The organism is Alteromonas sp. 4NS20-0143, from assembly GCF_057542855.1.
The window spans coordinates 1-57,671 of record NZ_BAAJLR010000008.1 but is presented as its reverse complement, the minus strand read 5'-3'; the positions used below and the strand labels follow the sequence as shown (position 1 = coordinate 57,671).

Sequence of the window (57,671 nt, the reverse complement as noted above, 5' to 3'; positions counted from 1 at the left end):
TGGGTACCAATACCGGTACCGCCCCCATAGGTAGCCACGATTAACGACGGTATGGTAATAGAGACATACAAGTCTCCTTCCTCGGTTAATTCTGAGTACATAATTGCCGCTGATGACTCGGACACGTTTGCCACGTCTTGCCCCGTGGCGATGAACATTGCAGTGATACCGTTTGGTGAATGCAGGCCAGTATTGTTTACGCCAGATAAGAATGAGCCTACACCCGCCACTCGTCCATGATAATCAATTTGTTTAGGGTCAACCCGCATCACCTCTAGCAAATGCTCACGCTTAATGGTGGCCTCTGCAGTTACGCGCTTACCGCGGGTACGCATAATATTAATTTGTGACGCTTTTTTATCGGTAGCGAAATTCGATTCCAAATAGAAATTCTCAATACCTTCATAGTGGTCCAGTATCCACCCGCAGGCAGCAAATGTGGCTCTACCCACCATGTTTTGGCCGGCTGCATCGCCCGTACGGTAGTTAAAGCGAAGGAAGGCAAATTTATTAGACAGAAAGTGGTCGATATAAGTCAGCTTAGCAATACTGGACGTGGCCTCAGCTTCTTCACGTATTTTTTCAATATTTTCCTGTACCCATTTCACAAAGTCTCTTGCACCTCGGGCATTTTCAAATATAAACACAGGCGCCCGCTGCATGGCATCGTCAACAACGGTAGCAGTTACGCCGCCGCTCATGTTTAACAACTTCATACCTCGATTATACGATGCCACCAAGGTACCTTCTGTGGTTGCTAAAGGCACAACAAACTCACCTTTTGCGTGCTCGCCATTTATTTTTACAGGGCCTGCAATACCAATTGGCACCTGAGCTACGCCAATAAAGTGTTCGATGTTGCCTTTCAAATCATTGGGGTCGATAGAATACTTCCCTACATGATTGACCTTATTACCGGTGGCGCTTTCAAAGTATTGCTGACGAGTTTTAATAATAGACTCGCCATAATCGTCTAAATCATCTCGCGGTATATGTGCACTGCGTTGCCCAGCTAACGTAATATTGTCCTCTACCTCAAACTTCAACTTTCCAAACGGAGATGCAGAAAAGCAGATCCCAAGCTTTCGCTTTTCCGGGCACGCGTCTTTTTCGATATCTAAATGTAGCGTGATGGTTTGTCTAAGCGCGAAGGGCCTACCGTCAGATTGATTAAGTTCAGCTGCAGGTAAAAACGTATCGTGAGTAAGTTGAAGTGAAATTTTATCTTCTGGAATTTTCTCTCCATCCAAAGAAACCCAATGCAGCTTTTCAATGGTTGCGTCTTTTAATCTGTTTTTAAGCGAGAACGATAACCCCGTGCTTGTTTTTGAGAGGCTGGCGCGTGTGTAGAGTTGTTTTAATAATATGCTGGGCACAAACATGAGACTTCCTTATTAGCGTATACGTTTTCTATTTCTTATTTATTTCATTGGCATTTGTTTTCTATTTTTTCTTTTTCATCTTATTAGGACACTTTCTAAGCCACTGCTTAGGTTACTGCAGATCCCTGATGTTTTTATAGCACATTCTTTATACAGATCTATGACTACTTGTTATTTAATGTAGGTCAATCTTTGCTGCTTTTTACAAATTTTCTTATCTATTTTTGCGCCTCGTTTTTCAAAAATGAGCCAAACACCCGTTTTTATTGACCTTCATAGTCCTGGGCTTTCGCCAAATTACACACCACTAATCAATCACCTAAAGTTTATGTGTCGTCGCAACAACGATGACTAGAAGGTATCTGGCAGCAATAAGGGAGGCGTCATGGAATGGGATGCCAGGGATAAACCGTCTGCAAGGAAGAGACAGCCAGATACCTTTTTTACCAAGGCATATTCGGTTAGCTAATCACACGGAATAGGCCCTGTTTGATACACCTCAGCGTAGGGAAAAAGGAGCAGTAATGAGAAAGGGATTATTCCGAAAGGAAGCAATTGCTCATCAATCGACGGCCATTACCGGTCGTTTATTGATGACACCAAAACCAGCTTTCATGGTTATTGCCGCAGTATTAGTCATTTGGTTAATGGTGGTTATTGTTTTTCTGATGCAAAGCAGCTACGCCAGAAAGGCCTCTGTCCAGGGGTGGTTAGAGCCCCATGGTGGTGTATACAAACTCTACGCCGACCCACGCGGAGGACAGGTAGCAGATATTTTCGTTAAAGAAGGCCAGTATGTTGAGCGCGGTGCACCGCTTTTAAGGGTGAGTTACAGCAATAAAAATGCGTTCGGGTCTCCGGTGAGCGAAAGGCTTCTAAGGGAATTAGAAGAAAAGCGAAAAAGAACACAAGAAATTATCGAGCGCTTACACACCCTTCATAGCAATGCCTTGCATAAGCTCGATGTGTCAATTACCCATGCAAAAAAAGAGCAAGTAGAACTTAGGGACATCACGAGAATAACACGCTCACAGTACGACGTTACGCTGACTCATTTTGAGAACACTCAATCCCTTTATCACGATGGGCACGTTAGTCACATTGCTTATCAAGAACAAAACTTAAGAAAGCTCGCCAGCGAAGAGCAGCTAAAGCGTGCCCTTCAAAACCAAAATACTGCGAACAACAAGATTTCATCGCTGACTCAGGAGCGAGCATCTCTGCCCATGCAGCAGAAAAATGAACTAGCGAATTATCAAAATGCGCTCAGCGATTTGAATCAACAGATAGTGGCTCATCACAACACTAATGAAGAAACTATTTATGCGCCTCAAGGAGGGATTGTATCGGGCCTGCATATCAAATCCGGCTACGATATAAAAAGTAATAATTTATTGCTCACTTTAGTGCCTAAATCTTCTTCCATGCAGGCCCATATGTTAATTCCCGTTCACTCAGCTGGATTTATCGACGAAGGACAAGCACTCAACATTCGTTACGATGCGTTTCCCTATCAAAAGTTTGGTATGCAGTCGGGTCATATTCTTCGTATCTCGAAAACCTTAATCTTACCTGGCGAATTAAACGACGCCCCGGTCATTGCAAACGAGCCTGCTTATTTGGTGACTGCCGAGCTTATTAACGAAACGCTTGTGGCCTATGGTGAACATATTCAATTAAAAGCAGGAATGACATTTTCTGCCGATATTGAGCTAAGTCAGCGCACGCTCATAGAGTGGTTGTTAGAGCCGCTTTATAGCCTTTCAGGGAGGCTATGAGCATGTTCACGCAAGCAAGGACACCACTCAATATCTCGTTTTTCCAAAAAACCAGAGTACCGCTTATTTTGCAAAGTGAAGCGGCAGAATGTGGGTTGGCCTGCATGAATATGATTGCACAGTTTTACGGTGACAAGCGAGACCTCAACCATCTTCGTCAATCCATGTCAGTATCGATGCGCGGGTGCACACTACTTGATGTAATGAGTATTGGTCAACATGTTGGCCTGCAGTGCCGTGCGCTAAAAATCGAAATAGACCATTTGCGCCAGTTAACTTGCCCCGCCATTTTGCACTGGGAGATGAAACATTTCGTTGTGTTAACCCACGTTGATAATAACAGAGTCACTATCAACGACCCCGCACAGGGAAAGCGTACTTTGACGCTCAGCGAGGCCTCTAAGTCAATAACGGGCATAGCCCTTGAAGTCTCTCCTACTGACAGCTTTGCGCCAGTGAGTACCGCGCCTACGCTCACACTCAAAGACTTTTTCGTCAACGCTATTGGTTTCAAGCGCAATCTCGTTACGCTTATTGCGCTGTCCATTTTACTGCAGCTTTTTGTACTGGCCAGTCCGTACTACATGCAAACGGTAGTAGACGATGTGCTTGTTTACAGTAATGATGCGCTTCTTAATGCGCTAGCCCTTGGCTTTGCCTTGTTGCTACTTATTGAGATATTCACTTATGTATTGCGCAAACTACTCGTATTATCTGTGTCTATGCGCTTGCAGCTACAGCTCTCCGCTTCCGTATTTAAACACCTCCTCTCACTGCCTTTAGACTATTTTGCCAAACGCCATGTGGGAGATGTTGTCTCTCGATTTAGCTCACTAGGACAGATAAGAGAATTTCTAACTACTGGGGTTGTTACCGCTCTGCTCGATGGTTTATTAGCCGTTATCACACTGGTGGTGATGGCGGTGTATTCCATACAGCTCACCGCGTTAGTTGTTGGAGTAATGGCGCTGTATGTGGCCTGTCGCCTCGCCGTGCTTTCGTTTATGAAACGGTTAACAACAGAAAGAATTGGCTTAGCGGCAACGGAGCAAAGTCATTTCATTGAAAGTATGCGCGGTATCCTACCCATTCGGGTATATAACCAAGAAGTGCAGCGCCACAGTCATTGGCAAAATAAGCTTGTCGCCACGTTAAATAAAGATATTAGTCTGGGCAAGCTGAACATTGGCAATGATGCAGTGAACAAAACCATGTTTGGCCTTGAGAATCTTGCGGTTATTTATGCCGGCGCTCTGCTTGTGTTAGACAGCACCATGAGCATTGGAATGCTATTGGCTTTTATTGCCTACAAAGTTCGCTTTACCAGCGCCGTAGATGGCGTCATCAATAGCATTATTGAATTTAAGATGCTGAGCGTTCACTTTACTCGCTTGGGCGATATTGTGCTGACCAAACCAGCCCCTCACTCCCTTGGGGCTTCAGCAGAGCTTTATCCTCAGAGCCACCAACCTCAAAAACGTGAAGCACTCGATAACCCCAAAGCCAGTGGTATAAAAGCCAGCGGTATAGAAACAGCGCAGGCTGAAACATCGAGATGCGCGAGCATTTCTTTAGACAGTCCGACTAGCACAAAGAGTCACAGCACGGCGCTACTGGCGAAAAAACTGAGTTTTCAGTACAGCGAAGCAAGTGAGCCTGTTTTCAAACACATCAATTTAGCGGTGCACCGCGGCGACATTATTGCCATTACCGGAGACAGTGGCAGCGGAAAAAGCACGCTTATCAAATGCCTTATGGGGCTATACGCACCCTCTGGAGGTAGTGTTAGCCACCAGCATCACAATACGCAGCATGCAAAGTGCAAGATAGCCTCTGTGTTACAAGAGGACACCCTTTTAAATGGCAGCATTGCCGATAACATCAGCTGCTTTTCAGAAACGCCCTGTTTAGAGCAGGTTATTCACGCCGCTCAGCTAGCCTGTATTCACGATGAAATAGCGTCGATGCCTATGCAATATCACTCATTGGTGGGAGATATGGGGAGTAGCTTAAGCGGCGGACAAAAACAGCGCCTATTGCTAGCTCGAGCCCTTTACCAATGCCCAGACATTTTATTTTTAGATGAAGCAAGTAGCCATCTCGATATGGCAAACGAGGAAAGCATTAATCGCCATCTTAGCGCGCTGAATATCACTCGTATTATGGTTGCACATCGCCCTCAATCTATCGCCATTGCAGATACCGTTTACCGATTAACACATACCGGTTTACAGCTTTTACCACCCTCAACTGAAGAAACAAAGCCTATAGAAAACCCCATGGAGAACACCGATGAAAATACATGAAGTAAGAGAAAGCAACGTCCTAATGACCGAATCTGAGCGAATGCAGGTTGAGGCCCAGGGCATTACGTCAAGCGGCACACTTATCCCTATAAAATGTTTGTCAAAACGAGAGCTTCAGGTTGTTCACAAAATAATGGGGGGGTGCTCGAACAAACTGATTGCAGATCAGCTGTTTATCAGTGAGCGGACGGTGAAATTTCACTGCGCCAATATTTATAAAAAGCTCAATATCACCAGTCGGACTGCACTTATCGCTGGCTGCTTCAGAACTCTTTACCGCGAAGTTGTCTCGCACTAGCGCGACGACCTCATTTTAAACCACGCTAATACAAGGAGCGTAACCAATGAAAGACCAACAACAAGCCGTAACACTAGCAGAAGAGCAACTATTTGTTGTATCAGGCGGCCGGACATATCAAGGTGAAGGTGTAAAACCACCCACCTTTAGTTTACCCAGTCTGCCGATTTATAAGGAGCCGGTTTATATCACCATGGCTATTGGTGAAGGCGGCGGCACCTTACCGGATATACTTGCCTAACCCTACGTAATATCTGCCTAACTGCGTTCAAGTTGTTGTAAGCGCAGCTAGGCAGCAACCAATGCGCTGAATTATGCAGCCATTTGCTACACTTGATTGCTGCAGTTAAATGTTTCACTTAAATGCCGCTCTTTAATGCATGAGTTTACGCAGGTATCGACGCGAAAAAGGGCGTGATGCACGTGATATTTTTCAGCGCTTTTACATTTTTCATGCAAAAAGGAAATCGCATGTACATTGGACTTATTGGCGACGAGAACGACCCGCAGCTCATTCATTTGGCGAATGCGCTTACCCAACAAAACACACCCTATTTCATTGCTAATACTGCCTATTTTGGCAGCCAATGGACCATTAGTTTTGACCCCGATTGCAACGAAGGCTATCTGCATTTTGCACCCCCTCAGCTTATGCCCAAACAAAGGGTGATGTTTTCAGAGATAAAGGCGGTGTACTGGCACCAGTACATTCCTACAAAGACCATGACAGCGGACCCGAGTTCTTCCTCAGCACCTAAAAATCTGCAACAAACAGCTGCACAAGCCATGTGGATTGAACAAGAGTTGTCGAGCACACTTTTATGCTGGTTTACCTACCATGGCACCAGATGGGTAAACTCTATAGACGCCGTTCGCTCGCATCAATGCAAACCCATGCAGTTGAGTATTGCGTCGCAGCAAGGAGCCAATATCCCCTACTCTTTCGTGGGCAACGCGCCTGAGGCTGCTGCGCAGTTTTGCAGTAATTTGCAGGAGGTCGTTTACAAACCGGTGCGAGGCGGCAAAGTAGCTCAGTTTGTCAATAAAACAGAACATCTTCGGCCGTTACTGACAACCTTGCTATCGCAGCGCCCGGTTACTTTTCAAAAATATATCAGCGGTACGAATATTCGAAGCTACGTATTAGGTAATGAAGTGGTAAGTGTGCGTATCGACTCAGATGAGTTAGATTACAGAAACGACGATGGTGCAACGCCGGTAATTACAGTGATACCCCAACACATCAAACGCTTAGCGGTAAGAATATGCAAAGCACTTGGCATGTACTGGTGCGCTATTGATTGGCGCAAGACCAACAAAGACACTTACTTTTTCTTAGAAGCGAACCCAAGCCCTTTTTACCTAAAAGTAGAGCGTGACACTGGCTTAGACATCACAGGTAGACTGTTAAATTTGTTAACTATGTAGATTGCTGACATTGCAGTAGCCTATACCCGTGCGCAGGCATGTGTTTAGTCTGTAATAGTCAAAGACCCAATAAAAAAACCCAGCTGCTAGCAGCTGGGTTTTTTGTTAAATTTCTCGTTAGGCCTATTGGCAAGCCTATGCTTTAATTACAAAATAAAGCGTGAAAGATCTTCGTTATCTACCAATGTTTCTAGGTGGCTATTAACGTAATCGGCATCAATCACAAATGATTCGCCGCTTTTCTCCGATGCATCATAGGAGATATCTTCCATTAAACGCTCTAGCACGGTATGAAGACGACGAGCGCCTATGTTCTCGGTGCGTTCATTGACCTGCCACGCCGCTTCTGCAATACGCTGAATACCTGAATCGTCGAAGGTTACAGTTACCCCCTCAGTTTTCATTAATGCAATATACTGCTGAGTAAGCGACGCACTTGGCTCGGTAAGAATCCGTTTGAAGTCACCCACTTTCAGTGCCGATAATTCAACGCGAATGGGCAAACGGCCTTGAAGCTCAGGAATAAGATCCGAGGGCTTACTCATTTGGAATGCACCAGAGGTAATAAACAAGATGTGGTCCGTTTTTACCATACCGTGCTTGGTTGATACCGTGGAGCCTTCAACGAGAGGCAGCAAGTCGCGCTGTACACCTTCTCGCGACACGTCGCCAGAATTATTGCCTTCGCGCTTACAAATTTTGTCAATTTCATCAACGAACACAATACCGTGCTGCTCTACCGACTCAATGGCTTTTTCCTTTAAGTCTTCTTGATTAACTAAGCGCGCCGCCTCTTCTTCAATCAGCAATTTAAACGCGTCTTTAATTTTCAGCTTTTTCTTTTTCTTTTGCGAACCAGACAGGTTTTGGAACATACCTTGAAGCTGGTTTGTCATTTCTTCCATACCAGGAGGCGCCATTATCTCTACACCTACCTGTGGAAGCGCAACGTCAATTTCTATCTCTTTGTCATCTAGCTCACCCTGACGAAGCTTTTTACGAAATGCCTGACGTGTGCCGCGGTCTTCTACTTCTTCCTTGTTACCCCATGCGTCTTCTGGCGGTGGTAACAACGCATCGAGAATGCGATCTTCAGCGGCTTCTTCAGCGCGGAATTTCACTTTCTTCATTTCGTTTTCTTTCGTCATCTTCACGGCAATATCGGCAAGGTCGCGAATAATGGTTTCGACTTCCTTACCCACATAACCCACTTCGGTGAACTTTGTCGCCTCTACCTTAATAAAAGGTGCGTTGGCAAGTTTGGCCAGACGGCGAGCGATTTCGGTTTTACCCACGCCCGTTGGCCCAATCATAAGAATATTTTTAGGTGTCACTTCTTGACGCAGCTCAGGCTCTAGCTGCATTCTGCGCCAGCGGTTGCGAAGCGCAATAGATACAGCACGCTTGGCATCTTGTTGACCGATAATATGACGATCTAGCTCGTGGACAATTTCTCTTGGTGTCATTTCAGACATGAATAAACCCTTTTATAAAACATGCTCGGTCTGCGCGCTATGAAAACACCGACGTATCGGTTCGCGCAGTTAAAAAGTAGCAACAGCTTCGTTACTGCCAGTCTAGTGCACTACTATGCTGATAAATTAGTACGCTATTAACTTAGTAGTCTAGAACATCTACCGTTTGGCTATGGTTAGTGAATACGCAAATATCGCCCGCAATGGTCAATGACTTTTCAGCGATGTCTTTAGCACTTAATTCGGTATTTTCTAACATCGCCGTTGCCGCAGCTTGGGCGAAGTTGCCACCAGAGCCTATCGCAATAAGATCGTTTTCTGGCTGAACGACGTCGCCGTTACCAGTGATAATAAACGATGCGGTCTCATCGGCCACGGCGAGCAGTGCTTCAAGCTTTCGAAGCGCCCTGTCGGTTCGCCAATCTTTGGCCAGCTCAACGGCCGCCTTTGTTAAATGGCCCTGATGCGCCTCTAACTTAGATTCAAAACGTTCAAACAGGGTAAATGCATCGGCGGTACCACCAGCGAACCCAGCTAATATTTTGTCGTGATACAAGCGGCGCACTTTACGAGCATTGCCTTTCATCACAGTATTTCCTAGTGATACCTGACCATCACCGGCCATTACCACTTGATTTCCACGTCGTACAGATACAATCGTTGTCACGTTAATTCCCCGTTTTGGCTGGGAGTTGATGCCGCTTAGATAGAACCTGAGCGGCAGCAACTTATCAATTCTATAAACCTTAAGTGGGGGGACGGTTTATAATTTCAAGGGGCTGGAGGGTTTGTACGCTTACCTGATTTATCTATTATAAGTTCCAATACCAAATCTGACAGGTGGCAATGTTGACTTTGCGAAGGCTGTGCTTCGCTTTTTCTGCATCTCGTTTAGACTCAAACGGACCTAAAATAACGCGGAACCAGTCTCCGTTACTTCCCGTACTTTGACGGATGAGCGCCTCTAAACCTTGAAATGCGATTTTCGCTTTCATTTCTTCCGCTTGGGCACGGGTTCTAAACGACGCGCACTGCATAAGATAGCGCTTATCGGACTTTTCTTGAGCCTGCACATCCACCTCTACCTCATAGCCAGGCAGGGTTTTAATGTACTCCCATTCTTCTTCGGGTAATTTGGGTAAGGCTTCTTCTGTTGGTGCGACAGGACGGGCAGCTTGGGTATCCACATCATCTTCAACGTTATCTTTAATTGACCATAAAAACACACCAAAGCCGAGGACAAGGGCAATAATTATCGCAATCCTAAAAACCGGAAGCGTATGTAAGCTTGGCGCACTCGACTGTCGGCTGCTCGCATGGCTATTGGCACGACTATTGGCATTGCCTGGCGCTTTCTTGGGCGTTTTTTTATTTTTTTGTGAGCGTCCACGGGAGACGTAATCGCGTTGAGCCATAGTTGGCAATATTCCTACATGTTGTCGCTAAAACACCAAATTTGGCATTTAATGCTATGTACTTTGATGATATGTACTGTGATGATATGTACTGTAATGCGAATTTTAACGTATTGCTCGCTAACAAGCTAACTGAAATCTGTTGGGTCAATATCCACCGACCATCGCACTTTTGTCGCCTGAGGCAGTGCCTGCAAAAACGGCAGTGACTGGCGTAATACGCTATGAAGTGGAGCCCGCTTGTTGTGGCTGCATATCAACATAAACCGAAAGCGCCCCTGTCGTTTTTCTATTAACGATGGAAAAGGGCCACTCATTTCTATGTCATTGTTGCTCGCCGCAAACACACTGCGGCTTCCACTTAAAAAGGCAAACGCCAACGCACTGTCAGCAGCTTCACAGCGCACCACAAATTGACTGATATAAGGAGGTAGCCCTGCCGCCTTTCGCTCCATTAATGCATGGCGGGCAAAATGGCCATAGCCGTTATTCACTAAATCTTGTAACAGCGGATGGTGGGGGTTGTGAGTTTGTAACCACATTTCGCCGGGCTTGCTGGCTCTTCCTGCACGCCCTGCAAGCTGAGTGACTAGCTGTGCTAACTTTTCAGGCGCTCTAAAATCGGCGCTAAACAAGGCACCATCGCAATCAAGCACGGCCACAAGCGTAACGTGAGGAAAGTGATGCCCTTTCGACAATATCTGAGTGCCAACAAGTAATTGATACTCCTGGCGATTAATGGCATCTAAGGTTTGATGAAGTTTATCCTTTCCTCGCACCGTATCGCTATCAATACGCACCTGCTTAACATCTGGAAACAAAGAGGCTAGCCCGTCTTCCACTTGCTCTGTGCCGGTACCTGCGGTAACGAGGGACGCGCTGTGACAAGCTTCACATTGCCTTGGCATTGCCCTGGTGCCGGCGCAGTGGTGACACTGCAACCGATTTTGCGACTTATGCACGGTGTAAGGTCTGTCACATCGCTTGCAGGTTACCGTTTCACCACAGTGGTGGCACAATAACGCAGGCGCATATCCGCGACGATTCACAAATACCAGCACTTGGTTTCCCGCATTAATATGCTGGCGCATGATGGTTAACAGCGCTTGTGATATACCGTAATGCAGAGGTTGATCTCGCGCATCTAGAAGATGCTGGTGGGTATTCTGTGCACCACCTGCTCGGCGGGTAAGGTGTAAATGGGCGTACCGCCCACCTAAAGCGTTATTAAGGCTTTCTAAAGCGGGGGTTGCACTACCTAACAGTAAAGGAATACTGTGTTGTTTCGCTCTCATCGCCGCCAAGTCGCGGGCGTGATAGCGAAGCCCATCTTGCTGCTTAAACGACTCATCATGCTCTTCATCTACAATGATCATCCCTGGGTTAGCAAGAGGAGTAAAAATTGCTGAACGGGTTCCAATAACGATGCCTAACTCACCAGATTTTGCCCGCTGCCATACCCGCAGCCGAGCTTTATCAGAAAGCTGGGAGTGCAATACCCCAACATCGATACTGAAACGCTTCTCAAAGCGAGACACGGTTTGTGGAGTCAATCCAATTTCGGGGACAAGTATAAGTATTTGTTTACCGGCTTGTAATAAAGGCTCGATGGCCTGTAAGTAGACCTCGGTTTTTCCGCTTCCCGTCACGCCTTCAAGCAAACTGACGGCAAATTTACCCTGCTGCTGATTAAGCGCTGCAATGGCAACAGACTGCTCGGTATCGGGAATGGGCTTTTCATCAATGGTTATGGTCGATAGCCATTCTTGCTCTCGCACTTCAGGCACTACATCAACCACTTCGGCAAGTGACTTATCTATAAGGGATTTAACCGCTGGCGCACCAAATAACTTTCGACTTTGCTGCGCTGACAAACTGGATTTTTGTAGCGCCTCAAAAAATGCTTTTTGTTTTGGTGCCCGTGTTAGTTCATCAGATGAAGTGTGTTCCCCCGTTTCAGTCAGCCGTATTCTTTCTTCTGGCAATACTTGCGCTGTTTCACCCTTTCTCAATAAAACAGGAAGCATGGTGTGAAGCACTTCACCGGGTGCATGATGATAATATTGCCACAGCCACTGTGCCATTTTCAAAAGCACTGCATCTATGACGGGAGCTTCATCAAGTACCGTCTCTATGGCCTTTAACTTATCGGCATTCTCTATCTCAGGAGCGTCTTTGTTTGGCTCGTCAACAACAATACCCACCAGCTTTCTTGGGCCAAAGGGCACGCGCACTCTCACGCCTGCGGCTAAATCGCAATGATAAGTATAAGTAAACAACTGTCGCAGAGGCACTGGCACCGCAACACAAATATAAGCCATGGTAGAACGCACCTCTAAAGCTACTGTCTTCGTTGTTTATTAGGCCCGATAGCTAACCGTTAATATGACGAGCTTATACGACGAGCTAATATAACGAGCACAGTTAACAAGAATGAATACTCACGATTAGCGTGAGAGTTAAGATATGGGATATTTAAACACAGATTTCATCGCTGCCATAAAACCATCTCAAATAGTTTTAGATTACCTTACTAACCCTATTTTTTGACCCTATTTTTTGCTTTGGTTACACAATACCAGTCCGCATAGATAATTACCCACTCAGCGAGATTTAAAATGTTCGTAATCGCGGCGTGTTACCGCAGGTGCAGTGGCTCTATATCAAGGTGACACAACAAAGAGTACGGATATTTTAAACTCATAAAGCGCTTGATCGCTGGCGCAGCTTCCTTTATTATCCGCCGCTCTTTTGCGATGGGTTGTTCTAAGAACCGCTCATCATTTGAATATTAAGTTACGTATGGTGTTTGGCTTCGGGCTGAATAGCGATACGGCCTTATTGTGAGGTAATCCCATGAAACAAGGTATCCACCCAGAATACGCTGAAATGACAGCAACATGCTCTTGCGGAAACGTAATGAAAATCCGCTCTACAATGGGTAAAGACATCAACCTAGACGTATGTTCTTCTTGCCACCCATTCTACACTGGTAAACAACGTAACGTTGATACTGGTGGTCGTGTTGATCGCTTCAAGAAGCGTTTCGGTGCTCTTAGCAAGAAATAAACTTCGTACTTTTTTAAGTATTGAGTTGGAAAAGCGCCTTAGGGCGCTTTTTTATTGCCTGCTTTTTAGATAGCTTTTGAATGACCAGCTCCATGGGCTTCTGCATAAACAGAAGATAGAACCGCCATTGAGCGACAAAGAGAACAGGTATCATAGTGCGCGAGCACTAGAAAACACTGTGCGCGAGCACTAGAAAACACTGAATTGTGCGCGAGCACTAGAAAACACTGAATTGTGCGCGAGCACTAGAAAACACTGAATTGTGCGCGAGCACAAGAGAGCGCTGGCAGTGCGTTGATAGATCTCAGATATGAAGACCTAATGAGTGACGTTTTTAGCGAAATGCGTATCCCAATTTCCCTGGCTTTGTTTTGCGCACGCCTCCTCACTATCAAAACGCACAGATACAGGCTTAGACTTAATTCCTTCCAGCGCTATCTCTACCTGCGTTATAAATGTCGCCTCCCAGTTTTGTTCAAGCGCGCGGTTGCGATTTATTTCGGTGTCAAACACGGCCACAATCTCTGGGTTGCGCCAGTGCCCTAAATGAGTGAGCCAAACAAAGCCATTGTCTTGTTTTTTTAGCCCCTCGCAAACCTCAGTAAGCTCGCTGATTAATCGACGTTCTGTCATATTTTCACATTCACCATTTTTATTCATTAAAGCCGCTAGCCCGAAGCTTAAGCATTAGAATTTATATTTGCTAGGGCTTTTCTCTTTACTGGATAGCTATTTGAAACGTCGCTTTTAAAGAGCTAGCGTCTAAATACCTAGTTTCTATGTATATAACTCTTCAACAGTTTTCTCTGTATCAGAAGGCTCTCAATCAGGTAGCTTACTGTCAGGTAATTCAATGCCAGGTCGCTCTATGCCAAGCGCCTTTTCGCCGGTCTTGTTGACTCGCTATTTTAATTTTGACTCATTATTTGAAAGACCGTACAAATACAGAAGAAATATGAGATAAAAAATAAACATAATATGTATGAATGACAAACATAGTCTGCTTTTACTGGTCTAACGAGTTTCTCTCACCTACATTAATTATGACCCATTAGCGTAATTAAGTAGCACAATAGAGCACGCCCTAGTAACTCTGATCAGATATGTAGACCACCATGGCCTGTGTTAGTGTTACCACGTGCGCTCAAGCAAGAATAACACAGATAAATAACACGGATAACAGTCCGGATTTGATGCAGCTAGCCTTTAAAAAAATGGCCAGTAGGCGCTACCCTTTAAACATATAGCAATATCCATGAACCCTACACTCAAGGAATCTATTTCACATGTCAGATTTTAGACAACGCGCTCTCGATTATCACGCCAAGCCTACGCCAGGAAAAATAAGCGTTGAGCTATCGACACCCGCAGACAGCGTTGATGATTTAGCGCTTGCTTACAGCCCAGGCGTTGCCGAGCCAGTAAGAGAAATAGCTGAAGATCCAGACAACGCATACAAGTATACGGCTAAAGGCAATTTGGTGGCGGTTATCAGTAATGGTACTGCTATTTTAGGCTTAGGTAATCTGGGTCCACTAGCCTCAAAACCGGTAATGGAAGGTAAAGCGCTGCTGTTTAAGCGTTTTGCTGGTATCGACGCTATTGATATTGAAGTGAAGCACAGAACTACCGAAGAGTTTATCAATACGGTAGCGAATATTGCTGATACGTTCGGCGGTATCAATCTTGAAGATATCAAAGCGCCAGAGTGCTTTGAAATAGAGCAAGAGCTTATTAAGCGCTGTAAAATCCCCGTCTTTCACGATGACCAACACGGCACCGCAATTGTCACCGCAGCCGGAATGCTTAACGCGCTAGAAATTCAGGGCAAAAATATCGAAAATGCCAAAATTGTCTGTCTAGGAGCGGGAGCCGCTGCCGTGGCCTGTATGGAGTTGCTAATAAAATGCGGTGCACAGCGCGAGCGTATTTACATGCTCGACAGAAAAGGAGTGATACACACTCGTCGCGAAGACTTAACAGAACATAAATCGTTATTTGCTAACAACACCGACAAGCGAACCCTAGAAGACGTCATGGACGGTGCTGATATATTTGTGGGCGTGTCTGGCCCAGACCTTCTTCCTCCGGAAACATTGGCGCTTATGGCCGATAACCCTATCGTGTTCGCTTGCTCTAACCCAGACCCTGAAATCAGGCCAGACCTCGCTCATGCGGTACGAGATGATCTCATTATGGCAACCGGTCGCTCAGATTACCCAAATCAGGTAAACAATGTACTTTGCTTCCCGTTTATCTTCCGCGGCGCATTAGACGTACGAGCAAGCGCTATAAACGATGAAATGAAAGTAGCTGCCGTTGAGGCACTGCGCGCCATAACAAAAGAAGAAGTACCTGCTGAGGTGCTTGCCGCGAGCAATAGCAAAAGTCTTAGTTTCTCAAAGGACTACATTATCCCTAAACCCATGGACCCCCGCTTGTGCGAACGCATTGCTAGTGCAGTATCAAAAGCTGCCATAGACTCTGGGGTAGCTGGCATTTAAGACGTTCAGTCTTAGCCATTACGCTTGAGAAACAGGCTTAATAAAAAGGCGTATGAGCGAGTGTAAAACACAGACGCTACGTTTTGATAAGTCGGCCTTATTAACCTGATTTTATTAAAGCGCTTTTATTAAAGCGGCTTTATTAAATTGAGCACCTAAGTATGACAGCGTCACACTGTCATACTTAGGTGCATTCGCTCTACCCTATTCTTCGGTAGGCTCATTTTCGAAGCTGGGATCAATGCCCATCTCTTCCATAATTCTTCTTGCTTCTGCAGGCACTCTGTTGCCGTTGTCTTTACGCAAATCATCATCGTTCGGTAAAGGCTGACCTGTAAAGGCATGAAGAAATGCCTCACACAACAATTCTGAGTTAGTTGCATGTCGCAAGTTATTAATTTGGCGACGGGTGCGTTCGTCAGTTAACGCTTTCAGCACATTAATCGGTATTGAAACAGTGACTTTTTTTACCTGTTCGCTTTTCTTACCGTGCTCTGCGTAGGGGTGTATATATTTACCATTCCATTCTGCCATAGTACTAACTCGGTCTTATTTTATTTATGTTATGAAGGGAAATTCTAAACGAGTTCACGAAAAGGTCAATTGAGCAGTGTAAACCTCTTGACGTCTAGACATATATTCTTTAATTTAGACGTCTAAACGTCTATCCATATCGCTAGTAGAGAGAAAAAATACATGGTTTCTTATGCACAAGGCATTGATGCGCTCAACCAGTCCCTATCGGAACTGCGTGATATTGACGTCTCCTTTGAGTTTTTCCCCCCTAAAACGGAAGCCATGGAGCAAACTCTATGGAAATCAGTTGAGCGTTTAGCACCACTGAAGCCAAGCTACATGTCGGTGACATATGGAGCAAATAGTGGCGAACGAGACAGAACTCACGATGTGGTCAAGCGCATTCAGCAGCAAACAGGCGTCGCCGCAGTTCCTCATCTTACTTGCGTTGACGCCAGTAAAGACGAATTAAGGCAAATTGCGCAAGACTACTGGGATTCAGGAATACGCCGCATTGTTGCTTTGCGTGGTGATTTACCGCCGGGCATGGATAACACTGAAATGTATGCATCGGATTTAGTGGCCTTACTGAAAGAGGTTGCTGATTTTGATATATCAGTTGCTGCCTACCCTGAAAAACACCCCGAAGCTCGCAATGCGCAGTTCGACCTGCTGAATTTGAAGCGCAAAGCAGAAGCCGGTGCTACCGAGGCCATTTCACAGTTTTTCTTTGATACTAGCGTATTCCTGCGATTTAGAGACCGGGCCGCTGCTGCCGGCGTTGATTTAGACTTAGTGCCAGGTATTCTTCCAGTGACAAACTATCAAACCCTTGTGAAGTTTGCTGGATTTACCAATGTTCACGTGCCCGGCTGGCTGCATAAAATGTTTGATGGTTTAGACGCTGATGATCAAGCTACCCGTAACCTGATTGGTGCCAACATTGCGATGGACCAAGTTAAGGTATTAGCAAAAGAGGGAGTAAAGCACTTCCACTTTTACACCCTAAATCGCAGTGAGTTAAGCTATGCGATTTGCCATATGCTTGGGGTGCGTGGCGACAGCAAATAATTGCCGACCGTAAGCCACAGGCAAAATGCAGAGACAATGCATCGACCTGCTCTAGAATAAACCTTTACTCATAGCGCCGCTGGCAGTTACCATCAAATTACAGAATCACAGCAAGAACCACGGCAGCAACGTCTCTAAACGTTGGTGCTGACTCAGTGTTCGTGCTGAAACGTTGATATAGCTGTCAGGAGAGCAATTGTGTACGTAGAGCGGGTTAAAGCCATTTATGAGAATATAAAGCCGCAAGCAAAAGATCTCTTTACTATATTCATCAATCGCTGCAAAGAAGACAATGTAACGATATCTGCAGGCCACCTTGCCTACGTTACACTGCTGTCGCTAGTGCCGTTTATTATGGTGACGTTTACCATTATGTCGGCTTTTCCTGCTTTCGCATCGGTGCGCAGCAAAATAGAGCATTTTATCTTTAGCAATTTCGTACCCACCGCCAGCGACGTTGTTCATCAGTACATGACAGACTTTGTGGGTAACGCCTCAGAAATGAGTGCTATTGGCATTCTATCGCTGCTTTTTGTGGCGCTGATGCTTATCTCAAATGTAGATAAAACCCTCAATAGAATCTGGCGAACAAAGAGCGAAAGACCCATTGTCTTTACCTTTGCTATTTATTGGATGGTGATAACATTGGGCCCTATTTTGATAGGCTCTAGCGTTATCGTTAGTACCTACCTAACGGGTCTAGCCGCATTTACGGAAGAATACACCCCAGGGCTTGGCACATTACTGCTGAGCCTAGTGCCTAGTGGCGCGGCCATGCTCGCATTTACTATTTTGTATACCATGGTGCCGAATAAACAGGTTTACGCCCGCCATGCTGCCTGTGGAGCCTTTATCGCCACGGTTGCCTTTGAGCTCACCAAGTCGGGCTTTGCATTGTATGTGACTAACTTTCCATCCTATGAACTAATTTACGGCGCGCTAGCCGTAGTGCCTATTTTGTTCCTGTGGGTGTATCTGTCATGGATAATCGTCTTATTTGGCGCAGAATTCACCTGTAGCCTAGGCGAAGCCTTTGAAAACCAAAACGTCCTCGATAAAGAAAAGTATGTGCCTGAGGATGACGAGCCCACAGACCAGACATAAGTAAAAAGGGGAGCCAAATTGGCTCCCCTTTCTAATTATGATACCTCTTAGACATGATACATTCTTATCACGACATTGAGTTTTCACGCTAGGGGCGTTACCCCTAGTTTTTCATAGACGCTATAAATGCATCTGATTCCGCTATGGCAGAGTTCATCTGGCTAAGCAGTTGAGCAACATTGTCTTCAATGGTTGAAAGCTCGCCTTGAAGGGCACCAATAGCGCTGGCGTTTAGATTATGCTTCAAATAAAGCACATTATCTTGAAGCGCATCTAGCACGGGCGGCATTTTACTTTCGGCTTTGCGCATAGCACTCATCAACGACGAATAACGACGCTGAGTTTCACGAAGCTTTGCAGCACTATCTCGCTTTAAAGAACCACTTTGATATTTTTCTAGCTCTTCTTGCCACTCATCAAACAGGGCTTCTGCTACGCTTTCTACCTTATCAATGCGCGCTGTTACTTCTTCTGCAGCGGCGACACTGTCTTGATACTGGCCATTTAGATTGTCGTAAACGTCTTCTAATTCACCACCATCAAATGCTACGGCAGCACTAAACGCTTCTAGTGCAGAGCTAAATTGCTCCTGCGCGTCTTCTTGAGATTCTTTTGCATTGTCGACACGATCAACAAGAATGTCTCGCTTTTCTACACCCACTTTCTCCCAAGCTGCATAGTACGCAGACTGACAGCCTGTAAGAGTCAGTGCCGCGACAAACACGGTTGCTAGTAATCTCATACGGTTACTCCACCTCTATAGCGTGCTGCGCTGATAATACTGATTAAATGCAGTAATGCGCCTAAGGGCCAAAATATGATAGCAAGCACGACTGTTGCCGCTAGCGCATAAGACACACCCACGGTAATAAAGAAAAACAACGCAGCTAAAATTCGGCCTTGGACCAAATGTCCCAACCCGGGAATAAAAAAATTACAGATAGCGGCAATGACATTACCACCCGATCCTTGACCTGCCATATAAACATCCTCGCATTTATGACTATAATATGATTAGCTAGTGTAACACCTGCGCGGTAATAACCCCCTTATCATTTAGGCGGTTAAAGCGTGGTAAGCACTGCACATCTTGTTGAGCACAGCAAAGTGTGTCGGCACGCGACAGCATGCATAATAATAAATTAAACTAAAACAGGCACTCGCACAACGCGTAGAAATATAATGAAACGACTTTATCCGGATGTAACCCGCTATGACGACGGATTTATTGATGTAGGAAACGGGCATTCCCTGTATTTTGAGCAGAGCGGTAATCCAGATGGAATACCCGTCCTCTTTATTCATGGTGGACCTGGCGCTGGACTCCCCCCTAATTATAAAAGCTTTTTTGACAGCAACAAATACCGCATTATTGGATATGAACAGCGCGGTTGCGGGCGTTCCACTCCCTTAGCAGATACCAATAATAACGATACGTGGCTAAACGTAGACGATATAGACACCCTACGCAGTCACCTTTCTATTCCAGAATTTTTATTGTTTGGCGGCTCTTGGGGGTCAACACTCGCGCTTCTATACGCTCTAAAGTATACCGCCCATGTATCTGGCTTAATTTTACGCGGTGTTTTTCTTGCACGCCAACAGGACAGGGAATGGTTTTTATCTCCACACGGATGCGCAGCCCAGCTTTTCCCCGAGCATTATCGCAAGTTCACAAAAGACATCCCCGCGCCATTGAGCGCAAATGCAGTATGCGAATATTACAGCGCAGTATTGAAGTCAAACAACGATGTACTCAAACATGCTGCGTTGCGACGCTGGTATCAGTGGGAAGAACGTTTATCTAGATTAAGCTTGCCGCCAGGAGTCGGTGACGCCCATTGCCACTACCCCATGCACCTCGTTACGTGCTTAGCAACATTAGAGTGTCACTTTTTGTCCAACAAATGCTTCATTCCTGAAAACTACATTATCGACAATATTGATAAAATAGCGCATATCCCAGGCACGATTATCCACGGTCGCTACGACATGATATGTAAAACGGAAGCTGCTGAGACCTTACATAAAGCGTGGCGGCAAAGCCAACTGCAAATAGTACCGGATGCAGGTCACAGTACCTCAGAGCCTAGTATTGGCTATGCGCTTTGCAGGGCAACACGAGACATGTCACGATTTCTCAAGGAGCAGACCCAGTGATAGGACTAATTCAACGCGTATCGGAAGCAAACGTTACCGTAGACAACAACGTTATTGGTGAAATCGGCCATGGAATGCTTGTACTTCTGGGCGTAGAAAAAGACGATGGCGACGCTGAAATTGAAAAACTCGCAAATAAGCTATGCCGCTACCGCATGTTCAGCGATAGCGATGGGAAAATGAACCTGAATATTGAACAGGTGGAGGGTGAAATACTGGTTGTGTCTCAGTTTACCTTGGTAGCAGATACACAAAAAGGCAATCGACCTGGTTTCTCTCGTGGCGCATCACCTGCCCATGGCGAAGATATTTACTCACGCTTTGTTGGCGCGCTTAAACAAAAAGGAATGCGTGTTCAAACCGGGGAATTTGGCGCCGACATGAAGGTGGGCCTTATTAATGATGGTCCGGTTACCTTTCAATTTCATGTATAAGCCATGACGGCTAGGGCAGCCTTTATTTGCTTACATAATTAAACTTGTACCCATAGCGCGGTTACGTTTAAATACCAAGTCGACTTTAAAAAAGGCCAGTTTATTGTGTACAAGGTTGTAACACCGAAAAGTGATGCAGAATTTGAAGCCTATTTTCATTTTCGTTGGGAGCATTTGCGTCAACCGTGGAATTTCCCCCCTGGCTCAGAGAAAGATGAATACGAACAAGTTGCAGAACATCGTATTATCACCAATAGAAAGAACGAAATTGTTGCCTGCGGCCGAGTGCATTTAAATACCGCAGAAGAAGCGCAAATAAGACATATCGCAGTGCACAGCGACCACTTGCGCAAAGGCTTAGGCCAAATGGTAATGGTTGCGCTAGAAAATGTGGCTAAAGACCTTGGTGCAGTGCGTGCAGTGACAAACAGCCGCGAGATCTCCATCGACTTCTTCGCCTCTTGTGGATTCGTGGTTGAGCGTGAGGCGCCTAATGAACTAGGCATGCTTAAGCGTCAGCAGATGGTGAAAAAATTCACTGAAAATAATACGCTGGTGCTTCATCCTAAATGGTGTAAAGCACTTCAAGAAACCTGGTCAGAAACCATTCCTATTACTGAACACATGGGTATTAAGTTGTATCAGTACACGGGACGAACGCTGGAAACCAGAGCCTCATTAAACAAGAACATTAATATTCACGGCACTATGTTCGCGGGAAGTATTTTTTCATTGGCCACACTCACTGGCTGGGGACTCATATATCTGCAGCTAAAAGAGCGTGGTTTAAGTGGTGATATTGTATTGGGCGATGGAGATATTCATTACCACAAGCCAATCACAATGAAGCCAAGAGCCATCTGCAATATCGAAACACTGTCTGGCAAATTTGCACCGCTGCAAAAAAATAAAAAAGCCCGTTTCGAACTCAGCGTAGCTATTCTTGATAATGATACCGCAGTAGCAGAATTTGAGGGAGTATTTTGGGTGCTTCCGCCTGAGGCATCTGATAATACCAGTCCGGATAGATAGTTACCCACTCAGCGAGACTTAAAATGTTCGTAATCGCGGCGTGTCACCGCAGGTGCAGTGGTTCTACATGAAGGTGACGCAACAAAGAGTAAGGCAATAAAATAAAAGACATAAAAAAAGCGCCTACTGATGAAGTAAGGCGCTTTTTCCTAATTTACGTCGGCTCAATCAGCCAACCCTAAATTCGTTAGGCTGCAACCATTGCTGCTTGCAGTTTTTTCATCGCGTTCTTTTCAATCTGACGAACACGTTCTGCAGAGACTTCGTACTTGTTCGCTAAATCTTGCAGCGTAATTTTGTTATCAGCCAACCAGCGTGTTTCGATAATATCTTGGCTGCGCTCATCCAGCGTTTTAATCGCTGAATATAAACGTTTGCTTGCTGCGGTATCCCAATCGTTATTAATAACGTCAGTTTCAACATCAGCAGTTTTGTCTTCCAAAAACTGAACAGGCGCAAAGTTGCCGGTTTCGTCTTCGTCGGCCGACAAATCAAATGCCTGATCTTGGCTGCTCATGCGTGCTTCCATTTGCAGCACTTCCTTGGTACTTACACCAAGTTCGTTCGCTACGGTTTGCACTTCTGCGTGAGTAAACCAACCTAGGCGCTTTTTCGCTTTGCGCAGGTTGAAGAAAAGTTTACGCTGAGCTTTTGTTGTCGCTACTTTAACGATGCGCCAATTTTTCAATACAAACTCATGTATTTCGGCTTTTATCCAATGAACGGCAAAAGAAACTAAGCGTACACCCACCGAAGGGTCGAATCGCTTAACCGCCTTCATTAGACCAATATTGCCTTCTTGAATAAGATCAGCTTGCGGTAATCCATAACCTGAATAAGATTTTGCAATATGCACAACAAAGCGAAGGTGCGACATCACTAATTGACGCGCTGCCTCTAAATCTTCATCTTCGCGAAGGCGTACCGCTAACTGACGCTCTTGGTCGGCAGTAAGCATATCAATGCGACCTACAGCCTGCATGTAGCCTTCGATGCTACCGCTGTGTGGCACTGATAACGCCATTGATTGCAAATTGTTGCTCATTGTTCACCTCATTAATCACCGTTCTTCATTACTTATGTAATGTGAACTGCGAGAGACCTAAATAAAAGAAAAGAAGCCCAAACGATATGTTGGTATGGGGACAACTGTTACAGTATCAAGACCTGTAAATCAAAAAAAAGTTCAAATCCCTAACAACATATCATCAAATACCAATGATAAAATATCTTTATCGACATTTTCAATATGTATACGTCAATTTCAACACTAAAACCGCGCTTCAATATTAGGTCTTTAACATTACCTAAGTATACCGCAATTCCGTATAGATCGTTCACTTTTGGTCTCACTTAATTGCGGTTTAGCGATAATAGTAAACGCAAAAGGTCACAATAAACGTCGATAATGAAAGCAAACAACAAGCTTAAAAATAAGAGCCCACATAAGAGTAAGGATAAGAGCAAAAACAATAGATAGTAGAGTAAAACGTTGTACACGTTTAACCCAGCATGTAATCTTGTTGTTATATACTGTGATATTGTGTGAACTGTATTGTCATCTCGCGCATTTATATGCAGTAACAGGCATTAAAAACAACAATAACCTCATTGCCTAGAAAGATTGCTCAAGGATAATTATGTTTGCATACGTCGCCAGACAGCCAATATTTAACGTAGATAGGGAAGTCTACGCTTACGAACTGCTCTTTCGCGTAGGTGAAGATAATTGCTTTCCAGACATTCCTCCCGACGAAGCAACGTCTAAAATACTCACGTCTACACACCTTAGTCTTGGTATTGAAGAAATAACTGGGGACAAAAAAGCGTTTATTAACTTTCATCGCGATACGCTCATGTTCCGTTTCCCTACCTCACTAGACGCCAACAAAGTGGTTATAGAGATTGTAGAAACGGTCAATGTAGATGATGCCCTTGTAGCCGCGTGCAAACACATTCGCGGGCTAGGCTACCCCATTGCCCTTGATGATTACGACATGCATGGTAAATGGGAGGCTTTTATGCCCTTTACTAGCGTCGTTAAGATTGATATTACAGAGATAGCTCACGACAAAATTCCTGCGCTAGTGGAACGCTTTAAAGCGAACAAAATGAAGTTAGTGGCAGAAAAGATTGAAACCTACGAAGAGTTCCATAAGTTTAAAGAAATGGGGTTCGACTACTTTCAAGGCTATTTCCTTGCACGCCCTGAAATTGTAAGGCATCGCAAATTAGGCCCAAACAACCTCACAATGTTAGAGCTACTGGCACTAAGTAGTGAGGCGTCTCTTGACCTTGAAAAAGTTAAAACCATCATGGAAAGAGACCCGTCGTTAACGTATTTACTGCTGCGGTTTATTAACAACCCAATGGTTAATAAACGCCACACAATTAAATCGCTCAAGCACGCATTAAATTTCATGGGCGAAGTGGAAGTTAAGAAGTTTCTCTCGTTGCTAGCCTTAGCAAACCTAAGCGAAGGTCAGCCCACCGAACTCATGCAGATGGCTTTAGTTAGGGCAAAATTTTGCGAACTTGCCTACCTTGCCGTAAGCAAAGATAAGAATTCCCATACTGGTTTTTTAGCTGGTTTGCTCTCACTGCTCGACGCCATGATGGAACAGCGTATTGAGGACTTAGTTAAAAAAGTACCGATTGACGACGATGTAAAAGATGCGCTTTGCGGCAAACCCAATTTACTCAGGGAGTGCCTTACCTTGTCTCAGCATTTTGAGACGGCGCGATGGGCAGGCATTAAGCAATTTGCCGCCAAATACAAAGTTAATCAGGCCCTACTTCATAGCTATTACAACGAAGCCATAAAATGGGCGAAGCATATTCACAATGCCGCGCTTGATAAAGAATAGTTCGTCAAAAAGCTGATTAGTCAAAAAGGCTTACTCATCAAAAGTCTAACTTGCCAAAAGAGCAGTATGCTAAAAAAGTAGTGCGCTGAAAGAGAGTGACTCTTTGATAAACTGGTAGTCATTAAATTAACAGTATTAGTATTGTGCGAAAAGACTCATTATCATAATCTTATCGCCAGTTCTCATCCTCTACCTGCGGGTTATTTGAGCGCTCAAAGCCACTATAATAAGTTAAGAGTTTAGGTTTTAGGTTCTAGGTTTTAGGTTTTAGGTCGATAATCTCTTTCTAATAGACTAAAAAATAGTAAAAAACGGTTATAAGTTAGCTAAGGCAATACGCCTAGTAGCACAATATTATTTAGCGCCTTATCAGGGATCACATATGTTCGCGTTTATAGCTCGTCAGCCAATTCTAGATAAAGAAAAAAGTGTATTTGCCTACGAGCTACTTTTCAGAGATGGAAAAGGCGGCGCTTACCCAGAACACCAAGAAGAAAAGTCTAAATTTATCGCTGATAATTTTCACCCTCTCGGGCTTGACGACATTAGCGGTGAAAAAACATCGTTTATTACGTTTTCAACCGACACCCTTGTGTCGCGTTTTCCCACAAACTTAAACCCCGAGTCTGTGGTTGTTGAGCTTGCTAACCCAGCTGATACGAGCAATGGTTTATTTGAAGCGTGCCAACATATCAAGCAAATGGGATTTAAGCTTGCCATCGACGATCCAATGATGATTGGGTCTGAACATGATATTTTTCCACTTATCGATATTGTAAAAGTAGATGTATCTAAAGCCCGTTTTGAAAACGTTGAAAAACACATCCCACGCTATCGTGAAGAGAACAAAAAGCTCGTTGCCGAGCAGGTAGATACCCAAGACAGTTTCGCATCGTGTATCGACCTTGGGTTTGATTTCTTCCAGGGTTACTTTTTCTCTCAGCCAGAAGCGCGAATTCTTAAACAGCTGCCCGCTTCTAAAATGAATATTGTTGATTTGATGGCTGAAAGTGGCAAAGTGAATTTTGACATTGCCCGTACCACACAAATTATTGAGCGTGATGCTACGTTAAGCTTTTTGCTTCTTAAATTTATCAACAACCCTGCCATCAATAAACGCTATAAAATCACTTCCCTTAAACACGCACTAAATTATATGGGCGAGGTAGAGATTAAGAAGTTTATTGCATTGCTAAGCCTGACGAATATTGCCGACGACAAACCCCTTGAGATCATTCACATGTCGTTGGTGAGAGCGAAGTTCTTTGACTTATTGGCTGAGCGACGAGGCTTTAAAAACAATCCTCCTATCGCATTTTTGGTTGGGTTATTTTCACTGCTTGAAGGGCTGCTCGATCAATCGATGACCGATATCGTTAAACAGCTTCCGCTGTCTGATGATGTTAACGACGCTTTATTGGGGAAAAACAGGGAGCTGAACAACTATTCAGCCCTTGTGCGCGGCTTCGAAAGCGCAATCTGGATGACAGTGATAAAGCAGGCCAAGTTGCTCGACATCGACCAGAAACAGCTTCACGTACTGTACAATCAGGCTATCGTGTGGGGCAACGGCATTAGAAGCGCTATTTCAGCTCACTTTCCAACGGCAAGAGCCGAAGGCTAAAGTAACGCGAGCTGTGGTTTTATCTAGCTTCTATTTGAGCTCTATTGACGTTCTGCTAGCACCCTATTTGGGCTCTATTTGACGAACGTGACGCTGAACAGAAATAAGCGAACCCAGTAGACCAAGCAATACTGAAAGCCCTAGCATAGTGAGTAATGCACTGCCGGTAAGCCCAGTAATATTAAACTCTTTTTGGTACATTGCGGCAAAGGTGGTAATACTGCTGTCCATCCACCACAAAATAATAATAACGGCAAACCACGCCATCAGCCCGCCTAAAAGCCCATACCAAAAACCCGTATACAAAAAGGGACGATGAATAAAGGCGTCTGTTGCCCCCACCAGCTTCATCACCACTATTTCATCGTATTTATTGAGAATATTCAGACGAATGGTGTTGCCGATAATCAGCACAACCGCAATGAAGAGCAGCACGCCAATCAGCATCACCAAGTCGCTCGCTATCGCAATAACAGCGTAAAGCCGCTCTAGCCATTCAATGTCCAACTTGCCAATATCGACCTCTCGTTGCTGCCTTAATCTATCTAGCAGTGCACGAGCGGCACTTGGCGACGCGTTTTTATCGGTAGGAGTAACGAGTACCACATCAGGTAAGGGGTTTTTCTCCAAGTACGCAATAGCATCACCTAACCCCGATAAATGCTGAAACTCCTTGAGCGCATCATCAGCGGGAATATAAACCACACTTTCAATTTCTTGCCAGGTATTCAGCCGAGTCACTAACTGCTGAGAACGGTTAGCACTTATATTGGGTGTGAGGAATAAGGATATTTCCGATGCTTGCTCCCACCCCGCTGTAATTTTCTCTGTATTCTTAACCATGATGTACAGAGTACTTGGTAAGGTAATACTCAGCCCGAGCACACCAATGGTCATTAACGACGCGAGTGGCTGACGCCAAAGCTCACCTAAACTCGATAGTGCTTGTCTAACATGACTCACGAAGAACATGACGAAGGCTTGCAGCACTGACACTTTTGAAGAAGACGCGCCTTTCGCTCGCCCTTTAAAAAGAATACTCATCGTCGGTCACCCTCGCTGTGGCTGCCGGAGAAGTCGCTATCGGTAAGCCCATCGGTAATCATTTGCCCGTTTTTCAACGTTAGCGTGCGATAACGCATGCGTGCTATGAGTCCTAAATCATGGGTAGCGATGAGCACTGAAACACCCGCCTGGTTAAAATCTTCAAACAAACGAATAATTTCCATGGACAGTTTAGGGTCTAGATTACCGGTAGGCTCATCGGCCAGCAGTAGCGGTGGTTTGTTAACCACGGCTCTGGCGATACCTACACGCTGCTGCTCTCCGCCAGAAAGGGTAATAGGCAAACTGCGGCTTTTATCCCGTAGTCCAACCATCTCCAGCGCAGCATCGACCCGCTTGCGGATTTCTTTGTGCGTATAACCTTCTATAACGAGAGGCAAAGCAACGTTATCAGCAACGGTTTTGTCCATTAACAGCTGGTGGCTTTGAAATATCATACCGATATCGCGACGTATAAACGCAATGTCTCGTCGGGTTATTTTATTCAGATCGTGGCCGTTAATTAAAACGCGGCCCACAGTAGGACGTTCCATAATACTAATGAGTTTGAGCAAGGTACTTTTACCTGCACCTGAATGCCCAGTTAAAAAGGCCATCTCGCCAGGCGCAATGTGAAAGTTCACCTTGCTTAATGCCCGCTGACCACCGGGATAGGTTTTGCTTACCTGCTCAAACTTTATCATTTTAAAACCCTACAACCTGAATCAACTAGCTTGCTGGTGTATCTAACTCGCTAAACAGGGCGTCAATAAACTCTTCGCCATCAAACTCGCGTAGGTCGTCAATACTCTCGCCCACACCAATGTACCGTATAGGAATACCGAACTGATCTGCAACTGAAAAGATAACGCCGCCTTTTGCAGTGCCATCTAACTTCGTTAACGTTATTCCGGTTAAGCCCACCGCTTCGTTAAATAGCTTGGCTTGGCTAATCGCGTTTTGCCCTGTTCCAGCATCTAGCGTTAACATAACCTCATGGGGTGCATTAGGGTTAAGCTTTTTCATTACCCTAACCACTTTTTTGAGCTCTTCCATCAGGTTGTCTTTGTTTTGTAAGCGTCCTGCCGTATCGGCAATCAGTATGTCCGTCCCGCGAGATTTGGCCGCTTCCAATGCATCGTAAAGCACTGAAGCACTGTCTGCACCGGTGTGCTGAGCAATAACTGGAATGCTGTTGCGCTCGCCCCATACTTGAAGCTGCTCTACTGCGGCGGCGCGGAACGTATCTCCCGCTGCTAACATGACTTTTTTGCCCTGCTGCTGAAACTGCTTGGCCAGCTTTCCGATAGTGGTGGTTTTACCGACGCCGTTAACGCCAACCATAAGAATAACAAACGGCCCTTCGTCAGAATTGTGCTTTTGTAACGCGTCGCTTAGCGGTACATTCACATTCGCCAACATGCCTGACATTTGCTGCTTTAAAATATCTAGCAAGGCTTCAGCGTCTTTAAGATCTTTACGAGAAGCACTGTCGGTAAGGTGTTTGATGATTTTCTGCGTCGTATCCATACCCACATCGGCAACGAGCAACTGTGTTTCTAAGTCTTCGTAAAGCTCATCATCAATGGCTTTGCCTTTAAATAAGCTAACAATGCCACTACCAAGGTTTTCTTTGGTGCGCGATAGGCTTTCTTTTAGGCGAGCAAATAAGGATTTCTTTTCCTTGGCTTGCGGCGCATCTTTAGCTTGCGGCGTCTCTTTCACTTGAGGCTCTAATTCAGCTTCGCCAAGCTCGCTGTCAATCGTCTCTTCTTCTGCGCTAACTGGAGTATTCGCTTCAGCAGTGGCCTCAGTACTGTTAGTAGAAGAGCCGTCAGCGGTAATTTTTGCTGCAGTATCGGCCACGGCTTCAGAGGTAAGAGAATCAGAGGTTAGCGAATCAGAGGCTAGCGAATCAGAAGTTTGGGCCTCAGAAGATGAAGTATCCACAATTGAAGCGTCAGCTTTTTGCAAAGCTTTTTCTTCTGCAAGCACTTCTGCTTCAACACTGGCCGCTGAGGCATCGTCTAGCGGCGTTGCTGCTTCATCAACAGACTTTGAAGCAGACGCGCCTGCTTCATCAGATGAGAAATCTAAAGGCTGCTTTTCTTCACTTTCAACAGCGTCAACAACCGTATTGTGAATCGCTTCGTTCCCGTCAGTGACAGTAGGCGTAATTTGAGAGGCCGCCTCTTGCTGCTCTACATTTGCCGTTGTCTGGGTAGATATTGTCTCAGCAGGTTTTTCTGACGACTTATCGTCTAGCGCGGTTTCACCAACAGCCTCGACTTTTTCTGTCTCGGCTGTTTCAACCTTCGCCGCATCGACTTCGGTGCTCTCTAACGCGGAGCTCTCTACCTCTTTTTTGTCGGCAACAGGGTTCGCCGCTTCCTGTGCAGCCTGCTCTTTTGCTTGCTGCTCTTTTTGTTTCTCTGCTTTTTTGTTCTTGCTGAACCAGCCAAAGAGTTTCGACATTGTTAGGACAAATCCTTATAAATTCTGAACAAATTCGGCTACACTTGCCGTCTAATATATAAAAGCATGATACCACTGTCAGTCACTATGAAGCGAGTTTCTCACCCGTCAAGGGGCATATCTTCTACAAAAAAACGCCAGCCAGCAAAATTAGACAAAAAAAAGCGAGGGCTTATCCGCATTATTAGCGGTCAATGGCGTGGAAAACGACTTCCCGTGCTCGATGCTGAAGGGTTGAGACCCACTACTGACAGAAACAAAGAAACCTTGTTTAATTGGCTAATGGCCTACGTTGACGATGCCAAATGTTTAGATGTTTTCGCGGGTTCTGGGGGTTTAGGCTTAGAAGCCTTGTCTCGCTATGCGAGTCGGTGTGACTTTATTGAGTTAGACAGGCAGGCCAGCGAGCAATTAAGTAAAAACCTACAAACGCTTAACGTTAATGATTCTAACGTAGCTAAAGTACATCAAGGTGATGCCCTAAAAGTGGTTAAACAGTTAACCGGCACACAGTACGACATCGTGTTTATCGACCCGCCATTTTATCAAAATTTGATAGCACCCGTCGTCAGTGAAATAGTGAACGCAAACCTTGTTTGTGAAGGCAGCATGATTTACATCGAGCACGAAACCGAGCTTGAATCATTGCCACTTCCTAGTCACTGGCATGTGGTAAAAGAAAAACGAACTGGCTCATTGGTGTACATGCTTGTTGAAGTAGGCGAGACAAGCCCGCCCGTCTTAGAAGACGCCTAACTTAAATCAAGACCAATATTTGACATACCAGCCTCAAGCGCAAGGGCTCGCATATCGTCGGCCGCTTTCGCTGGCGATTTCGCTTGCTCAATATAGTCAAGCAGCTCGTTTTGCACTTCCACTTCAAACGCCATTAACGGGTGGTCTTTCACTGAGTCGTCATCGGCTTCGCCCGTGGCAAGCAAGTACGCCTCAACGCTGCCTTGAGAAAGCTTGCTAATGACTACTGCGCCCTGAGGGTCGTCGCCAGCGACGAGGTTAAGCAAAGAAGCAAGGCCTATAGCCGCATCGATAGCAGGGTAAACGCCATAGTTGTCATGAGATTCTGTATCAGGCGTAGCCACTTCCACTTTTTCAAGCTGAACCGCCATATTGAATTTACTCTTTGGCGACTTTAGGGTTTCCCATACCAAATTAAGGCAGTTTCTAAGCGCTGGTGCATCGCCAGATTCTGTAACTTCGCAAAATAAAGCGTAGTTTGGCAGCATCCGTTCAAGCAGTGCTGCCGCAAACGCAATGGCCTTGTGACCTTCTAACGCTCTTACTCGAGCGAATGTATTTAGTTTTTGCTTTGCCATTAAAGTGCTCCAGCGGCGTGGATAAAGTATTTGGTAACGCCATCAAGTAGCATCTGAATGGCAATCATAACTAGGATCATACCCATTAATCGTTCCATAGCAACTAAACCGCGTTCACCGAGTATTTTATGAAATACATTGGAAAACATAAGGATCACCGCGCTAATTGACCATGACGCCGCAAGCGCAATAGACCAATCAGTCATTCGATCGGGAGATTGATTCGCCAATAATATTAATGCGGCCAGCGTAGATGGCCCTGCAATCATTGGAATAGCAAGAGGCACAAGAAAGGGTTCTTCACCCACTGCAAGACCACTTGGATTTCCCGATGATGGAAAAATCATTTTTAATGCAATGAGAAACAAAATTATACCACCCGCAATACTAACGGTTTCTTGTTCAACATTGAGAAAATTAAGTACCGACTGACCGCTAAATAAAAATAGAAATAGGATGAATAGTGCAAACAGCAGCTCTCTTATTAAAATAAACTGGCGACGTTTAGGCTCTATCGATTTCAGAACCGACATAAACACGGGTAAATTGCCCAGCGGATCCATGATCAAAAAAAGCATAATCGCGGCGGACCAAGTATCCATTGTTGTTTATCTCCGGTAGAAAGTGTGTCAAAACACGCTGATGGCGTTGAACAATCGCTTGCGCTGCTATAAAAGCGTAATGGTAAACTAACTCCACCAGGTAAAAAACACTTAACGCATTCATATATTTAAATAAGGTCGTGTAGACCATCATTTTCTACATTTAGCCCTGCCCTCCACGTCTAAACTGCTTGGGACAGCTTTTTTGCGGCTTTCTTGATAAATTTCGTCTATATTATTCATTATTCTCGACCAACAGCACTCATTTTGAGACATCTTAAGCGTCTTATTTTGGGCAACGTATAGCCACGCTAGCTCTCTAAGTATGATGTCTAGCTATGATGTCTAGTTATGATATATGAACATGGTGGCTCAATATGACAAGTAAGCAGCGCTGTCTGGAGTGGGCGTTAGATATTCTACTCGTCTCATTGTGTGGCTGAGCTAACAAAGGTTTGAGTGCTAATAAGAAACCTGTCGCTGTTGTACTGCCAACACGAACAGGGGGAATGAGCTTTTACTATAAAAGCTACGATTGCTATTTCTATTACAAAAACAATATACGGAATTGAAACAATGAGTTTAATGACAGTGAATGAAGTTGCCGCTTTTTTAGGTGTTCAAGATGTACGTGTAGAACGTCTAGAGCGTGAGAGCCTGTTAGTTGCGAAAGAAAAGGATACCGATGGTAATCCGCTTTTCGATAGTGGCGATGTAGAACGTTATAAAAAGCTCGCTGAGCGTTTAGGCGGAATTTAATAAAGAAGGGAGCTGCATCTACACCTCCCTTTTTGGCATTTAAAACGTGTACTTCTCGCTTGTGCTTACTATCAGCACAAGCATTAACGACCTATGCTTTAAAGTCGTGAAGCATTCTTGCAATAGTGCGAATGCCTTTAGCCGTGGCACCAACTGGCATCTCAGCAGTCGCACCACCGTGATACGCTGCAGCTAAATCTAAATGGATCCAGCCCTCAGGCTTCACAAAGCGCGATAAAAACCCTGCCGCGTTCGACGCACCGCCACCACCGCCGCCTTTCATAGGACGACTGTTTGCAGTGTCAGCAAACGCCGATGGACAGCGGTCTGCGTGGAAAGGCTCTAGTGGTAATGCCCAAAAACGTTCGTTTTCTGCTTTAGCAGCATTGAGCATCTGCTCTTTTGCATTATCATCCATCGAGAATACAGCGTGATAATCTGAACCTAACGCAACCATTGCCGCTCCGGTCAGTGTTGCAGCATCAATAATTAACGGCGCGCCAGTGTCTGTAGCCGCCATTAGACCATCAGCCAGTACGAGTCGTCCTTCAGCATCGGTATTCACTACTTCTACCGTCACACCATTTTTATATGTCAGTACATCACCCAGCTTGTAAGCGTGACCACTGATAAGGTTTTCAGCGCAACACAATATCAGTTGAATACGCTTTTCAATCCCTTGTGTAATCGCTAAACCAAGTGCTCCTGTTACCGTTGCGGCACCGCCCATATCGCATTTCATATCAAGCATACCTTCACTTGATTTTATGCTGTAACCACCGCTATCAAAAGTAATGCCCTTACCGACTAATACAGCATCTATGGGTGCATCGGCGTTGCCTGTAGGGTTGTAGTCAAGCACAAGCATAGCCGGCGGACGCTCGCTTCCTCTACCCACATTATAAATGCCTACCCAACCTTCGTTTTTTAGCTCTTCGCCGACCGTCATGGTGTAATTAACGTTGTCTTTACCCAATGACTTAAGCCAATCAGCGGCGCGCTGGGCTAATGTTTCAGGGCTCAAATCTTCTGGCGTGTCATTGACAAGCTGTCGAGTGAATAATAAGGCAGCATATTCTTGCTCTAACGTCGCTTTATCGGTGTTATTTGCCCACGTTATACTCGCGGGGTTTCTAGCTCTGGTGAAACTTAAGGCAAAGGCCCACTGCTGCTCTTTGCTCCATTCACCCGCTAGCGTAACGCCTGGCAAGCTGAGAGAATCAAGCTTCCGTGCAGCTTGTTGAATAGTGCGCTCATTGGCGCTGTCATCGGGCAAGTGAATTACAGCACCTGACTCTACGAAAGAAAGCTTAGCGTTATCTCCCCACGACGCATTAGCTGATTGAGTAGAAAGACTTACGGTAAATTCTGCCATTATGTTTTAATCCTTATATACTATTGTTCGCTTTGTTGTCCGTATCTGTTGCTAAGGCGAGTGTCGAAAGCCTTAGCCAGTAATAGCTTGCAGTACGTAAAACAACATTTGTTCTCTCAATTAAGGAGAATCATGAATTTCTCATCACCGCTTATACGCGGCACACTCATTAAACGGTACAAACGTTTTCTTGCCGACGTTGAACTAGAAGACGGCCAAGTTGTAACGGCCCATTGTCCGAATACCGGTGGCATGACAGGCTGCGCAGAACCAGGTTATACCGTCTTTCTAAGTGAGTCCAACAACCCAAAACGAAAACTCAAGTACACTTGGGAAGTGGCTAAAACCTTCGATGACCACTTTATTGGTATTAATACTCACAATGCTAATAAGTTGGTGGCAGAAGCACTGAATAACAAGGTAATTGAGGAATTTTCTGATATTTCAGACTGGAAAGCAGAAGTAACACCTCCAACTGCTAACAGCCGGTTTGATTTTGCACTGACAAGAGACAATACCGTTGAATACATGGAAGTGAAATCTGTCACCCTAGCCGATAGCCACCAAGGTTACTTTCCCGACGCAGTGACGCAGCGTGGAGCGAAGCATTGTCTTGAATTAGCGCGACTAGCTGACGAGGGTATTAAAACCACTTTGCTCTTTTGCGTACAGCATACTGCAATAACCTCGGTGCGAATTGCAGAGCACATTGATCCTCGTTATGCAGAAAGCGTAACAACCGCGGCCCGTGCAGGTGTCAATATCTTAGCAATGGCCTGCGCGATTAATGAACAAAAAATCGAGGTAAATCAATCACTACCTATTATTTTGTAAAAAATAGGTTGATTTTTTTCATTTCGGCTTCATATTTGCGCCTTGTTTTGGCGGGTGAACGCACTAACGCGTTTGATGGGAGCCAAGCTGGCTAATCGTAAAAAGAGATACCAGCATAATAATTACATAGACACAATTGATTGCCTGAGGCTATCGAGTCTGATATAGATATCGGTCCAATCAGGACAAAATGGATGTCGTAGTGTAGGAGATGTGGCACATGCCAACAGGAAAAGAGACAAAATCCTTGGGACTATTAGCGCTGGCAGGTTTACAGCCTTATCAGCCGAAAGCAGACGAAGAGTACATGGGCGATCCCCAAATGGAACACTTTCGTCTTCTGCTTAGAGCATGGCGTAATCAGCTTCGCGAAGAAGTTGACCGTACTGTAACGCATATGAAGGACGAGGCAGCGAACTTTCCTGATCCCGTCGACCGTGCAGCGCAAGAAGAAGAGTTTAGCTTGGAGTTGCGTACCCGTGACCGTGAGCGCAAACTCATCAAGAAAATCGAAAAAACACTCAAGCGTATTGAAGAAGACGATTTTGGCTTCTGCGACCAGTGTGGTATTGAGATTGGTATTCGCCGTTTAGAAGCCCGTCCAACTGCCGACTTATGCATTGACTGTAAAACGATGGCTGAGATTAAAGAAAAACAGCTTCAAGGCTGATTTGTCATCATCGTCTTGTTACAGACGTTAGTGCAATCGCTTAGTTTGATGCTAGTTTTTACATTTAAGCCCATAATAACGTTAACGCTAATGTTACCACTAAAGTTAACGTATTTTTTGGCAGCATCGTTTTTCAAAAAGCCTCATCATTTATTGATGAGGCTTTTTAGCATTTCTTACTTTCCTCCAAACAGACTCGCTTCTCGGCGCGCTTGCTACCACTCTCTGATTCTTTTACCTTTGTCTTTTTATTTATCCATCGTGAAAAGCGCTTTTGTAAGGGCGTATAACAATGCCTAATACTTCAAAACAGCATTTAGAAAGCGACTTAGACCCTAATCCAAATTACACAGGCCGTTTTGCCCCTTCGCCTTCCGGTCAGCTTCACTTTGGCTCACTTGTTACCGCCCTAGCCAGTTACCTTGATGCAAAACATTGTCACGGTCGATGGCTGGTGCGAATGGAAGATATCGACGAGCCGCGCTGTATTGCAGGCACTGATACCGCTATTTTACATTGCCTTGAAGCCCACGGTTTGCAATGGGACGGTGAAGTCATGTATCAAAGTCAGCAGCATTCCCGTTACCAAGAGATGGTGAACGCACTACTACATCATCAGCAGGCGTACTACTGCAGCTGCACTCGCAAAATGATTAAGGCAATGGGCGGCACTTATAATGGCCACTGCAGAGATAAAGGTTTAACACCTTCCAACGACCAGCTTGCTATTCGGCTGAAACTGGATACTGAATTGGCACCTTTCACTGATTTGATCATGGGCGAAGTGTGTGCACCTCATCAAAAATTGGCCGGCCATAAAGTAGAAAAGCAGAGAGTAGAAGACATAACAATAAAGCGCAGAGACCAGCTGTTCTCCTATAACTTAGTGGTTGTGCTAGACGATGTTTTTCAGGGTGTGACCCATGTCATAAGAGGGTGCGATTTGATTGACGTAACGCCGCTTCATCGCTGCGTGCATAAATCGCTTGGCTATCAGCCATTGGAATATGGCCATGTACCGGTGGCCGCGATAGCGCCAGGGAGAAAGCTGAGTAAACAGAACCATGCCACTCCTATCGACAACACTACAGCATTAGAAAATATAGTTCGCGCCCTGCACTTTTTGGGCTTCGACGAGGTTAAACGTCAAGATTTCAACTCAATAGACTCACTACTGTCATTCGCTGTTTCTCTATGGAACAGGAAAAAAGTAGTGAAAACACCCGAAATTATTGTTCCTCAGCATGAATCCACTTATTATAGCGTTCCTTAATATATTGCGGAGATACCACCATCATTCATCGTGTTTTCAAATCTGTTAAGCGTGCATTCTCAAAAGAGAGCTCGTCTGACAAAGCATTACAACCCCGAGTAATGACTCGAGGTGAGCATGGTATTTCTCGCGAAGATATCAGTGCTAATGCGTTAAAAGTCATGTATCGCCTTAACGGAGCAGGCTTCGAGTCTTATTTAGTCGGGGGCTGTGTTCGCGACATTTTGATGGGTTACGAACCAAAAGATTTTGATGTGGTTACCAATGCTACACCTGATCAGATAAAAGGGCTGTTTCGGAACTGCCGCTTAATAGGCCGCCGGTTTCGCCTTGCCCATATTGTGTTCGGCAGAGAAATTATTGAAGTAGCGACCTTCCGTGGCCACCATCAAGAAACGGATGAAAGCGAAGCTGTTCCAAAAAATAAAGCCACAGGCTCACAAGACGCGCAAGGGCAGCTTGTTAGAGATAACGTGTTTGGCTCTATTGAAGAAGATGCAGAGCGCCGAGATTTCACATTTAACGCCATGTATTACAGCGTCGCTGATTTTACGGTAAAAGACTTTGCCAACGGTCTGGCTGCAATTGAAAAACGCGAAGTGGCGTTAATGGGCGACCCAGAAACTCGCTATCGCGAAGACCCTGTCCGTATGCTTCGCGCCGTTCGCTTTGCCGTTAAGCTGTCGATGCGTATTGAAACATCGACGGCTGCGCCTATTAAAAATTTGGCGAGCTTGCTTCAAAATATTCCACCTGCGCGCCTCTTTGAAGAAACGCTGAAATTGTTTTTATCCGGTAAGGGCGAAGAAACGTTTTTAATGATGCGCGAATACGGTCTTATCGACCAACTATTCCCTCAATTAGCGCCGTTTTTGAAAGACGAAAACAGCAAAGAAATGCAGTTTGTACGTCACGTTCTTGCCAATACCGATGAGAGAATTAACAACGAACAACGGGTCACCCCCGCGTTCTTGTATGCCGCATTATTATGGTACCCCGTTGAAGAGCAATCTCAACGTCTGCAGTTGGAATCTGGGTTAAATGCCCATGACGCCTTTAATATTGCCTCAAGTGAAGTCATTGCTAAGCAAACGCAGCGCATCATGATCCCTAAGCGTTTTTCCACTGTGATGCGAGACATTTGGATCTTGCAGCAGCGCCTTCCTAAACGCTTTGGTCGTCGCGCTTTTCAGTTACTTACTCATCCTAAGTTTAGAGCCGGCTATGATTTCTTACTCGCAAGAGGTCAAACCGAAGGTGGCGATTTGTTAGAGCTTGCGCAGTGGTGGACACACTTCCAGCATGCTGAAAGTGGTAAGCAAAAAGGCATGCTTAACGCCCTGAAAAGAGCTGATAGCGCAGGTAAGGGTGCGCCGCGCAAACGCAAGCGCCGTCCGGTTAAGAGAGATTCTGATGCTTAAAGAGCATGTGTATATTGGTATAGGAAGTAATTTAGGCGATAGCGAGCAGCAGGCTACAGATGCCTTTGACGCTATCGATAATCTTGAAGGTACTCGTTTACTGAAAACCTCATCGCTGTATGCCAGTAAGCCAATGGGTCCCCAAGATCAGCCCGATTACATTAATGCCGTGTGCCTGATAGAAACCACCCTTAAACCTCACAGCCTATTAAAGCAATTGCAAAGCATAGAGCTTGAATGTGGAAGAGAGCGAAAAGGCGATCGATGGGGCCCTCGCACCCTCGATTTAGACATTTTGCTTTACGGCAGTGAGCATATCGATACCGCTGACTTAATTATTCCACACTATGGAATGGCCGAAAGAGAATTTGTAATGGTGCCGCTATTTGAAATTGCCCCTACCATGGTGATGAAAGACGGAAAGCCCATTGCAAACTGGGTAGCTAACTGTTCGCTAGACGGTCTCAGACGCCTGCGCGCTTCCAATTAATAGCAAAATCCGTATAGTTCCCCTCTTGATAAAAACATCTGGACCTTGTTATGAAGAAAGTTACTGTTTCTGGCCTGCTCAAAAAGAAGCAAGCCGGTGAAAAGATTACCTCTTTAACTGCTTACGATGCCAGCTTTGCCAAAATGTTTGATGAGCAAGGCATTGATGCTCTCTTAATTGGCGATTCACTGGGCATGGTTTTACAAGGCGAAGATGACACTCTCCCAGTGACAATAGACGATATTGCCTATCACACCAAAAGCGTTCGAAAAGGCACTCAACGTGCATTCGTGATTGCCGACATGCCGTTTATGTCTTACGCCACGGCTGAGCAAACCTACGGCAATGCGGCAACGCTCATGGCCGCTGGCGCAAGCATGGTTAAGATGGAAGGCGGAAGCTGGTTGTGTGACACCATTGCGGGGCTTAACCTTCGAGGTGTGCCTGTGTGTGGTCATTTAGGCTTAACGCCGCAGTCTGTGCATGTATTCGGTGGCTTTAAAGTACAAGGTCGCGGCGATGAGCAAGCACAAAAGCTTGTTCAAGAGGCTAAAGCCCTAGAAGCCGCTGGTATACAGTTACTAGTGCTTGAATGCGTTCCCTCATCGCTCGGTAAGTTAATTAGCGAGACCCTCACCATACCTGTTATCGGTATTGGCGCTGGCAAAGACACCGACGGGCAAATTTTAGTTATGCACGATATGTTTGGCATTAGCGCTAACTACATGCCTAAGTTCTCTAAAAACTACCTCGTTGAGACTGGAGACATGCGTAAAGCCGTGGCGCAGTACATTGACGACGTTGAGCGTGGCAAATTTCCCTCTACTGAACATAGTTTCGAGTAGCACGCTAGATTGATACAGTTTTGAGAGTCACGCTCAATTTGAGAGTCAGGCTCAAATAACACAGCTTAAATAATGAGGTTTTTATGAAGGTGATTAGTGATATTGCATCGCTTCGCGAAGTAGTCAGCGATTGCAAACGCACAGGCCGTTCGGTTGGTTTTGTTCCTACTATGGGAAACCTTCACGATGGACACCTTCAATTGGTGAAACGCGCTAAATCACATAACGATATTGTTATTGTGAGTATCTTTGTTAACCCCATGCAGTTTGGCGAAAATGAAGACCTAGATGCCTATCCAAGAACCATAGAAGAGGACAAAGCCAAGCTGGTCAACGACGGCGTTGATGCGGTGTTTTTACCCAGCGTGAGCGATATGTACCCGTGCGGCCTTAAAGCACAAACCTATGTGGAAGTGCCGGGGATATCAGATGTGCTGTGTGGCGCAAGCCGCCCCGGCCATTTTCGCGGTGTAGCCACCGTGGTCAGTAAGCTATTTAACATGGTGCAGCCTGACGATGCCTTTTTCGGTGAAAAGGATTTTCAGCAGCTTCAAGTTATTCGTACTATGGTACGCGACCTTTCCATGTCGGTTAATGTGCACGGCGTACCTACCCAGCGCGAAGCATCCGGACTTGCCATGAGTTCTCGCAATGGCTATTTAAGCCATGAACAAAAGGCAACCGCTAGCTTTATCTACCAAGAAATGACACGAGCAAAAGCGCTAATTGAGCAAGGCAACACTCAATTTAGCGATATTGCCGATTCAATCGTGAGTAATCTTGAAGCTAAGGGTTTCAAAAACGATTATGTCAGCATTGTTAATGCTGATACGTTGCAACGCCCTGTCGCTGGCGATAAGCACCTTGTTATCGTGGTGGCGCTATTTATGGGAACTACTCGATTGATTGATAATTTGCAGGTTGCTTTATAAGAGCAACCGCTAGCAATTGCCCTTAAAGAGTCAGTGAGGATACATCAAAATGCGTGGCAGGCTTATGAGCCGTTAAATCATGGGTAAAGAGGCTGATAAAATTGCTGTTATCAGCACTTATTAGGCAATACTTTGCACGTCGTTGTTTTGAACAAATTCAATGAGCGATGCCCACGCTTTCGTTCCCTTCGCAATAATATGCTGCTCCGCTAAAATAGCGGCTAAATCGTTGTGGCTAGTCAATGGATTTGCCAGTACAACTCTAAAGACGGTAATGCACTGCGTAGGATAATCTGGCGCTTCAAGACGCGTTCGAGACACAAACGACTTACCCGCTTCACGCTGTTGCTTTTGAACAGCAACTACTAACGCATCAATCTTCTGATTAATGGCTTTTCGCATGGCTGAGGAGGCCGTTTTAAGCGCTTGCTGAACTTCTACTGGGCAAACCCGATAAGTAAGCAGTGATAGCGTTGGACTAGTCGTTAATTCAAAATCTTGCGCCTTATTGATCATGCCCGCAAAATCATGGGCTTTATCAATACTGCTGTCTATCAATAGCTCGTAACCCTTACGACCAAAAATATGCAGCGCCGAATAGACCATCATGGCCATACCGTTGCGAGAACCCTCAAGGGTAGTGGCGCCTAAATCTTTTGAACCAGCACGTAATATGTATTGCGCGTGATGTCTAACCGCATTGGCATCTTCAGGGTTTTTAAATAACGCCATTCCAGCGCCCATGGGCACATACATTTGTTTATGGGCGTCAATTGTCACCGAGTCTGCACGCTCAATGCCTTTTAAACGGTCGCGATAGCGAGGTGAAAATAACGTAGCCCCACCCCACGCTGCATCAACATGGAACCAACAGCCTAACTCTTTGGCAACATCGGCTAATTCATCGAGTGGGTCAACATGTCCTGTCTCGGTGGTACCGCCAACACCAACAATAGCGAGCAACTTATTGCCCTCTTCTTGATAACGCTGACCAGCGCGCAACGCTTTCTCAGGGTCGAGTGTTTGCTGAGGCGCAGGTAAAGTAATAAGCTGCTCTCGACCAATTCCCAACACATCAACAGCCTTAGACAACGAATAGTGCCCGCGCTTGCTGCACATAATGCCCATGTTGTTGATATTGTGAAAACGGTATGCCGCTGCCAACCCGGCTCTGGCAACGCCTGCAAAACCTTTTTGCGGGCCCAAAAGCTTGTTTCTTGCTACCCAGAGTGCCGTAATGTTGGCGATGGTTCCGCCAGAACAGAATGCACCGAGAGAGTGGGCTGCACTGTGGAGGTGAGCGTCGTAAAAGGCTTCAGGCTGGTCGTATACCAAGTTATGCATCATGCCTATAACTTGGCGCTCAAGAGGAGTGAATGCTTTAGAGGTCTCTATTTTAACCAAGTTCTGGTTAAGCCCCACCATAAGCTTTGAAAGCGGCAGGTGAAAATAAGGCAAAGCAGAGGTCATATGCCCAATAAACGTGGGGGAATAGGTATTAACAGAGTGCGCCACAAGCTTATCAAGTAAGCTTTCTGCGTGAGTGGAAACAAACTCCGGAGACTCTGGTACTTTAGAATCTGAAAAGTCTTTTTCTACTTCTTCCAACGAGGTCTTTTTTGTCACAACGTGTTGAGACAAAAAGTCCAAGATATTGTCTGATAAATGCTGCTCAATCTGAGCCAGCTTTGAGTCTTTGTGTTCAGGCTTGGTAAAGACCCTAAACAAGTGCTCTAAACTAACTTGCGCTTCACCCACTAAACACACCCCTCACATCAAACCTATACGTTATTGTTTCGCTTCTGACGAATTTTGCATAAAACGAAAGTCATAGGTGGTGTTATAAGATACCGACCTAACTCTTTTTATTTGAGCACTGCTGCCTGCTCTCTTTCCCGAGTACTTCACGCCGAGCGCCGAGCGCCGACTACTTTTTGTCGATAATTTCGTATCGAACACTTCGTTTCAAATACTTCGTATCGAATACACAGTTGTTTGAGCAGCGCATTCGCTTTGGTTATTCGCTTTGACCAATAGCTTTGACATAGTCTAATGGTTGCCAACCCTGAAAACTTTTACGTGACTTTCAGATCACGTCCACATTACTTTCAGGGGCACGCACTTTACATCAGATTACAATTTTCGCCAAGTGGTTACCAGCGGCATTTATGCTTATGCCATACCTATCAACGTACCACCATCCACAAAGTGGGAGCATATGTCAGATTTACTGCTATATTTTAATTATGAATAAATACGAAAAAACGGGGAAACTTGTTTATGCCAATACGTGAAATATCTGAAGATTTTTCAATCGACGACATTGTTCCGTATTTTCAGCCTATCGTAGACTTAGAAAGTCAGGGCGTATGGCGATACGAGTGTCTTGCCCGTTTAATAACCCAAAACGACAAAACGTTTTTACCTAGCGAGTTTCTCTACTTGATAGAACGGGAACAGCATGTGAAAACCTTAGCCGCCAGTATGTTCTTGCAAAGCGCCAGTTATTTCCACAATGTGAATATTCCGTGGAACATCAATATTTCTGCCAACGACTTGAATAACGACGGGCTTATCAACTCTCTCATTGCGCAACTTGCCGATTATCCCAACCCTGAAAGAGCGAGCATTGAAGTAAGTGCAGCTACAGCGCTGGCCAATCAGGCGCAGCTTCGGTCGTTTATTGATAAAGGAATGCACACAGGATTAGGAGTATTTATTGATAACGTGGGCTCTTGTCCGGGGAATATTCGGGCTTTAATGAACCTACCAGTACGAGGAATAAAAATTGCGGGCGGACTGATTAAACATTATCAGCTGCAAGACGCGGTGAAAGAATACGTCGACTATGTGCTGGCCTTGTGTGAACACCAGCACATTGCAGTTATTGCAGAGCACATTGAAAACGAACAGCTGTTAAACGATGTTAAACGCCTTCCCATTAAATATGCACAAGGCTATGTGTTTAGCCCGCCCGTTGCCGACGTGCAGCACAATATTCAAGCAAGTCTTCAGCAGCATTAGGTAGTTTGAGATTCGCGCTAGCAAGAATAGCCAGCGCGGTAGCTAGCATATTTAATTCGCTAGCTTTCTTCGTTTCGACAATTGAGCTTCCAGCACGTTTGCCCGCTGCCGCTGTACTTGCGCTCAAAGGGCGTCATAGCATTTGCTCCTTTTACCTCACTGAGGTCGCAAATGCTGCCGTAATGCTTTGCCGCCTGAGCAAATTCCATAAGATAAATTAACCAGTTGCTGCGCACTTCAATGTTGGTGGTAATGGCCATTAAATCCACCATTGCCGCACTACCGTGCCATCGTTTTTGTACCTGGGTCTTCTTTGGGTAAGGGTTGGGGTACAAGAGGTAATGCTTTACCACCTGCCAATTAGACTGACGAACTAACCGCCAAAAATCGTTTACATCGGCGCGAATAACACAGTAATTATCTTGTTCAATTTGATAATGGCTGTGTTTTTCGACTCGCTGAGCCGACTTATCTACGCCAATCACACGCGCCTCAGGGTGGGCCTTAGCGATAGTCGCCGTGCTTTCCCCTACACCGCAGCAAGAGTCCAAAATAACAGGGCCAGTAAACCCGCCGAGCCACAAAGACACCTCATCGAAGGCCGCTTGGGTATGCTCGCCAACCGGACGTTTGTTAACCGAAGACTGATATTTTAAAACCAATTCATCCAGCTTGTCATGCACACCAACTTGATTTGTCGTAATAGACCGAGAGTTGCCGTCTGACATTAACTACGAATTCCTTTACCGGTTTTCAATAAGTAGTAAGCAACGCTAAATAACAACACGTTGAACCCCACCAGCAAGCTGAGCGCCAGGGTGATGTTTACGTCAGATACCCCTAAGAAACCATAGCGGAATCCATTTACCATATACACAACCGGGTTAGCTTTACTTACCCATTGCCAAAACTCAGGCAGCAGCGAAAGAGAATAAAATACGCCGCCTAGGTAGGTTAATGGAGTAAGTACAAACGTAGGAACAACGCTGATGTCGTCAAAGGTCTTTGCGAAAACCGCATTAATAAGACCCGCCGTTGCAAATAAGGTAGAGGTAAGTAGTACTGTAAGGGCGATAATGCCCAAGCTATAGATTTTTACATCAACAAAAAATAGCGACACGAGAGTAACCATAATGCCAATTAAAATAGCTCTGGCTACGCCGCCCCCTACATAGCCTAGAATGATAACTGACGTTGGTACAGGCGATACTAATAGCTCTTCAATGTTGCGCTGAAATTTAGCGCTAAAAAACGAAGAAGATACATTGGAATAGGAGCTTGTGATCACTGACATCATGATTAAGCCTGGCACAATAAACTCCATGTAGCTAAAGCCACCCATTTGACCAATACGGTTACCGATAAGGCTACCGAAAATCACAAAGTAGAGGCTCATAGTGATAGCAGGTGGAACAAGGGTTTGCACCCAAATACGCAAAAATCGGGTACACTCTTTAATCCAAATTGTAGTTAGCGCAACGTAGTTTTGTTTTACCCAACTAATTTTTTTCTCTTCACTCATGTGTGTTGCTTCATTACTCATAACTTCACTCCGCCTGCTTCGCTGACTCGACTAAGCGAACAAACAGTTCTTCTAACCGATTAGATTTATTGCGCATACTCATCACTTGAATGCCCTGCTCACTCAATTGAGTAAATACCGGGTTAAGACCTTCGGCCTTCTCTACATCAACCTCTAGCGTATGGTTGTCTCCCCATCGGTGGTCAACACCATGTAATGTGAGTGCGTCCATATTGCTTTGCTCTTGCAGCTGCACATCAAGCACAAAAGTTTCCACGTTAAGCTTCGAGAGCAACGACTTCATGCTCGTGTTCTCAACAATGGTGCCTTTGTTGATAATAGCGATATTGCGACAGAGCATTTCGGCTTCTTCAAGATAATGCGTGGTAAGAATAATGGTAATACCTGCGCGATTGATTTCCTCAAGGAATAACCACATTGCCCGGCGAATCTCGATATCTACACCTGCTGTGGGCTCATCAAGAATCAATAGCTTTGGCTCGTGCATTAGCGCTCTTGCGATCATTAATCTGCGTTTCATACCACCTGAGAGTTCACGAGCACGGGCGTCGCGCTTTTCCCACAGATCAAGCTTGGCGAGGTATTTTTTCGCTCGCTCTTTGGCAATACTGCGCGGTACGCCATAGTAACCCGCTTGATTGAGTACAATTTGAAGTACGGTTTCAAACTGATTGAAATTGAATTCCTGAGGCACTAAGCCAATGCACGCTTTGGCTTGTTCTTTTTGTGTGGTGAGGTCATAACCAAACACCGACACCGTTCCACCGGTTTGATTAACCAGTGAACTAATAATACCAATAGTGGTGGATTTACCGGCCCCGTTAGGCCCAAGCAACGCAAAAAAATCGCCCTCTTGCACGCTAAGGTCCACGCCTTTTAGCGCCTTTACGCCACCTTTGTAGGTTTTTGTTAACCCTTTAATGTCCAACGCTTTCATGAAATACCCATGTTGTGAGTGTTACAGCTAACCCGCTAAGGAGAGATTGAGTTGTGCGGTAGGTGCGTAGTGTACCGCAATCTTATATAAATATTTAACTCGTGCACGACTTAGCTCTATTTTTTTGCGGTTATTCACTGGAGAAGCTGACCTTGTGACCTCGTAGAGTAAGTCTCAAATTATAAATCGAGATAATGAGTTAAGACGCTAAAACGCGATGCCAAATGTAAATTATTCTCATTAGCGTTTACATGGGTGAGGAGTTTCCCTATACTTCTGCCTCCTTTAGCACACACACAGGGATGCATAATGAAAAACACAACACTCACCATGGGCGCGCAAACTATCGCCGCAGCCTTGGCATTTGGCTCATCGACAGTACTGGCTCAAGACACCACAGAGCAGAATACTGGACCAATCGCCAAAGCAAGCAGCGAGCAGTGCCAAGACAGCACTACTGCAACGTGTGAAGCCGCCGACGATAAAGCCATTGAGCTTATCCGTATTCACGGCGTTCAACAGTCTATTTATCGTTACGCCAAATCTGGCGATCCTCGACGTGTTGCCGATTTAGTCGATACCCCGCAAACTATCAGTGTTCTTACTCAAGACCAAATTCAAGAAAGTGGTAAAACCGACCTGGCAGATATCCTCTCTGCCCAGGCTGGTGTCACACTCGGTACTGGCGAAAATGGTAATGCTTTTGGCGATCGCTACATCATTCGCGGTCATGAAGCGCGAAGCGACGTGTTTGTTGATGGATTACGCGATCCGGGTATGACAACTCGCGAAAGCTTTGCTACCGAGCGTGTTGAAATAACAAAAGGTCCAAGCTCGACCTTTGCAGGCCGCGGTTCATCCGGCGGTGCGGTAAACTCAATTACTAAAAAAGCGTCTACCAGCTATAATTTTGGTCGCGTAGATGCCGCGATTGGCACCGATGAGCACGTACGCTTCACTACTGATTTAAACAAAACACTGAGCGAAGATAGCGCCATTCGACTAAACGCCCTGACCTCTTCAGAAGACATGCCTGGTCGTGAAGGCATTGAACGCAGCAGAGACGGCGTACAGCTTTCTTATGTTAATCAACCTACCGATCGTTTATCGTTTACCGGTGATATTTACTATTTAAATGCAGAAGATAAGCCTGACTTAGGCAGCTATTTCGACCGTGATGCCGGTGAACCGCTAAGCGATATTCCGGTTTATGCACAAGATGAAGACTTCATGAATTCTGAAGTAAAAACCTTCACGCTGCGCACCGAATACGATATCAGTGATAACGTTCGTTTTTACAACGCCACCCGCTTTGGTAAAACAGAGAACGAGTACGTTACTACAGGTTTAAGTGGCTCTACGCGCGCAGACACAGACCCGACAGCACCAGGCGAATCTACGCTCACCTTAAGTAATCACCAGGGTTGGCAAGACGTTGATTATGTCACCACACAGTTCAATTTATTTTGGGATACCTCATTTGCTGGTGCAGAGCATCGTTTTGTATTCGGTTTTGAGTACACTGATGAGTCGGTAGACAATGGTGTTTTTGCCGTTGATTATGCTAACGACACTAATTGCTTAACTGATGGACGACGTGGTGTGTCAGACAGCTTTTGTATTACCGATGCCAATGGCAACGTAGCCGATGACATCAACAGTATTATGGGTAAAGAAATTACCCGCGGCGATGTAGATGCCCTGTTTGATATTGAAACCTATTCCCTTTACGCCATGGATACTTTTGAACTCACCGATGCGCTTAACGTGTTCTTTGGCGTTCGCTTAGATAGCTATGACTATACCAACGAGACGTCGACTGAATTTTTCGAGTTTTCTGACGAGCTTTATAATGGTCACTTAGGGCTAGTATATGAAGTATCGGAAAATGGTAATGTTTATGCCTCTTACAGTACTGCAACTAATATCAATGGCGGCGAATCAGACTTAGGCGCAAACTGTGGTTACGGCGGTTTATGCGGCACACCAGAACAAGCGGCGCAAGCTGACCCAGAGCAAGTTGAGAATATTGAGCTGGGAATAAAATGGTTATTGTTTGATGAAAAGTTAAGTGCAAATGCTGCCGTTTTCCGCATTACTAAAAGTGATGTACATGAAAGCGTTGGAGATGCTTACACTACGCTAGGCTCTCTTAATACCGGTGAGAACAGAGTTGACGGGGTGGAGTTTGGAGTTAGTGGCGACATTACTGATAAACTGAGCATGCAGGCTTCTGCAGCAATAATGGATTCAGAAGTACTCGCGTCATATGATGCTGATAACATCGGCCTTGCGCTGAGTAACTTTGCCGATAAGAGTGTTTATATACAGATGCGTTATCAGCCAAATGAAAAGTTTGCGTTTGGCGGTGACTATAGCTACCAGTCTGAAATGTATGGCGGTCAGCCTGATACCGCGGCAGGCTTTGATGCTGATGCGGGCGAGTATTCTATACGCGTACCTAGCTATCAGGTAGTTAACTTGTTTGCCAACTACTATCATTCTGATTCAACCACTTTTCGACTGAACGTTGGTAATGCGCTTGATGAGGAATACTGGACTGCTGCATATCGCTCTGGCTCGTTCATGTATCTTGGTGACGGACGAAACGTTACTGCGACAGTGAATTACCAGTTTTAAGTCGTTAATAACAAACTAATACAAGGAATATTACTGAGCTATGATCGTTATTGATAACCTACTGAATGCTGACGAAGTGAAACAATTTCGCTCAGCCTTGGATGACGTGCCGTTTAACGACGGTAGAGAAACGGCTATGGGAATGGCGGCAGGAGTTAAAAATAACGGTCAGGCCGATCCCCAGCACGAACGCACGCAACAGTTAGCCAATGTGTTGCTTGCCAAGCTAGGAAACCACCCTAGGGTGGTTTCTGCTGCGTTACCTCAGCGTATATTCCCTCCCTGCTTTAATCGTTACAGTGAGTCACAGAATTACGGTTATCACGTCGATGCCGCCATCATGCGTATTCCTAATACACCCGATGTGCTGCGCAGCGATATGTCGATGACCGTATTTTTAAGTGAAGCTAATGAGTACGAGGGGGGAGAGCTTGTTATTCAAACTGGGTTTGGTGAGCAAAGCATTAAATGTGATGCGGGGAGCGCTATTTTGTACCCCTCATCTAGCCTGCATAAAGTCACTCCAGTTACACAGGGAGAACGTGTGGCAGCTATTACGTGGATGCAGAGTATGGTAGTTGACCCACAAATCCGCCAAACGCTTTTCGAATTGGACCAAGCTATACAGTCACTTATTGCCAGCGAAAGCGCAAATAGAGATCAGCTTGATCAACTGCACCACGTTTACCATAACCTCATTAGACAATTTTCCGCCGTATAGCTTTTGTTATAGAGATTTCAACAAGAGGCTTTTATCAAGGGGCTAGTTAAGGCTAGCCACTTCTGTATATGTATTAGTACTGTTCATTGAAGCCATCCATCACAGCTAGACATTGCAGCTTCGCAAGTGATAATGCAGCTTAGCACTTTAACCTTAGCGCTTGCTTTTCGCCTTCTCAAGGGACGCATCGGGTACATTTTTAATCATCATCGTTTCTTTTCTGCGCGTCATCATTTTTGCTAAGCGGCGCATACTCACGGTTTTATCCTTTTCATCAACAATGTCCACTCCCAGTAAACGTTCTAGCAAATCTTCAAGGGTAATAACCCCTTCTAAACCGCCATATTCGTCAACCACCAGCAGCATATGCACGTGCTTATCGATGAAGTGCTCAAACGTCACCGATAATGGCATAATATTTAAAATGGTAATTAAATTCTTAGCGTATTCAGACAGGGGTTTATCGGTGTTGCCTCTAGCCTGAGCAACTAACAAGTCTGAACGCATCACATAGCCGGTTATGTTTTCAGAATCGTTATCTTCATACACAGGAATACGCGAGAACTCGATATTAGAATGCTTGTGGAAAAAGGCCTCTACCGTCATCGATTCAGAAACAGAAAATAAGGCCGTTCTATGGGTTATTGCGTCTTTCACCTTAAGCTCGTGAAGGCTAAGCAGACTTTGCAAAAACGAGGCTTCGTGGTTAGCAAGTTGCCCTTCCTGCCCTGATAGCTCGGCCATAGCGTGAAGCTCGCTACGACTTAACCCTCTTAACGGGCTGTCTTCTTTAAATCCGCGGGTGAGCAACTCAGACATTTTCACAAAGGGCATTAAAATAAGGGCGAGGTATTTTAAAAAGTAGGCCGTAGCGGGGGCGAGTGCTCGCCAGTAGGTTGCTCCCACGGTCTTTGGAATGATTTCAGAAAACACGAGAATGAGTAAGGTTAATACGGCAGAAATTATACCTATATAAGCCTCGCCAAACACAGATGCAGCTTGAGCTCCGGCACCGGCAGCTCCCATAGTGTGGGCAATCGTATTAAGCGTAAGAATTGCAGACAACGGCGTATTGATATTGTCGGTCTGTTTACGCAGCAGTCTTCCACTTGGCGCGTTTTCTTTTTCCAGTACGGAGATATAAGCAGAAGACACACTCAAGATCACCGCTTCTGCAATTGAACACAGAAACGAAAAGCCAAGTGCAATAAACACGTACACAATAAGTAAAAGCATGTAGGGTTTCCATAAGGATTAGATAAAGCTGCGAGTTATTATTGTTATATCGCAGCATTATATTATGAGGAACATCGCAGGCGTTACAAGCGCACTGATAGATTATTTGTATTTAATGACAGCATGATGATGGCGTTTGCGTGTGGCGATACTGCATAAGTTTATTGATGCCAATGCGCAGCATCAAAGCACCGAGTATGATAGCGCTTAACGCATAAGCGACCTGAATTCCACCGCCGTGTTCATGGAGCGCAGATTGGGTTTGAATTAGCCCTTGAAGCGACATCGCCGACACAAGGTAGTTAAGCAAATAGCCAAATGCAATACTTGCCGACACCACGCTAAACAAATACAGCGCAAGGGTCTTCAACCCCATTTCCTGCTTAATCATACCCATAGTAGATATGTTCGTTGCAGGTCCCGCCATAAGAAACACCAGTATAGCACCAGGCGATAACCCTGCTGCCAAGAAACCAACGGCTAAGGGCGTTGAGGCCGTTGCGCAGATGTACATCGGAATACCAATAAATGCCATTACCAGCATAGCAACAAGGCCGTCACCCCACTGCGTTAAAAAGTCGGTGGGCACCCACGTTTTAATTGCAGCAGCCAGCGCTAAACCTATCAATAACCACACCACTATATCTTCAAGTAGTTTTCCGCTGGCATAACGAGCCACGCGGGCAGCAGACGCTGCGGCATTTGAGACACTTGAAAATGCGTTTAAAGAGCGGTCAGTGTGCCCGGCACCGCTACTATTGGCATTCGTACTATGATTACCGCTCTCTTTCTGTGAACTACTACAGCATGACGAGGGCTGGGTGACGTCAGCTTTAGTACTGCAGCATGAGGCACTCTCCACTGGCTTTGTTGTTTCGCTTTCACAACACGAACTCACGGGTTCGGCTGTTTTATTCACTTTGTCGTCTGAGTCGCCGAACACTTTAACCATAACTCCAGCGTATATGGCACTGGCCACTGCAGCTATTGGTCTGATGATGGCGAATAATGGGCCAAGTAACGCATACGAAACCGATACACTATCTACCCCGGTTTCAGGCGTGGAAACAAGAAATGAAATAGTTGAGGACTTGGAGGCACCGCTGCGCCTAAGGCCCAACGCCGCGGGGATAACACCGCAAGAACACAAAGGCAAAGGAGCACCAATTACTGCAGCCTTACTGATTGACCCTATCGAGTTACTTCCCATGTGACGCTCGAGAAAAGACACTGGCACCAATTCATGCATCACACCGGCCACAACCAGGCCTAAGAGTAACCATGGCGCAGATTCCATGAATAGCGCTAAAAAATTTTGGCCGAGCAGAATGATGTCTGACATGCTTCCTCAAATAGGGCGAAATAAAGCGTAAAAAAACATGAAACAGTTTTTTAGTATACGTGCGTCAAGTATACCAGAAAATGACCTATTCAGAAAATGAGCACGGGCAATTCGAGTTATTAGGACGTGTAAATTGAAGCCCTGTTAACCAAGAGCGTGTTGGGCAAGTTCTTATTGGGCTAAGTCCTATCGAGCTAGGTCGTGAAAATAAAAAAGGCCTACACAAATGTGTAGGCCAAATGTTGACGTGCTCTACCCGATGTACTTCGCTAGAAGCAAAAGCGTGAGGTCAACCATGAACAAGTAACGGGAGTTACTGTGTGTCGCGCTTACTGTCTTTCTTAAGCTTTGAAACCACTGAAAACGCTTCTAGCATGACCAATACAGAAACAATCAGCACTACCGCGTCGAGAAATACCAATAAATAATTCTCTGCCAGGTAATACTCTTTTAGTTTAATAAGCCCGGCAAAAAAGGCCATAATCAACACGAATACCATAGGAATAAGTGTGTACTTCGCTGGTCTGCCAAGCTTGATAAGCATGACTGATATTACTAATAGTGTAAGACTGGCCAGTATTTGATTTGTTGAGCCGAATAGCGGCCAAATGATCATTCCACCGCTGCCAGAGGCACCGCCCGCACCAAAGGCGAGCAATAAACAGCATCCCACCGCAAGCAGTGTGGCTACGACACCGTTTTTCAGTGCGTCAACTGAGTAAATGTCACCCCATTCTTGAATAATATAACGCTGAAGTCGCACACCTGAATCCATCGTAGTACCTGCAAAAAGCACAACCATAACGGCTAAAATGGTGGATGAGAAATCAACGGGTAAACCCCAGCCTTGCTGAATTAAATTAGCTCCCCCGGTGATAAACGCACCTACGCTACCCGCGCCTAAATGACTGTAAACTTCGTGCCATTCTTCAGGAGACGCAGCAAATGCAACGCCGCTTACTGCAACAATAGTAATAAGAGCCAGTGAACCCTCACCAACCGCACCTAAGTAACCGACAAAACGCGCATCGGTTTCTTTATCAAGCTGCTTTGAACTTGTACCCGACGCGACAATGCCGTGGAACCCCGACACCGCACCACAAGCAATAGTGACAAAAAGAAGAGGGATAAGACTGGGTGTATCAACGGCGGTTTGCATGTTAAATGCCGGCGCAGTGATATCAGGCATGGCGAAAAATACAGCGCCATAGAGTAAAAACAGCCCCACTAATAACTGCATACCGTTGATAAAATCCCGAGGCTGGAGCAGCATCCATACCGGTAACAGTGAGGCAATAGCTGCGTAGATAAATAGAATGACAATCCAGTTAGCTTTATCCGCTAGGCCAAACATGGTCTCCGGTAAGCTGATTGGAATATAGCTTCCTGCATACACAGAGGCATAAAGCACGACAATGCCCACAAGACACAGAGGTATTAGCGCAAAATTACGTTTTAAAAGCTGCCCAATAATCAAGGCAACCGCTATTGCCATCCACGCAGGAAAAACAGCCGTAGGCTGGGACACAAAGGAATTCGCAATCACCACACCAAACACCGCATTCACCATGAGAAGAACGAGGAAAATAACAATCATGAACAACGAGCGAGAGCGCTTACCGATAACGCTTTCAGACAATGCTCCCATTGACTTTCCTTTATGCCGGCCACTGGCCCACAGTGCGCCCATATCGTGAACACCAGCGAACAGTATTGTACCAAATACAACCCAAAGCACAGCGGGAACCCATCCCCAGTACACCGCGATTGCAGGCCCTACAATGGGAGCCGCACCAGCAACTGACGTAAAATGGTGCCCCCAGAGCACGACTTTATTGGTAGGCACGAAATCTTTTCCGTCCTGCTCGGTATGAGCGGGCGTGACAAAATTATCGTCTAACTTGAAAATGCGGTTAGCGATAAATTTTGAATACACAAACCACCCGAAAAGCATTCCGATGATCCCAAGTATTACAATAGCTATAGACTGCATAAAGTTTTCCCACTGTCGTTTTGGCCAGGCACGTATGTGCGCTCTGTTTTGTTATTTATGTGTAAAACCTAATAACCCGTAATTAAAGCATTTTTTACACACAATGCGAGGCGATATTAGACCAAAGTCTAACTTTCTAAAAGCCGATTCAAACAAGTCATACCAATGCACTAACAATCGAAACAATCGAAACAATCAAAGGTAAGGCTTAGCCCTCTTAACTGAGGTTGAACAGAATTTGCTACAGCCTCATCAATTCGTCTTTATTTACGTGTAATTGACAGTCTAATACTTTAAAAAAGAATCATTCTCGTTTATAAAGCGTCTCATTAATCAAATTTCACACATAAAGTAAATAAAATGGCATCACCAAAACTTCACATGGCGTTTCGTAAGTACCACCGATGGTTGGGCTTCTTTTTATCTGGGATCATGGCAATTTATGCATTGAGCGGTGTCTTGCTCATTTTCAGGCCCACTGACTTTTTAAAGTATGAGCAGGTGCAAACTCGACAGCTCAGCGCAAACCTATCGGCAGAAGATGTGAGTTCTGCTATTAAATTAAGAGGCTTAAAGGTTATTAGTGAAGACAACGACACTATCACGCTTAATGTAGGTGAATACGATAAGGCATCGGGCACAGCCACACTAACACGAAAAGACTACCCTATTGTGTTAGCTAAAATGGTAAAGCTTCACAAGGCGACGAACAACAGCCCTTTATTCTACTTAAACATTGCGTTTGGCGTAAGCTTGCTATTTTTTGTAGTGTCGGCGTTTTTAATGTTTATGCCAAAGTTACCCATGTACAAAAACGGGCTTAAAATTGCGGGAATAGGCGCTGCGGTAGCAGTATTAACAGTTATTTTTGGCTCTTAAAGAGTATGCCTTACTTATCTAGAATAGATATTGAGATCTTGAATAGATATTGATAAAAAGGGCACCTCAGCATGACTAAGGCGCCCTTTCATTTAATAGTGACTCGCCCTAAATAGCGTTTAAGAAAAACTGCTTTATCTCTTTGTATACTGTCACCGATTCCGGCGTATTGTGCGCCACTAAATAGTCAGCATGAGAGAGCCCTTCAAAAACCTCTAGCTGAGTGTGAATACCGCACTCCCTTAATTTGCGATTCACTCGCACCGTGTCACTTAAAAATAAATCTCGTGTTCCTGTCACCAATATTGTGGGTGGTAACCCAGTAAAATCACCATACACAGGAGAAACGCTAGGTTCTGTGAGCGAATGTTTGCCTGCGTACAGCATAGCCGCAGCCTTAAGCACCCCTTGGTAACTCACAAGTATTCTATCGACGCCCTCATTGATAACTAACGAATCACTGATATTAGATAAGTCTGCCCAAGGCGTACCTGTATAAGCTGCTATTGGTAGCTCAATATTTTGCTTCTTAAGCTTTTGCAGTAGTGATAGTGCTAGCCCACCGCCTGCTGATGTGCCTCCGACAAAAATATTGTTAGCACCATAGCTATCCTTCAAATGGCAATAAGCGGTAAACGCATCATCTAAGGCTTGATGAGACGGCGCAGAGGGTGGCATGCGGTAATCAACACAATACACCACAATACCCAACCTGCTGGCGATTAAAATGCCCTCCTCAATGCTTGGAAGGCCTGCAAAAAAGACATAAGCACCGCCGTGAAGGTCGATATATACCTTTCCTTCAAAACCCGCGTTAATATCGGTAGGCGTCACTTTACGAATGCTCACTCCCGCAACGCTTATTAGCTCAACGGCAACGTTAAACTGCTTGCGCATCGCTTTTACTTTCTTCTTTTGCTGGGTGTTGACCAAGTGTATCTGCTCAAGCCACTGCGCTTTGGTACAAGGCGAATTAGCTTTAACGGCATTTAAAGAAGGTGTAGGAAACTGGGACATTGCCTGCTTCATTTCATCACTTAAGCCTGCAGGAGTGTCGATGGTGCGACTAAGGCCGTGGGATGAATTATTTGTATTATCAGGCATGGCCTTTATTTCCCCATTATTGAAATACGTATCTTGAAATACGTATATTGAAATACCTGGCGCGATAGATGCTGCTTTGACTCAAAAATAGAGCCCTGCACAGCAGTTAAATTCTGTACATGAGCACGCTAAAACTGCTTTGTGCTAAATACTCTTTACGAAGGGTAATCGACCAGAGAGTGCTTGTTACAGAATACGTTATAGAAGAATACAGACTGAACCAGTCAGTTTAAACAGCCGTGATTAAACCGCAGTAATAAAACATCAGTAGATGCACACCAGTGAGTAGATATAAGCTTATAAACACTTTCTAATACACATGCTCCGGTAAAAAGGGCAAGTGCAGTATTATTTAGTAAGCTCTTAGGTTATAACTATCTCCGAAAAACCAATAACAAACAACGTTGCCATTTATTTCTTACCTACAGACATACATTGCGACTAATGACGACTAATAAGGAAATTGACATGAAATCACGTACTTTTCGCAAATTGGCTGCAGGAATTGGGCTTGCGTTGCTATCGACCACCGCGCTCAGTACTGAAAGCGCTGAAAATGCCAGCAATGGCAACGATGGCACCTCTATTTGGGAAGTAACCAAAAACGGTGATACCGTCTATATTGGTGGCACTATTCACATTCTCCCGGTATCAGAGTTCCCGTTACCCACACAATTCACTGCCATCTATCAGCAAAGTGACACCGTGGTTTTTGAAGCCGAGCTACCTGACTCAACAGATGTTGCCGCGCAGCAACAGATGATGATGGAGCTATCCTACCAGAATGGGGAAACGCTTAAAGATACTCTGACAGACGAAACCTTTAAGGCCTTAGACCAATATTTATCTGCCTTCGGCGCTAGTGCAAATCAGTTAGCCAGTTTTAAGCCGGGTTTTGTCACGACTATGTTAGTCACGATGGAAGCACAACGAGCGCAAATGGCTGGCGAAGGTGTAGACGCCTATTTCACTCAATTAGCAAAGCGAGACAACAAGGATAGAGAATATTTAGAGTCACTGGACTTTCAAATTAACATGCTTGCTAATTTAGGCGACGGTGAGGAAGAACGCTTTATATCCGAAACTCTGGCGACTTTACCCGATCTTAAAAGCGAACTTGAACAAACGATAAAAGCGTGGCGTGCGGGTGATACAGAAGCCCTAAACACACTGGTTATTCAAACCTTCAAACAAGAAGCGCCAGAATCCTATGACGATGTGTTTACCAAACGCAATATAAACTGGATACCTCAAATAGAAGCTATGTTTGGTGATGACGACCAAGAGTTTGTACTAGTAGGTGCAGGCCATCTCGTTGGCGAAGACAACGTACTTAAGCTGCTTGAGCAAAAAGGTTACTCTGTTAAGCAGCTATAGCTCAGACTCGCAGCTACATGGATGGGTCTGCGGTGTGTTTCTTCCTCCCCTCACAACTATTGTTATGCCAATTAAGGAGGGAGTGAAGCCCCGTCAAAAACTCTCAGCAGCAGGGACGCTGCTGTGAAGCCGCCATGGATGGCTTTACGGCGTGTTTTTGATGGGGCTTCACTCCCGAATTTCTAAATCACAGGCATAAAAAAAGCGCACCTAAGTGCGCTTTTTTGTGCAGTGTTTGCAGAGTCTAGATTAGTCTAGGATCTTCGCAACAACACCAGCACCTACTGTACGACCACCTTCACGGATTGCGAAACGTAGACCTTCGTCCATCGCAATCGGAGCAATTAGCTCAACTTTA

General features: G+C 45.2%; 53 protein-coding genes (1 of these 53 running past the window's edge). 28 read left to right on the top strand and 25 right to left on the bottom strand.

Annotation, left to right across the window (positions count from 1 at the left end; genetic code table 11):
- Positions 1–1,382, bottom strand: partial view of a hydroxymethylglutaryl-CoA reductase gene (locus AC27HD_RS15325; protein WP_349378306.1) — the 5' portion only. It extends 163 nt beyond the left edge of the window; the window shows 1,382 of its 1,545 coding nt (coding positions 1–1,382); its start codon is at positions 1,380–1,382; its stop codon lies beyond the left edge, outside the window.
- A 524-nt stretch (positions 1,383–1,906) separates the two neighbouring features.
- Here AC27HD_RS15325 and AC27HD_RS15320 point away from each other — a divergent pair.
- From AC27HD_RS15320 to AC27HD_RS15300, 5 genes are all read left to right on the top strand, one after another.
- Complete coding sequence (locus tag AC27HD_RS15320; protein ID WP_487106903.1) at positions 1,907–3,160, top strand: HlyD family secretion protein; 1,254 nt, start codon at positions 1,907–1,909, stop codon at positions 3,158–3,160.
- Entirely contained in the window at positions 3,157–5,466 is a 2,310-nt protein-coding gene (locus AC27HD_RS15315) for a peptidase domain-containing ABC transporter (RefSeq protein WP_487106901.1), read from the top strand. The genes AC27HD_RS15320 and AC27HD_RS15315 overlap by 4 nt, the downstream gene beginning before the upstream one ends.
- Entirely contained in the window at positions 5,453–5,764 is a 312-nt protein-coding gene (locus tag AC27HD_RS15310; RefSeq protein WP_032094940.1) for a helix-turn-helix domain-containing protein, read from the top strand. The genes AC27HD_RS15315 and AC27HD_RS15310 overlap by 14 nt, the downstream gene beginning before the upstream one ends.
- A 46-nt stretch (positions 5,765–5,810) precedes the next feature.
- Complete coding sequence (locus AC27HD_RS15305; RefSeq protein WP_032094941.1) at positions 5,811–6,005, top strand: hypothetical protein; 195 nt, start codon at positions 5,811–5,813, stop codon at positions 6,003–6,005.
- 230 nt (positions 6,006–6,235) lie between these two features.
- Positions 6,236–7,192 carry an ATP-grasp domain-containing protein gene (locus AC27HD_RS15300; RefSeq protein WP_487106898.1) on the top strand — a complete coding sequence of 319 codons (957 nt, stop codon included), beginning with the start codon at positions 6,236–6,238 and terminating at the stop codon, positions 7,190–7,192.
- 146 nt (positions 7,193–7,338) lie between these two features.
- Here AC27HD_RS15300 and hslU read toward each other — a convergent pair whose 3' ends face one another.
- The 4 genes from hslU to priA form a co-directional block, all read right to left on the bottom strand.
- The gene (gene hslU, locus AC27HD_RS15295; RefSeq protein WP_032094942.1) at positions 7,339–8,667 is read right to left on the bottom strand and encodes an ATP-dependent protease ATPase subunit HslU; all 1,329 of its coding nucleotides are present in this window, start codon (positions 8,665–8,667) and stop codon (positions 7,339–7,341) included.
- Positions 8,668–8,809: 142 nt separating this feature from the next.
- Entirely contained in the window at positions 8,810–9,334 is a 525-nt protein-coding gene (gene hslV / locus AC27HD_RS15290) for an ATP-dependent protease subunit HslV (protein ID WP_032094943.1), read from the bottom strand.
- 145 nt (positions 9,335–9,479) lie between these two features.
- On the bottom strand, positions 9,480–10,082 hold the full coding sequence (locus AC27HD_RS15285; protein ID WP_032094944.1) for an SPOR domain-containing protein: 603 nt from the start codon (positions 10,080–10,082) through the stop codon (positions 9,480–9,482).
- A 128-nt stretch (positions 10,083–10,210) separates the two neighbouring features.
- Positions 10,211–12,403 carry a primosomal protein N' gene (gene priA, locus AC27HD_RS15280; RefSeq protein ID WP_487106895.1) on the bottom strand — a complete coding sequence of 731 codons (2,193 nt, stop codon included), beginning with the start codon at positions 12,401–12,403 and terminating at the stop codon, positions 10,211–10,213.
- Positions 12,404–12,938: 535 nt separating this feature from the next.
- Here priA and rpmE point away from each other — a divergent pair.
- A complete protein-coding gene (gene rpmE, locus AC27HD_RS15275; protein WP_032094946.1) occupies positions 12,939–13,151 on the top strand; it encodes a 50S ribosomal protein L31 in 213 nt (70 codons plus the stop codon).
- Positions 13,152–13,469: 318 nt separating this feature from the next.
- Here rpmE and AC27HD_RS15270 read toward each other — a convergent pair whose 3' ends face one another.
- On the bottom strand, positions 13,470–13,784 hold the full coding sequence (locus AC27HD_RS15270; protein WP_032094998.1) for a hypothetical protein: 315 nt from the start codon (positions 13,782–13,784) through the stop codon (positions 13,470–13,472).
- 653 nt (positions 13,785–14,437) lie between these two features.
- Here AC27HD_RS15270 and AC27HD_RS15265 point away from each other — a divergent pair.
- Positions 14,438–15,655, top strand: coding sequence for a malic enzyme-like NAD(P)-binding protein (locus tag AC27HD_RS15265; protein ID WP_032094947.1), 1,218 nt, complete (start codon positions 14,438–14,440; stop codon positions 15,653–15,655).
- A 204-nt stretch (positions 15,656–15,859) separates the two neighbouring features.
- Here the strand turns inward: AC27HD_RS15265 and metJ are convergent, their stop codons facing one another.
- Positions 15,860–16,189: a met regulon transcriptional regulator MetJ gene (gene metJ, locus AC27HD_RS15260; protein WP_032094948.1), complete on the bottom strand. Its 330-nt coding sequence runs from the start codon at positions 16,187–16,189 to the stop codon at positions 15,860–15,862.
- 162 nt (positions 16,190–16,351) lie between these two features.
- Here metJ and metF point away from each other — a divergent pair, with 162 nt between their 5' ends.
- The gene (metF, locus tag AC27HD_RS15255; protein ID WP_032094949.1) at positions 16,352–17,242 is read left to right on the top strand and encodes a methylenetetrahydrofolate reductase; all 891 of its coding nucleotides are present in this window, start codon (positions 16,352–16,354) and stop codon (positions 17,240–17,242) included.
- Between the two features lie 198 nt (positions 17,243–17,440).
- On the top strand, positions 17,441–18,346 hold the full coding sequence (locus AC27HD_RS15250; protein ID WP_487106891.1) for a virulence factor BrkB family protein: 906 nt from the start codon (positions 17,441–17,443) through the stop codon (positions 18,344–18,346).
- Between the two features lie 103 nt (positions 18,347–18,449).
- On the opposite strand, the gene AC27HD_RS15245 is transcribed toward AC27HD_RS15250, so the two are convergent.
- Together AC27HD_RS15245 and AC27HD_RS15240 are read right to left on the bottom strand one after the other, a co-directional pair.
- Positions 18,450–19,088, bottom strand: coding sequence for a DUF2959 domain-containing protein (locus AC27HD_RS15245; RefSeq protein ID WP_032094950.1), 639 nt, complete (start codon positions 19,086–19,088; stop codon positions 18,450–18,452).
- The gene (locus AC27HD_RS15240) at positions 19,085–19,327 is read right to left on the bottom strand and encodes a hypothetical protein (RefSeq protein ID WP_032094951.1); all 243 of its coding nucleotides are present in this window, start codon (positions 19,325–19,327) and stop codon (positions 19,085–19,087) included. Before AC27HD_RS15240 ends, AC27HD_RS15245 begins: the two co-directional genes overlap by 4 nt.
- 201 nt (positions 19,328–19,528) lie before the next feature.
- On the opposite strand from AC27HD_RS15240, the gene pip reads away from it, so the two are divergent.
- From pip to AC27HD_RS15225, 3 genes are all read left to right on the top strand, one after another.
- Positions 19,529–20,506 carry a prolyl aminopeptidase gene (pip, locus tag AC27HD_RS15235; RefSeq protein ID WP_487106888.1) on the top strand — a complete coding sequence of 326 codons (978 nt, stop codon included), beginning with the start codon at positions 19,529–19,531 and terminating at the stop codon, positions 20,504–20,506.
- Positions 20,503–20,940: a D-aminoacyl-tRNA deacylase gene (gene dtd, locus AC27HD_RS15230; RefSeq protein WP_032094953.1), complete on the top strand. Its 438-nt coding sequence runs from the start codon at positions 20,503–20,505 to the stop codon at positions 20,938–20,940. The genes pip and dtd overlap by 4 nt, the downstream gene beginning before the upstream one ends.
- Before the next feature lie 105 nt (positions 20,941–21,045).
- Positions 21,046–21,972 (top strand): bifunctional GNAT family N-acetyltransferase/hotdog fold thioesterase, encoded by a 927-nt coding sequence (locus AC27HD_RS15225; protein ID WP_487106886.1) that lies wholly within the window; start codon positions 21,046–21,048, stop codon positions 21,970–21,972.
- Positions 21,973–22,159: 187 nt separating this feature from the next.
- Here AC27HD_RS15225 and rpoH read toward each other — a convergent pair whose 3' ends face one another.
- Positions 22,160–23,017 carry an RNA polymerase sigma factor RpoH gene (rpoH, locus tag AC27HD_RS15220; RefSeq protein WP_032094955.1) on the bottom strand — a complete coding sequence of 286 codons (858 nt, stop codon included), beginning with the start codon at positions 23,015–23,017 and terminating at the stop codon, positions 22,160–22,162.
- 595 nt (positions 23,018–23,612) lie between these two features.
- On the opposite strand from rpoH, the gene AC27HD_RS15215 reads away from it, so the two are divergent.
- A complete protein-coding gene (locus AC27HD_RS15215) occupies positions 23,613–24,839 on the top strand; it encodes an EAL and HDOD domain-containing protein (protein WP_487106884.1) in 1,227 nt (408 codons plus the stop codon).
- 382 nt (positions 24,840–25,221) lie between these two features.
- On the top strand, positions 25,222–26,463 hold the full coding sequence (locus tag AC27HD_RS15210) for an EAL and HDOD domain-containing protein (RefSeq protein WP_032094957.1): 1,242 nt from the start codon (positions 25,222–25,224) through the stop codon (positions 26,461–26,463).
- Between the two features lie 63 nt (positions 26,464–26,526).
- On the opposite strand, the gene ftsX is transcribed toward AC27HD_RS15210, so the two are convergent.
- From ftsX to ftsY, 3 genes are read right to left on the bottom strand one after another with little or no spacing between them, the layout of a single operon-like run.
- Positions 26,527–27,507 (bottom strand): permease-like cell division protein FtsX, encoded by a 981-nt coding sequence (gene ftsX, locus AC27HD_RS15205; protein WP_032094958.1) that lies wholly within the window; start codon positions 27,505–27,507, stop codon positions 26,527–26,529.
- Positions 27,504–28,211 (bottom strand): cell division ATP-binding protein FtsE, encoded by a 708-nt coding sequence (gene ftsE / locus AC27HD_RS15200; protein WP_032094959.1) that lies wholly within the window; start codon positions 28,209–28,211, stop codon positions 27,504–27,506. Before ftsE ends, ftsX begins: the two co-directional genes overlap by 4 nt.
- A gap of 25 nt (positions 28,212–28,236) precedes the next feature.
- A complete protein-coding gene (gene ftsY, locus AC27HD_RS15195) occupies positions 28,237–29,982 on the bottom strand; it encodes a signal recognition particle-docking protein FtsY (RefSeq protein WP_487106881.1) in 1,746 nt (581 codons plus the stop codon).
- Between the two features lie 66 nt (positions 29,983–30,048).
- On the opposite strand from ftsY, the gene rsmD reads away from it, so the two are divergent.
- Positions 30,049–30,738 carry a 16S rRNA (guanine(966)-N(2))-methyltransferase RsmD gene (gene rsmD / locus AC27HD_RS15190; protein ID WP_487106879.1) on the top strand — a complete coding sequence of 230 codons (690 nt, stop codon included), beginning with the start codon at positions 30,049–30,051 and terminating at the stop codon, positions 30,736–30,738.
- On the opposite strand, the gene AC27HD_RS15185 is transcribed toward rsmD, so the two are convergent.
- Both AC27HD_RS15185 and AC27HD_RS15180 read right to left on the bottom strand, forming a co-directional pair.
- The gene (locus AC27HD_RS15185) at positions 30,735–31,316 is read right to left on the bottom strand and encodes a YjaG family protein (RefSeq protein ID WP_032094961.1); all 582 of its coding nucleotides are present in this window, start codon (positions 31,314–31,316) and stop codon (positions 30,735–30,737) included. The two genes, rsmD and AC27HD_RS15185, sit on opposite strands and share 4 nt — an antisense overlap.
- Positions 31,316–31,918 carry a YhgN family NAAT transporter gene (locus AC27HD_RS15180; RefSeq protein ID WP_032094962.1) on the bottom strand — a complete coding sequence of 201 codons (603 nt, stop codon included), beginning with the start codon at positions 31,916–31,918 and terminating at the stop codon, positions 31,316–31,318. Before AC27HD_RS15180 ends, AC27HD_RS15185 begins: the two co-directional genes overlap by 1 nt.
- A gap of 576 nt (positions 31,919–32,494) precedes the next feature.
- On the opposite strand from AC27HD_RS15180, the gene AC27HD_RS15175 reads away from it, so the two are divergent.
- A complete protein-coding gene (locus AC27HD_RS15175; RefSeq protein ID WP_032094963.1) occupies positions 32,495–32,677 on the top strand; it encodes a hypothetical protein in 183 nt (60 codons plus the stop codon).
- Positions 32,678–32,768: 91 nt separating this feature from the next.
- On the opposite strand, the gene pepB is transcribed toward AC27HD_RS15175, so the two are convergent.
- Positions 32,769–34,052 (bottom strand): aminopeptidase PepB, encoded by a 1,284-nt coding sequence (gene pepB / locus AC27HD_RS15170; protein ID WP_487106877.1) that lies wholly within the window; start codon positions 34,050–34,052, stop codon positions 32,769–32,771.
- 132 nt (positions 34,053–34,184) lie between these two features.
- On the opposite strand from pepB, the gene sfsA reads away from it, so the two are divergent.
- From sfsA to panC, 7 genes are all read left to right on the top strand, one after another.
- A complete protein-coding gene (sfsA, locus tag AC27HD_RS15165) occupies positions 34,185–34,886 on the top strand; it encodes a DNA/RNA nuclease SfsA (RefSeq protein WP_487106875.1) in 702 nt (233 codons plus the stop codon).
- 220 nt (positions 34,887–35,106) lie between these two features.
- Positions 35,107–35,556 carry an RNA polymerase-binding protein DksA gene (gene dksA, locus AC27HD_RS15160; RefSeq protein WP_032094966.1) on the top strand — a complete coding sequence of 150 codons (450 nt, stop codon included), beginning with the start codon at positions 35,107–35,109 and terminating at the stop codon, positions 35,554–35,556.
- Positions 35,557–35,848: 292 nt separating this feature from the next.
- Positions 35,849–36,829 (top strand): tRNA glutamyl-Q(34) synthetase GluQRS, encoded by a 981-nt coding sequence (gene gluQRS / locus AC27HD_RS15155; RefSeq protein WP_487106873.1) that lies wholly within the window; start codon positions 35,849–35,851, stop codon positions 36,827–36,829.
- A 101-nt stretch (positions 36,830–36,930) separates the two neighbouring features.
- Positions 36,931–38,250 carry a polynucleotide adenylyltransferase PcnB gene (gene pcnB / locus AC27HD_RS15150; protein ID WP_487106872.1) on the top strand — a complete coding sequence of 440 codons (1,320 nt, stop codon included), beginning with the start codon at positions 36,931–36,933 and terminating at the stop codon, positions 38,248–38,250.
- The gene (gene folK / locus AC27HD_RS15145; protein WP_032094968.1) at positions 38,243–38,740 is read left to right on the top strand and encodes a 2-amino-4-hydroxy-6-hydroxymethyldihydropteridine diphosphokinase; all 498 of its coding nucleotides are present in this window, start codon (positions 38,243–38,245) and stop codon (positions 38,738–38,740) included. Before pcnB ends, folK begins: the two co-directional genes overlap by 8 nt.
- A gap of 50 nt (positions 38,741–38,790) precedes the next feature.
- Entirely contained in the window at positions 38,791–39,585 is a 795-nt protein-coding gene (gene panB / locus AC27HD_RS15140) for a 3-methyl-2-oxobutanoate hydroxymethyltransferase (protein ID WP_032094969.1), read from the top strand.
- A gap of 83 nt (positions 39,586–39,668) precedes the next feature.
- Positions 39,669–40,517 (top strand): pantoate--beta-alanine ligase, encoded by an 849-nt coding sequence (gene panC / locus AC27HD_RS15135; protein WP_032094970.1) that lies wholly within the window; start codon positions 39,669–39,671, stop codon positions 40,515–40,517.
- 120 nt (positions 40,518–40,637) lie between these two features.
- Here panC and panP read toward each other — a convergent pair whose 3' ends face one another.
- Positions 40,638–42,275 (bottom strand): pyridoxal-dependent aspartate 1-decarboxylase PanP, encoded by a 1,638-nt coding sequence (panP, locus tag AC27HD_RS15130; RefSeq protein ID WP_032094971.1) that lies wholly within the window; start codon positions 42,273–42,275, stop codon positions 40,638–40,640.
- Between the two features lie 522 nt (positions 42,276–42,797).
- Between panP and AC27HD_RS15125 the strand changes: the two genes are divergently transcribed.
- Positions 42,798–43,541, top strand: coding sequence for an EAL domain-containing protein (locus tag AC27HD_RS15125; RefSeq protein WP_032094972.1), 744 nt, complete (start codon positions 42,798–42,800; stop codon positions 43,539–43,541).
- Positions 43,542–43,600: 59 nt separating this feature from the next.
- On the opposite strand, the gene trmB is transcribed toward AC27HD_RS15125, so the two are convergent.
- From trmB to AC27HD_RS15110, 3 genes are read right to left on the bottom strand one after another with little or no spacing between them, the layout of a single operon-like run.
- Entirely contained in the window at positions 43,601–44,269 is a 669-nt protein-coding gene (gene trmB / locus AC27HD_RS15120) for a tRNA (guanine(46)-N(7))-methyltransferase TrmB (protein ID WP_032094973.1), read from the bottom strand.
- Positions 44,269–45,084, bottom strand: coding sequence for an ABC transporter permease (locus AC27HD_RS15115; protein WP_487106871.1), 816 nt, complete (start codon positions 45,082–45,084; stop codon positions 44,269–44,271). The genes trmB and AC27HD_RS15115 overlap by 1 nt, the downstream gene beginning before the upstream one ends.
- Positions 45,085–45,088: 4 nt before the next feature.
- Positions 45,089–46,021 (bottom strand): ABC transporter ATP-binding protein, encoded by a 933-nt coding sequence (locus AC27HD_RS15110; RefSeq protein WP_487106869.1) that lies wholly within the window; start codon positions 46,019–46,021, stop codon positions 45,089–45,091.
- Between the two features lie 309 nt (positions 46,022–46,330).
- Here AC27HD_RS15110 and AC27HD_RS15105 point away from each other — a divergent pair, with 309 nt between their 5' ends.
- Complete coding sequence (locus tag AC27HD_RS15105; RefSeq protein WP_487106867.1) at positions 46,331–48,661, top strand: TonB-dependent receptor; 2,331 nt, start codon at positions 46,331–46,333, stop codon at positions 48,659–48,661.
- 40 nt (positions 48,662–48,701) lie between these two features.
- Positions 48,702–49,382: a Fe2+-dependent dioxygenase gene (locus tag AC27HD_RS15100; protein ID WP_487106865.1), complete on the top strand. Its 681-nt coding sequence runs from the start codon at positions 48,702–48,704 to the stop codon at positions 49,380–49,382.
- A gap of 153 nt (positions 49,383–49,535) precedes the next feature.
- Here AC27HD_RS15100 and AC27HD_RS15095 read toward each other — a convergent pair whose 3' ends face one another.
- From AC27HD_RS15095 to AC27HD_RS15085, 3 genes are all read right to left on the bottom strand, one after another.
- Complete coding sequence (locus AC27HD_RS15095) at positions 49,536–50,618, bottom strand: CNNM domain-containing protein (protein WP_487106863.1); 1,083 nt, start codon at positions 50,616–50,618, stop codon at positions 49,536–49,538.
- Between the two features lie 112 nt (positions 50,619–50,730).
- Positions 50,731–51,960: an SO_0444 family Cu/Zn efflux transporter gene (locus AC27HD_RS15090; protein ID WP_487106861.1), complete on the bottom strand. Its 1,230-nt coding sequence runs from the start codon at positions 51,958–51,960 to the stop codon at positions 50,731–50,733.
- A 313-nt stretch (positions 51,961–52,273) separates the two neighbouring features.
- Positions 52,274–53,953 (bottom strand): carbon starvation CstA family protein, encoded by a 1,680-nt coding sequence (locus AC27HD_RS15085; protein ID WP_269520106.1) that lies wholly within the window; start codon positions 53,951–53,953, stop codon positions 52,274–52,276.
- A 360-nt stretch (positions 53,954–54,313) separates the two neighbouring features.
- Between AC27HD_RS15085 and AC27HD_RS15080 the strand changes: the two genes are divergently transcribed.
- Positions 54,314–54,832 carry a hypothetical protein gene (locus AC27HD_RS15080; protein WP_487106859.1) on the top strand — a complete coding sequence of 173 codons (519 nt, stop codon included), beginning with the start codon at positions 54,314–54,316 and terminating at the stop codon, positions 54,830–54,832.
- Positions 54,833–54,940: 108 nt separating this feature from the next.
- Here the strand turns inward: AC27HD_RS15080 and AC27HD_RS15075 are convergent, their stop codons facing one another.
- Complete coding sequence (locus tag AC27HD_RS15075) at positions 54,941–55,936, bottom strand: alpha/beta hydrolase (RefSeq protein WP_487106857.1); 996 nt, start codon at positions 55,934–55,936, stop codon at positions 54,941–54,943.
- A 468-nt stretch (positions 55,937–56,404) separates the two neighbouring features.
- On the opposite strand from AC27HD_RS15075, the gene AC27HD_RS15070 reads away from it, so the two are divergent.
- Positions 56,405–57,313: a TraB/GumN family protein gene (locus AC27HD_RS15070; RefSeq protein ID WP_487106855.1), complete on the top strand. Its 909-nt coding sequence runs from the start codon at positions 56,405–56,407 to the stop codon at positions 57,311–57,313.
- A 249-nt stretch (positions 57,314–57,562) separates the two neighbouring features.
- Here AC27HD_RS15070 and AC27HD_RS15065 read toward each other — a convergent pair.
- On the bottom strand, positions 57,563–57,671 hold a 109-nt coding region (locus AC27HD_RS15065), incomplete at its 5' end, for an EF-Tu C-terminal domain-related protein (protein WP_487107037.1).

What these genes read in the sequence shown, in the direction of transcription:
- panC (WP_032094970.1), top strand. Translation starts at nt 39,669, where the DNA reads ATGAAGGTGATTAGTGATATTGCATCGCTTCGCGAAGTAGTCAGCGAT.
- AC27HD_RS15095 (WP_487106863.1), bottom strand. Translation starts at nt 50,618, where the DNA reads ATGCTTTTACTTATTGTGTACGTGTTTATTGCACTTGGCTTTTCGTTT.
- AC27HD_RS15320 (WP_487106903.1), top strand. Translation starts at nt 1,907, where the DNA reads ATGAGAAAGGGATTATTCCGAAAGGAAGCAATTGCTCATCAATCGACG.
- panB (WP_032094969.1), top strand. Translation starts at nt 38,791, where the DNA reads ATGAAGAAAGTTACTGTTTCTGGCCTGCTCAAAAAGAAGCAAGCCGGT.
- AC27HD_RS15090 (WP_487106861.1), bottom strand. Translation starts at nt 51,960, where the DNA reads ATGTCAGACATCATTCTGCTCGGCCAAAATTTTTTAGCGCTATTCATG.
- AC27HD_RS15270 (WP_032094998.1), bottom strand. Translation starts at nt 13,784, where the DNA reads ATGACAGAACGTCGATTAATCAGCGAGCTTACTGAGGTTTGCGAGGGG.
- trmB (WP_032094973.1), bottom strand. Translation starts at nt 44,269, where the DNA reads ATGTCAGACGGCAACTCTCGGTCTATTACGACAAATCAAGTTGGTGTG.
- AC27HD_RS15265 (WP_032094947.1), top strand. Translation starts at nt 14,438, where the DNA reads ATGTCAGATTTTAGACAACGCGCTCTCGATTATCACGCCAAGCCTACG.
- metF (WP_032094949.1), top strand. Translation starts at nt 16,352, where the DNA reads ATGGTTTCTTATGCACAAGGCATTGATGCGCTCAACCAGTCCCTATCG.
- AC27HD_RS15105 (WP_487106867.1), top strand. Translation starts at nt 46,331, where the DNA reads ATGAAAAACACAACACTCACCATGGGCGCGCAAACTATCGCCGCAGCC.
- AC27HD_RS15115 (WP_487106871.1), bottom strand. Translation starts at nt 45,084, where the DNA reads ATGAGTAATGAAGCAACACACATGAGTGAAGAGAAAAAAATTAGTTGG.
- AC27HD_RS15175 (WP_032094963.1), top strand. Translation starts at nt 32,495, where the DNA reads ATGAGTTTAATGACAGTGAATGAAGTTGCCGCTTTTTTAGGTGTTCAA.
- AC27HD_RS15100 (WP_487106865.1), top strand. Translation starts at nt 48,702, where the DNA reads ATGATCGTTATTGATAACCTACTGAATGCTGACGAAGTGAAACAATTT.
- AC27HD_RS15080 (WP_487106859.1), top strand. Translation starts at nt 54,314, where the DNA reads ATGGCATCACCAAAACTTCACATGGCGTTTCGTAAGTACCACCGATGG.
- AC27HD_RS15070 (WP_487106855.1), top strand. Translation starts at nt 56,405, where the DNA reads ATGAAATCACGTACTTTTCGCAAATTGGCTGCAGGAATTGGGCTTGCG.
- AC27HD_RS15305 (WP_032094941.1), top strand. Translation starts at nt 5,811, where the DNA reads ATGAAAGACCAACAACAAGCCGTAACACTAGCAGAAGAGCAACTATTT.
- AC27HD_RS15245 (WP_032094950.1), bottom strand. Translation starts at nt 19,088, where the DNA reads ATGAGATTACTAGCAACCGTGTTTGTCGCGGCACTGACTCTTACAGGC.
- rsmD (WP_487106879.1), top strand. Translation starts at nt 30,049, where the DNA reads ATGATACCACTGTCAGTCACTATGAAGCGAGTTTCTCACCCGTCAAGG.
- ftsX (WP_032094958.1), bottom strand. Translation starts at nt 27,507, where the DNA reads ATGAGTATTCTTTTTAAAGGGCGAGCGAAAGGCGCGTCTTCTTCAAAA.
- priA (WP_487106895.1), bottom strand. Translation starts at nt 12,403, where the DNA reads ATGGCTTATATTTGTGTTGCGGTGCCAGTGCCTCTGCGACAGTTGTTT.
- pip (WP_487106888.1), top strand. Translation starts at nt 19,529, where the DNA reads ATGAAACGACTTTATCCGGATGTAACCCGCTATGACGACGGATTTATT.
- pcnB (WP_487106872.1), top strand. Translation starts at nt 36,931, where the DNA reads ATGACTCGAGGTGAGCATGGTATTTCTCGCGAAGATATCAGTGCTAAT.
- AC27HD_RS15210 (WP_032094957.1), top strand. Translation starts at nt 25,222, where the DNA reads ATGTTCGCGTTTATAGCTCGTCAGCCAATTCTAGATAAAGAAAAAAGT.
- dksA (WP_032094966.1), top strand. Translation starts at nt 35,107, where the DNA reads ATGCCAACAGGAAAAGAGACAAAATCCTTGGGACTATTAGCGCTGGCA.
- ftsE (WP_032094959.1), bottom strand. Translation starts at nt 28,211, where the DNA reads ATGATAAAGTTTGAGCAGGTAAGCAAAACCTATCCCGGTGGTCAGCGG.
- metJ (WP_032094948.1), bottom strand. Translation starts at nt 16,189, where the DNA reads ATGGCAGAATGGAATGGTAAATATATACACCCCTACGCAGAGCACGGT.
- AC27HD_RS15300 (WP_487106898.1), top strand. Translation starts at nt 6,236, where the DNA reads ATGTACATTGGACTTATTGGCGACGAGAACGACCCGCAGCTCATTCAT.
- pepB (WP_487106877.1), bottom strand. Translation starts at nt 34,052, where the DNA reads ATGGCAGAATTTACCGTAAGTCTTTCTACTCAATCAGCTAATGCGTCG.
- ftsY (WP_487106881.1), bottom strand. Translation starts at nt 29,982, where the DNA reads ATGTCGAAACTCTTTGGCTGGTTCAGCAAGAACAAAAAAGCAGAGAAA.
- sfsA (WP_487106875.1), top strand. Translation starts at nt 34,185, where the DNA reads ATGAATTTCTCATCACCGCTTATACGCGGCACACTCATTAAACGGTAC.
- AC27HD_RS15075 (WP_487106857.1), bottom strand. Translation starts at nt 55,936, where the DNA reads ATGCCTGATAATACAAATAATTCATCCCACGGCCTTAGTCGCACCATC.
- AC27HD_RS15185 (WP_032094961.1), bottom strand. Translation starts at nt 31,316, where the DNA reads ATGGCAAAGCAAAAACTAAATACATTCGCTCGAGTAAGAGCGTTAGAA.
- AC27HD_RS15240 (WP_032094951.1), bottom strand. Translation starts at nt 19,327, where the DNA reads ATGGCAGGTCAAGGATCGGGTGGTAATGTCATTGCCGCTATCTGTAAT.
- gluQRS (WP_487106873.1), top strand. Translation starts at nt 35,849, where the DNA reads ATGCCTAATACTTCAAAACAGCATTTAGAAAGCGACTTAGACCCTAAT.
- AC27HD_RS15215 (WP_487106884.1), top strand. Translation starts at nt 23,613, where the DNA reads ATGTTTGCATACGTCGCCAGACAGCCAATATTTAACGTAGATAGGGAA.
- AC27HD_RS15180 (WP_032094962.1), bottom strand. Translation starts at nt 31,918, where the DNA reads ATGGATACTTGGTCCGCCGCGATTATGCTTTTTTTGATCATGGATCCG.
- rpmE (WP_032094946.1), top strand. Translation starts at nt 12,939, where the DNA reads ATGAAACAAGGTATCCACCCAGAATACGCTGAAATGACAGCAACATGC.
- AC27HD_RS15085 (WP_269520106.1), bottom strand. Translation starts at nt 53,953, where the DNA reads ATGCAGTCTATAGCTATTGTAATACTTGGGATCATCGGAATGCTTTTC.
- folK (WP_032094968.1), top strand. Translation starts at nt 38,243, where the DNA reads ATGCTTAAAGAGCATGTGTATATTGGTATAGGAAGTAATTTAGGCGAT.
- AC27HD_RS15310 (WP_032094940.1), top strand. Translation starts at nt 5,453, where the DNA reads ATGAAAATACATGAAGTAAGAGAAAGCAACGTCCTAATGACCGAATCT.
- AC27HD_RS15315 (WP_487106901.1), top strand. Translation starts at nt 3,157, where the DNA reads ATGAGCATGTTCACGCAAGCAAGGACACCACTCAATATCTCGTTTTTC.
- AC27HD_RS15285 (WP_032094944.1), bottom strand. Translation starts at nt 10,082, where the DNA reads ATGGCTCAACGCGATTACGTCTCCCGTGGACGCTCACAAAAAAATAAA.
- rpoH (WP_032094955.1), bottom strand. Translation starts at nt 23,017, where the DNA reads ATGAGCAACAATTTGCAATCAATGGCGTTATCAGTGCCACACAGCGGT.
- AC27HD_RS15110 (WP_487106869.1), bottom strand. Translation starts at nt 46,021, where the DNA reads ATGAAAGCGTTGGACATTAAAGGGTTAACAAAAACCTACAAAGGTGGC.
- hslU (WP_032094942.1), bottom strand. Translation starts at nt 8,667, where the DNA reads ATGTCTGAAATGACACCAAGAGAAATTGTCCACGAGCTAGATCGTCAT.
- AC27HD_RS15125 (WP_032094972.1), top strand. Translation starts at nt 42,798, where the DNA reads ATGCCAATACGTGAAATATCTGAAGATTTTTCAATCGACGACATTGTT.